At 67.9% G+C, this 40,437-nt stretch carries 36 protein-coding genes and 2 pseudogenes; 17 read left to right on the top strand and 21 right to left on the bottom strand.

What is annotated here, in order from left to right:
- A pseudogene (locus ACAM49_RS18180) lies at positions 1-636 on the bottom strand (cytochrome P450); the annotation flags it as partial.
- Between the two features lie 131 nt (positions 637-767).
- Between ACAM49_RS18180 and ACAM49_RS18175 the strand changes: the two are divergent.
- Positions 768-1,397: a hypothetical protein gene (locus ACAM49_RS18175; RefSeq protein ID WP_369636710.1), complete on the top strand. Its 630-nt coding sequence runs from the start codon at positions 768-770 to the stop codon at positions 1,395-1,397.
- A 90-nt stretch (positions 1,398-1,487) separates the two neighbouring features.
- Here ACAM49_RS18175 and ACAM49_RS18170 read toward each other — a convergent pair whose 3' ends face one another.
- Positions 1,488-2,153 carry a serine protease gene (locus tag ACAM49_RS18170; RefSeq protein ID WP_369636709.1) on the bottom strand — a complete coding sequence of 222 codons (666 nt, stop codon included), beginning with the start codon at positions 2,151-2,153 and terminating at the stop codon, positions 1,488-1,490.
- A gap of 500 nt (positions 2,154-2,653) precedes the next feature.
- Between ACAM49_RS18170 and ACAM49_RS18165 the strand changes: the two genes are divergently transcribed.
- The 9 genes from ACAM49_RS18165 to ACAM49_RS18125 all read left to right on the top strand — a co-directional run bounded on the left by ACAM49_RS18165 (position 2,654) and on the right by ACAM49_RS18125 (position 12,247).
- Positions 2,654-3,472 (top strand): MlaE family ABC transporter permease, encoded by an 819-nt coding sequence (locus tag ACAM49_RS18165; RefSeq protein WP_369636708.1) that lies wholly within the window; start codon positions 2,654-2,656, stop codon positions 3,470-3,472.
- A gap of 2 nt (positions 3,473-3,474) precedes the next feature.
- Positions 3,475-4,338: an ABC transporter permease gene (locus ACAM49_RS18160; protein ID WP_369636707.1), complete on the top strand. Its 864-nt coding sequence runs from the start codon at positions 3,475-3,477 to the stop codon at positions 4,336-4,338.
- 45 nt (positions 4,339-4,383) lie between these two features.
- Positions 4,384-5,826 carry an MlaD family protein gene (locus ACAM49_RS18155; RefSeq protein ID WP_369636706.1) on the top strand — a complete coding sequence of 481 codons (1,443 nt, stop codon included), beginning with the start codon at positions 4,384-4,386 and terminating at the stop codon, positions 5,824-5,826.
- Positions 5,823-6,866 carry an MCE family protein gene (locus tag ACAM49_RS18150; protein ID WP_369636705.1) on the top strand — a complete coding sequence of 348 codons (1,044 nt, stop codon included), beginning with the start codon at positions 5,823-5,825 and terminating at the stop codon, positions 6,864-6,866. The genes ACAM49_RS18155 and ACAM49_RS18150 overlap by 4 nt, the downstream gene beginning before the upstream one ends.
- Positions 6,866-7,861: an MCE family protein gene (locus tag ACAM49_RS18145; protein WP_369636704.1), complete on the top strand. Its 996-nt coding sequence runs from the start codon at positions 6,866-6,868 to the stop codon at positions 7,859-7,861. The genes ACAM49_RS18150 and ACAM49_RS18145 overlap by 1 nt, the downstream gene beginning before the upstream one ends.
- Positions 7,858-8,964: an MCE family protein gene (locus tag ACAM49_RS18140; protein WP_369636703.1), complete on the top strand. Its 1,107-nt coding sequence runs from the start codon at positions 7,858-7,860 to the stop codon at positions 8,962-8,964. Before ACAM49_RS18145 ends, ACAM49_RS18140 begins: the two co-directional genes overlap by 4 nt.
- Complete coding sequence (locus ACAM49_RS18135; protein WP_369636702.1) at positions 8,961-10,076, top strand: MCE family protein; 1,116 nt, start codon at positions 8,961-8,963, stop codon at positions 10,074-10,076. Before ACAM49_RS18140 ends, ACAM49_RS18135 begins: the two co-directional genes overlap by 4 nt.
- Positions 10,073-11,248 carry an MlaD family protein gene (locus ACAM49_RS18130; RefSeq protein WP_369636701.1) on the top strand — a complete coding sequence of 392 codons (1,176 nt, stop codon included), beginning with the start codon at positions 10,073-10,075 and terminating at the stop codon, positions 11,246-11,248. The genes ACAM49_RS18135 and ACAM49_RS18130 overlap by 4 nt, the downstream gene beginning before the upstream one ends.
- A 90-nt stretch (positions 11,249-11,338) precedes the next feature.
- Positions 11,339-12,247 carry a hypothetical protein gene (locus ACAM49_RS18125; RefSeq protein WP_369636700.1) on the top strand — a complete coding sequence of 303 codons (909 nt, stop codon included), beginning with the start codon at positions 11,339-11,341 and terminating at the stop codon, positions 12,245-12,247.
- Between the two features lie 362 nt (positions 12,248-12,609).
- Here ACAM49_RS18125 and ACAM49_RS18120 read toward each other — a convergent pair.
- From ACAM49_RS18120 to ACAM49_RS18095, 6 genes and pseudogenes are all read right to left on the bottom strand, one after another.
- Positions 12,610-13,041 (bottom strand): annotated as a pseudogene (locus tag ACAM49_RS18120) (ribonuclease H); the annotation flags it as partial.
- Between the two features lie 10 nt (positions 13,042-13,051).
- Positions 13,052-13,552, bottom strand: a complete 501-nt coding sequence (locus tag ACAM49_RS18115) for an SRPBCC family protein (protein WP_040814407.1) — start codon at positions 13,550-13,552, stop codon at positions 13,052-13,054.
- A 46-nt stretch (positions 13,553-13,598) separates the two neighbouring features.
- Positions 13,599-14,825 carry an L-2-hydroxyglutarate oxidase gene (gene lhgO / locus ACAM49_RS18110; protein ID WP_369636699.1) on the bottom strand — a complete coding sequence of 409 codons (1,227 nt, stop codon included), beginning with the start codon at positions 14,823-14,825 and terminating at the stop codon, positions 13,599-13,601.
- The gene (locus ACAM49_RS18105) at positions 14,822-15,487 is read right to left on the bottom strand and encodes a hypothetical protein (RefSeq protein WP_369636698.1); all 666 of its coding nucleotides are present in this window, start codon (positions 15,485-15,487) and stop codon (positions 14,822-14,824) included. The genes lhgO and ACAM49_RS18105 overlap by 4 nt, the downstream gene beginning before the upstream one ends.
- A gap of 392 nt (positions 15,488-15,879) precedes the next feature.
- Positions 15,880-16,671, bottom strand: a complete 792-nt coding sequence (locus tag ACAM49_RS18100; protein WP_369636697.1) for a TIGR03084 family metal-binding protein — start codon at positions 16,669-16,671, stop codon at positions 15,880-15,882.
- 65 nt (positions 16,672-16,736) lie between these two features.
- Entirely contained in the window at positions 16,737-18,092 is a 1,356-nt protein-coding gene (locus tag ACAM49_RS18095; protein ID WP_369636696.1) for a hypothetical protein, read from the bottom strand.
- A 204-nt stretch (positions 18,093-18,296) separates the two neighbouring features.
- On the opposite strand from ACAM49_RS18095, the gene ACAM49_RS18090 reads away from it, so the two are divergent.
- Entirely contained in the window at positions 18,297-19,361 is a 1,065-nt protein-coding gene (locus ACAM49_RS18090) for a metallophosphoesterase (RefSeq protein WP_369636695.1), read from the top strand.
- On the opposite strand, the gene ACAM49_RS18085 is transcribed toward ACAM49_RS18090, so the two are convergent.
- From ACAM49_RS18085 to ACAM49_RS18070, 4 genes are read right to left on the bottom strand one after another with little or no spacing between them, the layout of a single operon-like run.
- The gene (locus ACAM49_RS18085; protein WP_369636694.1) at positions 19,362-20,393 is read right to left on the bottom strand and encodes a zinc-binding dehydrogenase; all 1,032 of its coding nucleotides are present in this window, start codon (positions 20,391-20,393) and stop codon (positions 19,362-19,364) included.
- 27 nt (positions 20,394-20,420) lie between these two features.
- Entirely contained in the window at positions 20,421-21,263 is an 843-nt protein-coding gene (locus ACAM49_RS18080; protein WP_369636693.1) for an alpha/beta fold hydrolase, read from the bottom strand.
- Between the two features lie 53 nt (positions 21,264-21,316).
- The gene (locus ACAM49_RS18075) at positions 21,317-21,889 is read right to left on the bottom strand and encodes a TetR/AcrR family transcriptional regulator (RefSeq protein WP_369636692.1); all 573 of its coding nucleotides are present in this window, start codon (positions 21,887-21,889) and stop codon (positions 21,317-21,319) included.
- Positions 21,882-22,733 carry an alpha/beta fold hydrolase gene (locus tag ACAM49_RS18070; RefSeq protein ID WP_369636691.1) on the bottom strand — a complete coding sequence of 284 codons (852 nt, stop codon included), beginning with the start codon at positions 22,731-22,733 and terminating at the stop codon, positions 21,882-21,884. The genes ACAM49_RS18075 and ACAM49_RS18070 overlap by 8 nt, the downstream gene beginning before the upstream one ends.
- A 219-nt stretch (positions 22,734-22,952) precedes the next feature.
- On the opposite strand from ACAM49_RS18070, the gene lon reads away from it, so the two are divergent.
- The 4 genes from lon to ACAM49_RS18050 all read left to right on the top strand — a co-directional run bounded on the left by lon (position 22,953) and on the right by ACAM49_RS18050 (position 27,487).
- Positions 22,953-25,409 carry an endopeptidase La gene (gene lon, locus ACAM49_RS18065; protein WP_369636690.1) on the top strand — a complete coding sequence of 819 codons (2,457 nt, stop codon included), beginning with the start codon at positions 22,953-22,955 and terminating at the stop codon, positions 25,407-25,409.
- Positions 25,410-25,509: 100 nt separating this feature from the next.
- On the top strand, positions 25,510-26,316 hold the full coding sequence (locus ACAM49_RS18060) for a heavy metal-binding domain-containing protein (protein WP_369636689.1): 807 nt from the start codon (positions 25,510-25,512) through the stop codon (positions 26,314-26,316).
- A complete protein-coding gene (locus tag ACAM49_RS18055; protein ID WP_369636688.1) occupies positions 26,313-26,684 on the top strand; it encodes a DUF5073 family protein in 372 nt (123 codons plus the stop codon). The genes ACAM49_RS18060 and ACAM49_RS18055 overlap by 4 nt, the downstream gene beginning before the upstream one ends.
- 101 nt (positions 26,685-26,785) lie before the next feature.
- Positions 26,786-27,487, top strand: a complete 702-nt coding sequence (locus ACAM49_RS18050) for an endonuclease/exonuclease/phosphatase family protein (protein WP_369636687.1) — start codon at positions 26,786-26,788, stop codon at positions 27,485-27,487.
- Here ACAM49_RS18050 and ACAM49_RS18045 read toward each other — a convergent pair.
- The 6 genes from ACAM49_RS18045 to ACAM49_RS18020 form a co-directional block, all read right to left on the bottom strand.
- Positions 27,484-28,476, bottom strand: a complete 993-nt coding sequence (locus ACAM49_RS18045) for an oxidoreductase (RefSeq protein ID WP_369636686.1) — start codon at positions 28,474-28,476, stop codon at positions 27,484-27,486. The two genes, ACAM49_RS18050 and ACAM49_RS18045, sit on opposite strands and share 4 nt — an antisense overlap.
- A gap of 52 nt (positions 28,477-28,528) precedes the next feature.
- Complete coding sequence (locus tag ACAM49_RS18040) at positions 28,529-29,311, bottom strand: enoyl-CoA hydratase/isomerase family protein (RefSeq protein WP_369636685.1); 783 nt, start codon at positions 29,309-29,311, stop codon at positions 28,529-28,531.
- 31 nt (positions 29,312-29,342) lie between these two features.
- On the bottom strand, positions 29,343-30,407 hold the full coding sequence (locus ACAM49_RS18035; protein ID WP_369636712.1) for a DNA polymerase IV: 1,065 nt from the start codon (positions 30,405-30,407) through the stop codon (positions 29,343-29,345).
- 70 nt (positions 30,408-30,477) lie between these two features.
- A complete protein-coding gene (locus ACAM49_RS18030; RefSeq protein WP_369636684.1) occupies positions 30,478-30,948 on the bottom strand; it encodes a hypothetical protein in 471 nt (156 codons plus the stop codon).
- Positions 30,949-31,116: 168 nt separating this feature from the next.
- Positions 31,117-32,058, bottom strand: coding sequence for a class I SAM-dependent methyltransferase (locus ACAM49_RS18025; RefSeq protein ID WP_369636683.1), 942 nt, complete (start codon positions 32,056-32,058; stop codon positions 31,117-31,119).
- 71 nt (positions 32,059-32,129) lie between these two features.
- Positions 32,130-34,010, bottom strand: a complete 1,881-nt coding sequence (locus ACAM49_RS18020; protein WP_369636682.1) for an ABC transporter ATP-binding protein — start codon at positions 34,008-34,010, stop codon at positions 32,130-32,132.
- A 150-nt stretch (positions 34,011-34,160) separates the two neighbouring features.
- Between ACAM49_RS18020 and ACAM49_RS18015 the strand changes: the two genes are divergently transcribed.
- A complete protein-coding gene (locus tag ACAM49_RS18015; protein ID WP_369636681.1) occupies positions 34,161-36,941 on the top strand; it encodes an FAD-binding and (Fe-S)-binding domain-containing protein in 2,781 nt (926 codons plus the stop codon).
- Positions 36,938-37,888 carry a DNA-3-methyladenine glycosylase gene (locus ACAM49_RS18010; RefSeq protein ID WP_369636680.1) on the top strand — a complete coding sequence of 317 codons (951 nt, stop codon included), beginning with the start codon at positions 36,938-36,940 and terminating at the stop codon, positions 37,886-37,888. Before ACAM49_RS18015 ends, ACAM49_RS18010 begins: the two co-directional genes overlap by 4 nt.
- 7 nt (positions 37,889-37,895) lie before the next feature.
- Here ACAM49_RS18010 and ACAM49_RS18005 read toward each other — a convergent pair whose 3' ends face one another.
- From ACAM49_RS18005 to ACAM49_RS17995, 3 genes are read right to left on the bottom strand one after another with little or no spacing between them, the layout of a single operon-like run.
- Positions 37,896-39,170 carry an extracellular solute-binding protein gene (locus ACAM49_RS18005; RefSeq protein WP_369636711.1) on the bottom strand — a complete coding sequence of 425 codons (1,275 nt, stop codon included), beginning with the start codon at positions 39,168-39,170 and terminating at the stop codon, positions 37,896-37,898.
- Between the two features lie 11 nt (positions 39,171-39,181).
- Positions 39,182-40,006 (bottom strand): carbohydrate ABC transporter permease, encoded by an 825-nt coding sequence (locus tag ACAM49_RS18000; RefSeq protein ID WP_369636679.1) that lies wholly within the window; start codon positions 40,004-40,006, stop codon positions 39,182-39,184.
- Entirely contained in the window at positions 39,996-40,361 is a 366-nt protein-coding gene (locus ACAM49_RS17995) for a carbohydrate ABC transporter permease (protein WP_369636678.1), read from the bottom strand. The genes ACAM49_RS18000 and ACAM49_RS17995 overlap by 11 nt, the downstream gene beginning before the upstream one ends.
- Between the last annotated feature and the right edge of the window lie 76 nt (positions 40,362-40,437).

Genomic DNA, 40,437 nt, shown 5'->3' with positions numbered 1-40,437 from the left:
CCCCCCGCCGCCCCCGTCCGCCCGCCGCCGCGTCACCTCGTCGTCGATGAGCTCGTCGAGCCGGTCCCGGGCCGCGCCGAACCGTTCCCAGCCGGAGAGTCCGTGGAGATCGCGCCGCAGGGCCGGGAAGAGAAACAGCGTGGTACCGAACGATTCCAGGAATTCCGTTGTGACGGCGGTGTATTCGGCCCGCCGCACCGGTTCGTCGATGCCGAACACCGCCGCCAGGATCACCCGCAGCGTGAGTGCCCGCGCCGCCGCCCGGGCATCGATCCGCAGTCCGGGCCGCCACGGGTTCCCGGTCCGCTCCCCGTCCAGCTCCGCCCGCGCCGCGGCGCGAATGGTATTGCCGTAGGCGCTGATTCGGCCGCGATGGAGGGCCGGGGCGAGCAGCGCGCGTTCCTGCCGGTGCCGTCCGTCCCTGGCCAGGATCAGCGAGGCCGCCCCCACCATCGGCTCGATGGGATTGGGCAGCGGCGGCTCCAGCAGATCGACGGGGGCGCGGAAGAGCTCGCGCGCTCCATCGGGAGTGCCGGTGAACACGACCGATCCCAGGCCGGGGATGCGCACCCGGAACGGGTCGCCGTCCCGCCTGCGCCGCCACGAGGCGTACAGCTCCAGGATGTCGGTGCTCATGAATCCGTACACGAAATGGTTCGCCACCTCGGTTCGATCTCGCCCGTCCGTGCCATGCGATCTTCGGCGTGCAGTCATGCAATCATGGGCACGAAGTCAAAGCTGTTTGTTTCGAAATATAGGACTCGCCCGTGTTGCGTCAGCAGCCTTTCGCCCGGATCGCCCTCCCCGCGATCTCCGCCGCCACCCTGCTGCTCGCGGGCTGCGGTAGCACCGTCTCCGGCCATCCGCAGGCCGCTCCCGGCGACAATCTTCTCCCCTCCAAGGCGCCCGTCACCACCCCGGCCAAACCGTCGGGCAAGCCGGGCTCGGGCGCGCCCACCACCACGCCCCGCGCGGATCGCGGCGGCCACACCGATTTCCACGCGAGCATCGGCGAGTGCGTGAAGCTCGGCGGCACCACCACCGACGCCACCATCGAGAAGGCGGCCTGCGGCAGCCAGGACGCCAATTACAAGGTGACCGGCAAGGCGCCGCAGAATGCCCAGTGCGGCAAGGGCGCCGATCAGGTCTACTACGAAACCCTCAACGGCGTGGAGACCGGAGCCTTGTGCCTGACCGTCGACTGGGTGGTCGGCGACTGCCTCGAGGTCGGCACCGATGTCGCGCACCGCATTCCCTGCACCACCCGCAACGCCACCGACGGGGTGAAGGTGGTGTCGATCCTGCAGAACGCCACCAGCGTGGACGCCTGCCCCGGCGACGCCCTGGGCTATGTCTATGACGACCGCAAGGTCGTCGTCTGCGTCGAGACTCTCTGAACCCGCACCCGAAGGCTCCGTATTGAAAGGGGCGGTGATCCTCGGATCACCGCCCCTTTCAATACTGTTCGTGTCAGTACTGTTCGTGGATCAGATCGGGTAATAACCCGAGCCGATGCCGCCGCGGCCATTCAGGTCACCCATGATCGAGCTCATGTTGGTGCCGACCTCGGGTCCGAAACAGGCCACCGCCAGATAGGCGTTCACCATGCCGACCAGCGTGGTGTTGACCACGACCGGCGCGCCGGAATCGCCCTCCACCACACACATCTGGCTCCAGGTCTCGACGCTGGTGTCGAAGACGTCACCCCAGGAGATGCCGCAGGTATTGCCGGTGGTCCGGCCCTCCTTGCAGACGATCATCGGGAATCCCGGCGGGCCGCCGAGTCCGGTGATGGTGACGTTGCCGATCCGGTTGACCGGGATGACGCGGGCCGGGTCGAACTGGATGACCGCGTAGTCCAGGTCGTGGTTCGAGTAGACGAACTGCCCGATCTGCCCTGCGGCGCGGTCCTTTTCGGCCCAGACCTTGGCCCCGGCGTCGCCGCAGTGCCCGGCGGTGAGCCCGACCAGGCGACCGGCCCCGTCGTGGCCGATGGTGGTCACCGTGCACTCGAACTGATCGTCGATGATGATGCCCGAACCACCGCCGATCACGGCGGGTGCGGGATCGGCGTGCGCGGCTCCGACTCCGAAGAACGTGGTGCCCAGGGCGATGGCGAGCGCGCCGGCCGCCCCGGCGAGTTTGTTGATCATGTCCCTCCAGATGTCGGAAGCCGCACGAATCTCAACCTGCGGTTACTCATCCTGTCAGTATTCGAGCCCGGTTGCCTCTTGTACTGCCACATGTTGCCGAGCCGTGTCCTGCCGAGGTTCGTGGCGGAAACCTAGTTGGATGGGGTTATCGGAACAATGCGCAAGCGCTATGGAATTCCGATAAATTTGATCCTACAAATTGTTACCCGGTCGGTGTTCACATCTCTGGGTGGATTGTCAAAAACTAGAACAAGTTCTAGATCTCTGCCAGGTTCTTTAGGCTTAAAACCAACTCTGATGTGGCTGTTCACAGCCGTACGGCGAAAGTGATCCGGCTCTATGACCGGAACCACACATGTGTGGTGTGTTTTTCCTAACTCCGTAGTAAGGTGCGTCAAGCAAACAGTCGCCGGAGGCGGGTATCCCGGCGTCGAGAGGGGTAGTCAGTGCAGTTGACCAAAAGCCCGGGGGACCAGGGGAGTCCACCGTCGGCATCACGGATGAATGCGGCCGTGGATTGGGCCAAGGGCTACTGGCAGGATCATCCGAAACGGTCGCTGGAAACCGGCGGCCGGATGATGACCATGGGCGTGTCGGCGGTCGCCGAGCTTTTCATCGCGATCTTTCGCCGCCGCTTCCCTTACGCCGAGTTCATCCGGCAGTGCGCCTTCATGGCGAATGTCGCGGCCGCGCCCACGGTGCTGGTCGCCATCCCGATCGGCGTGATCGTCTCGATCCAGGTCGGCTCGGTCGCCGGGCAGGTCGGCGCCACCTCGTTCATCGGCGCGGCCAACGGCCTGGGCATCATTCAGCAGGGCGCACCCCTCGTCACCGCGCTCATGATCTCCGGCGCGGTCGGCTCGGCCATCTGCGCCGACCTCGGCTCCCGCACCATCCGCGAGGAGATCGACGCCATGAAGGTGATGGGCGTCGACCCGCTGCGCCGCCTGGTGGCCCCCCGCCTGGGCGCGGCCATGCTGGTGTCCGTACTGCTGTGCGGCTTCGTGGTTTTCGTCGGCTTCCTGACCGGCTACATCTTCAATATCTTCGCCCAGAACGGCACCCCCGGCTCCTACATCGGAACCTTCTCCTCCTTCGCCGTTACCACCGACCTCATTGTGGCGCTGCTGAAGTCGCTGATCTACGGACTGCTCGCCGCGATCATCGCCTGCGACTCCGGGCTCAATGCCAAGGGCGGCCCGGGCGGTGTCGCCAACGCGGTGAACACCGCGGTGGTCATGTCGGCGGTCATGCTCTTCGGCGTCAACCTGATCATCACGCAGCTCTACAACTCCTTCTTCCCGCCGCAGGTGGTCTGAGCGTGTCAGCTACTTATGTACCGCCGCTGCTGCGGCCGCTCCGCCGGATCAAGGGTGCGGCCGGTGCGCCGCGCGACTGGCTGGCCCGCATCGGCCACCAGGTGTTCTTCTTCCTGCGCTCGATCGGCTCCATGCCGATGGCGTTCAAGCACTACCCCAAGGAAGTCTGGCGCCTGCTGTCCGACGTCACCTGGGGCAACGGCAATCTCGTGGTCGGCGGCGGCACCATCGGCGTGGTGCTGATCCTGTCGGCGTTCGGCGGCATGACCGTCGCCGTCCAGGGCTACACCTCGCTGAACCTGCTCGGCCTGAGCCCGCTCACCGGTGCGATCTCCGCGTTCGCCACCACCCGTGAGCTCGGCCCGATGCTGGCCACGGTCGCCTTCGCCTCGCAGGCGGGCTGCCGGTTCACCGCGCAGCTGGGCGCCATGCGCATCTCCGAGGAGATCGACGCGCTGGAATCGGTTGCCATCCGGCCGCTTCCGTATCTGGTCAGCACCCGCATGATCGCGGCCATGATCGCCATCGTGCCGCTGTACTGCCTGGCGCTGCCGCTGGCCTACATCTCCTGCTCGCTGACCGTGACCCTGATCGGCGGTACCGCGTCGGGAACCTTCCAGCACTACTTCTATCAGTTCCTGATTCCGCACGATGTGCTGTACTCACTGCTGAAGGCGATCCTGTTCGTCGCGGTCACCACGTTCATCCAGTGCTACTACGGGTTTTTCGCCTCCGGCGGCCCGGAGGGCGTGGGTGTGGCGGCCGGCCGCGCGATCAAGCTCTGCATCATCGCGGTCGTCTTCGTCGACCTGTTCATGACCTTGGCGATCTGGGGCGTCAACCCCGGCATCCGGATCTCGGGATAGGGGGCGACACCGATGCTCATCGATCCGAGTGGACGCGGACCGACGATGCGGCAACTGCTCATCGCCGGCGTCTGCGGCCTCACCGTGCTGGCCATCGTGCTGGGCTTCCTCTTCGCGCGCTACCGCGGCTATTTCGTCGAAAAGGTCAATGTCACCGCGAATCTCACCACCACCGGTGACGGTCTACCCGCCCAGGCGGACGTGAAGTACCGCGGCGTGCTGGTCGGCGCGGTCAAGGATGTGTCCGTGGCGGCCAAGGGCGAGAAGCAGGAGGTGCACATCGAGATGAAACCCGAGTACACCGACGGCATCCCGGCCAATGTCACCGCGCGCGTGGTGCCCTCCAACCTGTTCGCCGTCACCGCCGTCGAACTGGTCTACAACGGGCCCGATTCCACGCATCTGAAGGAGGGCTCGCAGATCGCCGAGGACACCTCCACCGGCACCATCGCCCTGCAGGACACCCTCACCAAGGTCCGCGAGGTCTTCACCAAGATCGACCCGGTGCAGTTCGGCCGGGTGCTCGGCACGCTGTCCTACGCCCTCGACGGCAGCGGGCGCATGCCCGGCTCCAGCGTCGAGCGCATCGACCGCTGGCTCGACGGGGTGCGCGGTTCGGTACCGAATGTCGGCGGCTTCCTCGACGACCTCACCGCCTCCATGCACGCGCTCAACCAGTCCGCGCCCGAACTCATGGGCGTGCTGCGGGATTCGGTCGAGACGGCCAAGACCATCTCCGACCGCCGGGCCGAGCTGACCGCGCTGCTGGCGGGCACCTCGACCACCATCGACAAGGTGAACGGGCTCTTCGCCCGCAACCCCAATGTCGGCAAGGACGTCACCAACGGCACCAGCTCGCTCTTCGGCGCGCTGTCGGACAACCCGGACGCCATCCCGCTGGCCATCGCCAACCTGAACGACTCGGTGCGCAAGCTCAGCGGTTCGTTCGGCTGGGGTCCGCAGCAGCAGATGAAGTGGAACGTCGGCATCACCTTCACGCCGTACAAGCCCTACACCCGCGACGATTGCCCGCGCTACGGCGACCTCGCCGCGCCCAGCTGCGGCACCGCGCCGCTCACCTCGGATCCGGGCACGCTGCCGGATTCGCTGCGGCCCAGGGCCATCGACGCCGCCAAGGACCTGCCGCTGATGTCGTCTCCGCCGCCGGGCTTCCCGCTCATTCCCGGCGTGACCGTCATCGGCACGCCCGAGGCGCCGAAGGCCGACGCCCCGAAGCCGGGCACCGACCCGCTGGCGGGCACGCCGCTGCAGGGCATGTTCCCGAATCTGGCCCCGGCGGTTCCGGCCGCTCCGGCGAGCCAGCCGGGCACGCCGGGCACGCCCACGGGCAAGGACATCGCCTTCACCGGTGACGACGCCATCACCGCCCTGCTGGGCCGGCGTCCGACCGCGGCCGAATACCTGCTGCTGAGCCCGATTCTGAAGGGTGCGACCGTGCAATTGAGTCAGAGCGGGGGCGGCCGATGAGTGTCCGCAAACCGCTGATCGGCTTCACCCTCTTCGCGATCGTGTCGGTCCTGGTGACCGCGGTCATCTGGAATACGCTCGCGCGCACCGTGAAAGGCGATACCAACACCTACTCCGCGACTTTCAGCGATGTGCTCGGCCTGCGCGAGGGCGACGACGTCCGGATGGCCGGCGTGCGCGTCGGCAAGGTCGAGAAGATCGAGCTGGACAAGAAGAACCAGGCCAAGGTCACCTTCATCGTGCAGCGCGATCAGACGCTGTTCGGCGACACCAAGGCGCTGGTGCGCTACCAGAACCTGATCGGCCAGCGTTATGTCGCGCTGGCCCCGCCGGATCCCAAGAAGCCGCACACCGGCGATCATGTGGCGCTGAAGAACAAGGCCTCGATCCCGCTCGAGCGCACCGAGCCGTCGTTCGACATCTCGGGTCTGCTCAACGGATTCCAGCCGCTGTTCCAGGTGTTGCAGCCCGAGCAGGTCAACAACCTGTCCAACACCTTCATCCAGGCGCTGCAGGGTGACGGAGTCTCGTTGAGCGCGTTCATCACCCAGGCCGCCTCGGTGGCCTCGGACTTCGAACGCCGCGACGGCATCCTCTCCGATGTCATCACCAACCTGTCCGGCGTGATGCAGGGTCTGGCCAAGCGCGGCGACGAGCTGGAGACGCTGGTCACCCAGACCCGCTCCCTGATCGGCGGCCTGTACGCCCAAGGCCAGTCGCTGCAGTCCTCGACGGTTCAGATCGCCGACGCGACAACGGCTCTGGTGGGCATGTTCGGCAATATCCAGCCCAAGCTGATCACCGCGCAGGACTCCACCCATGCCGCGCTGGCGCTGCTGCTGGCCAATGGCTCCAAGCTGGACCAGGCCGCGGTCGATCTGCCCGCCATCCTGGCCAACGTCGGCAAGTTCACCCAGAACGGCGCCTACGCCAACGCTTACATGTGCAGCCTGGACGTCTCGCTGTACGGTGTCCTCTTCCCGCGCGGTCTGTTCTCGCAGATCGGCGGCAACTCCCACTCGGCGGTGTGCCGGCCATGATGACGAAACTCAAGTCCCGCTTCAACGCCAACCGCAACTTCTGGCTCGGCGCGTTCGGCGTGGCGCTGATCGCCGCGCTGCTGCTCGGCTCGACCGCCTACAAACAGGTGGGCCTCGGAAAGAACAGCGTCAAGGCCGAATTCGTGCAGACCGCCGGCATCAAGGTCGGCGACAAGGTGGACGTCTCCGGCGTTCCGGTCGGCACGGTCTCGGGCGCGGAGCTCGAGGGCGACCATGTGCTGATCACCCTGAAGATCGACTCCGACGTGAAGCTCGGCCCGGACGCCAAGGCGGCCATCAAGATGGCCACGCTGCTCGGCGCGCGCTACGTCGACCTCACCCCCGGTGACGGCTCCGGGCTCAAGGGGAACCGAATCCCCAAGAACAACACCGTGGTTCCCTACAACCTGGCCGATGTGGTGCAGGAGGGCACGCCCAAGTTCGAGGAGCTCGACACCAAGAAGCTGGCGGATTCGCTGAACGTGATCAACCAGCAGATGGGCGACACCCCGCAAATGACGGTGCAGGCGCTCGACTCGATCGGCGCGCTGGCCAAGACCATGAACAACCGCAAGGAGCAGGTCGACCAGCTGCTCAAGGACCTGGACCGGGTCACCAAGATCCTCGGTGACAACCGGAACAGCCTGCTGCTGGTGATCACCCAGGGCGAGGCCATCGCCAACCGGGTGATGGAGCGCCAGGGCCTGCTCAAGAGCCTGCTGGACAATATCGCCACGCTCAGCGGACAGCTGCAGGCGATCGGCGCGGCCAACGACAACAAGTTCGGGCCGACGCTGCAGCAGCTCAACACCATGGCCGAGGGTCTGCAGAAGAACAAGGACAATCTGGATCGGCTGCTGTCGATCATGCCGCCGTCGATCCGGCAGTTCAACAACGCCTTCGGCAACGGCAACTACGGTGAGGTCGCGCTGCCCTGGCTGTTCCCGGACAACTGGTTGTGCTTCGCGCAGGTGAACGAGGGGTGCCACCAATGACAGAGAAGAAGCAGCTGCTCGGTCGAATCACCAAGGCGGCCATGATCGGTGCGGCCGCCTTCGCGGTGGGCTCCTGCTCGATCATCCCGCTCGGAGTCAAGGACGCGGCCGGGCAGACCAAGCACATCACCGCGGACTTCCTGAATATCGCGGGCATGTTCGAGGGCAACCCGATCACCGTGCTCGGGCTCGAGGTGGGCAAGGTCGACAAGATCATTCCGAAGGGGCAGTACGTCGAGGTCCACATGACCGTGGACAAGGGCGTCGACATCCCGAAGAACGTTCAGGCCGCGCTGGTTTCGCCGTCCATCGTGACCGACCGGCACATCGAGCTCACCCCGCGCTACACCGGCGGTGACAAGCTGCCCGACGGCGCGCACCTGACCACCCAGCAGACCAAGACCCCGGTCGAGCTGGACACCATGATCAAGACCATCGACAGCTTCGCCGCCGCCCTGAAACCCCAACCCGGACAGGAGGGCATCGGCCCGCTGTCGGGCCGGGTGCTGTACCCGATGATGAACGGCAACGGCGAGAAGATGCGCGATGTGCTCAACGCGCTCTCGGGCGCCTTGAAGACCGGCGTCGACAACAAGGACGCCATCTCCACCATCATCATCAAGCTCAACGAGCTGACCACCATGCTCGCCGAGAACGACGATTCGGTGCGCGGATTCAGCAACAAGATCACCCAGATGACCGGGCTGCTCTCCGACCAGGCCCCGGGCCTGCAGGCCACCCTGGATCAGCTGAATGCCTTCCTGGCCAACACCAGTGGCGCGTTCTCGCAGTACTCCGATCAGCTCAACGGCACCCTGACCGGGCTGACCGCGGTGACCAAGCAGCTGCGCGACAACGCGGCCGGCGTCACCGAGATCGTCGATGTGGCGCCGCTGCTGCTGCAGAACCTCGACAAGTCGGTGAACCGGGACAAGAACTTCATCCGCCTGCACGGCCTGCTCGGCACCACGCTCTCCGGTGAGATCGTCAGCCTGTTCTGCGAGCGCGTTCAGATGAAGTCCGACGGCTGCCGGACCGGGAAGATGGAAGATTTCGGACCCGATTTCGGGCTCATGGCGGCGGTGCTGGGGATGACCAAATGAGTAATCGTCTTCTGCGAGATCTGCGCTCCGGCAAGCGAGCCCGGCGGGCCCTCATCATGCTCGCGGTGTCCGCGACGGCGCTGGTCGGCTCCGGCTGCGGTGTGACGGTGGAGAGCCTGCCGCTGCCCAAGCCGGGTGCGGGCGGCGAAACCTATACCGTGCACGCGGTTTTCGACAATGCCCTGAACCTGCCCGATCAGGCCAAGGTCAAGATCGGCGGCTCCGACGTCGGCGTGGTCACCAAGATCACCACCAAGGACTTCAAGGCCAATGTCGACCTCGCCATCCGCAAGGACATCGAGCTGCCCGAGGGCAGCAGCGCCGAACTGCGCCAGGCCACCCCGCTCGGCGACGTCTTCGTGGCGGTGTCCAAGCCCAGGACCGCGCCCGGCGCGACCATGATCAAGGACGGCGGCAAGCTCACCGACACCTCGGCGGGCGCGACCGTCGAGGAACTGCTCATGTCGATCTCGTTGCTGTTCAACGGCGGCGGCATCGCCAACCTGTCCAAGCTGACCTCCGAACTGGACTCCATCGTGGGCGGCCGCGGTGACCAGCTGGCGCATGTGCTCACCCAGATGACCAGCGTCATGACCAGTCTCAACAACAACAGCACCCGGATCGACGGCACGCTGGCCGGTTTCAGCGCGCTGGCGGACACCATCGAGGCCAACCATCAGCACCTCGGCCAGGTGGCCGACAACCTGCCCGGCATGATCGGCGCCGTCGCCGAGAACAACCAGGCGCTGGGCGATCTGCTCACCAAGGTCTCGACAACCAGTGCGGCCCTCGGCGATTACGCCAATACCACCTCCGACGCGCTGGCCAGCCTGCTCGACAATGTGGCGCAGCTGATGAACGCGCTGGCGCGCACCGACCAGAGTCTTGGACCCGCGCTCGACGCGCTGCACGAGATCCGGCCCAAGGTCGACGCCTCGTTCAAGGGCGACACGCTGGCCGTCGCGGGCACCCTCACGCTGCTCGACGTCGGCCTGCTCACCGACCCGGCCAACAGCAAGTTCTTCGATCTCAAGGACCTCAACGACTTCGGGGGCAGCCTGATCCAGGTCCTGCAGATCATCTACGGCCGGATCAACGGGGGACACCGATGAACTGGGTGAAGAGCCACAAGAACCTGGTCTCCAACACCGCGCTGGTGATCATCCTGCTGCTCGGCGCGTCCTACCTGGCGATCAGCGTGATGCGGGTGAACCCGCTGCGCGAAACCTACAAGGTGACGGTCAATCTCGACCGTTCCGGCGGTCTGCAGGCGGGCAATGACGTGACCCTGCGCGGCTACCGCGTCGGCAAGGTCACCGAGATCAAGCTGGTCGACAATGGCGCGGCCATCGCGGCCACCGCCGAGATCGACAAGAAGTACTCCATTCCTTCTGACACCCTGGTGGCGGTGGGCGCGCTGTCCGGCGCGGGCGAGCAGTACATCGACTTCCGTCCCAATGTCGATCAGGCTCCGTACCTGCACAACGGTTCCGTGGTGCAGTTCGACGCGAACAAGGTGAAGACGCCGACCCCGGTGTGGTCGGTGCTCGACAACTCCAGCGCGTTGATCGCCCAGGTCGATCCGGACAAGTTCAGTGTCATCCTCTCCGAGCTCGACACCGCGCTCTCGGGCGGTCCGGATCAGCTGCGGTCCATGATCAACGCGATCAGCCTGGCCACCACGGGCCTGGACAATCTGCTGCCGCAGACCACCAATCTGCTCAGGAATCTGCAGACCATCTCCGGCACCACCTCGCTCGCCCAGCCGGATCTGGGTACGCTGACCCGTAATTCGGGTGTGTTGTTCGCTCAGTTCAACGACGCGAATGCCGAACTCCAGAAGATCCTGGAGCAGGCGCCCGGTCAGATGCAGGAACTCGGTGCGGTGCTCGACAAGACCGCCGACCCGATGACTAGCCTGGCCAGCAACTTCGCGGCCATCACCAGGGCCGCGCAGCTGCGCACCCCCGCGCTGCGCGCACTGTTCCCGTCGCTGGTGGTCGGCAGCTCCGCCATCGGCGTCCCGGCGCACGACGGCGAGTTCTACACCGTCGTCGACGCTCTCGCGATGCGGCCCTTCTGTGACTACGTCACCAAGAAGGTGCGACCCGATGTGGCCACCGAGAGCACCTTCCCGAGGTGGGCGGGCTACTGCCAGAATCCGCCTGCGGATCAGCAGATCCGCGGCTCGGGCAATGCCCCGCGACCGGACGTGCCGAACAATGGCGCGCTCCCGCCCGCGGGGTCGGATCCGAACGAACGGACCCTGCCCCCGATCAAGTGAGTGGCCGTCGCGGCGCTTATGTGCGACAGGCATACTCGCTGACGAAACCTAGACGGTGCGTCCGCAGCGCACCGGGAAAGTGATCGATACATGACGGACGACGCTGCCCAGGACAAGAAAACCGAAGACGATTCCATCGCCGAGGCCGATGCCCAGGGCAGCGCCGAGACGGTCGCTGAGCCGAAGGTGACCGTATCCAAGGACGAGCCGAAGCCCGCCGAATCCAAGGACGAGCCGAAGGCCGCCGAGCCGGAGGCGACTCCCGAGCCCGCCAAGGCCGAGAGCGCCGAGCCCGCCGCGGATTCGGCGAAGGAATCCGAGAAGAAGGAATCCGAGAAGCCGGAACCGGCGGCGGAATCGGCGCCGGCCGAAAAGTCGGCCCTGCTGTCCGCCGTGGGAGTGCCGCTGATCGCACTGGTCGCCCTCGGCGTGCTGCTGGTCGCCGCCATCGCGGCGGCGGCCGGATTCGCGTGGCAGTCCCACACCCGCGCGAACCAGCTCGATGAGCGCGAGGCCCCCACCCAGGCGGCCTGCGACTTCATGCGCACCTTCACCGCGTACGACGACAAGTCCATGCCCAACTTCGCCGAGCAGGTGAAGGCGCGGATCACCGACGGCCAGTTCAAGAAGAGCTTCGAGCCCGCGGCCACCGAACTGCAGGAACTGCTGATCAAGCAGCACGCGAAGGCGACGCTGAACTTCCTGCACTGCGGTTACGAGACCGGCGACGCCGAGAAGGCGACCGTTCTGGTGAACGCCCTCCAGACCGCCAGCAACGATCTCCACACGCAGCCCATGGTGCTGCCGATCCCGGCCTTCGTCGACCTCGAGAAGAAGGACGGCAAGTGGCTGGTGTCCGACTTCCGCGCGATCTACAGCAACGATGCCGGCGGCGCCATCCCGGGCGCGACCCCGGGCGGCGACAACCAGCAGGGTGTCCAGCCCTCGGGCCAGGCCACACCCGCCCCGACCAGCGCGGCGCCCAAGCCGGGTAGCTGAGCAGGCGAGAACGACAGGAAGGCCCGCATCCGGATTCGGATGCGGGCCTTCCCCGTTCGAACGGTGTCGCGGCCGGGCGGTGTCGCGGTGACTCAGAAGAGGGTGAGTGCCTCGGGCGCAACGGCCTTGGCGGGCGCCGCGGTCTTCGCGGGTGTCGCGGTCTTGGCGGCCGCGGCGGTCTTGGTGGTCGTCGCGGCCCGGTGCCGCGGGGTCGGCGCCGCGGAATGTGCGGTGGCCGTGACCATTTCACCGTGTTCGGCGGGCCTGGTGACGGGGAGCGGCTCGGTCTTGGGCTCGGTGACCGGTAACGGCTCGGTGATCGGATCGGCGGGCGCCGGATCCTCCGGCTCGATGGCGACGCCGCTGGCGGCCACCTGGCGGGCGGCCTGACCGGCCAGGGTGTCGGCCTGCTCGTTGAAGTAGTTGCCGACGTGGCCGCGCACCCAGCGGAACCGGACCGGGCCGGGGCGGGTGGCGATGGCGCGGTCGATCTGCTGGATCAGCTCGACGTTCTTGACCGCACCGCCGGTGGAGGTCTTCCAGCCGTTGTTGCGCCAGCCGTTGATCCATTCCGAGGCGCACTTGATCGCGTAGAGCGAATCACTCTCGATGAGCAGCGGTTCGGCGCTGGGATGCGCGCGCACCGCCTCCAGCAGCGCGCGCAATTCGGCGATCTGGTTGGTACCCGAAGGCGCACCGCCGCTCGCCGAGCCGCCCGCGTGATTGACCCAGGCCCAGCCGATCGCGCCGCCCGGATTGCGCAGGCATGATCCGTCGGTGCTCACGATGATCATGCGGCCTACCCTACGCGATCCGGCCGACAAGATCGGTGCCGTGGAATTCCTCTATCTCCCTACGCAATTGCGACTCGGTCCGCCGGACCGTGGCCTGCACCAATGCGGCGGCCAGCTTGGAGAGCAACTTGCCGGTGAGTCCGCGCGGCACCCAGTACTCGGTTTCCGAGGTCAGCACCGCGCGGCCGTAGCCCAGCGGGTCGAAGCGCAGGGTGATGACGCAGAAGTTGGCGCACGCCGACGTCGGCTTCCCCGTCCGGCGTCGGCGCAGTGTGTACTCGATGACCGCGTTGCGGCGGTAGTCGGAGATCTCACACTCGATGGTGGGATGCCACAGGCCGACGCGCAGGGTCGCGGCGAAGACGGCTCCGGCACCGTGGTCGGAATCGCCGACCGGTTCGAAGGCGGCCACGCCGAAGGCCCAGTCGGGCACGAACTGGTGGTTGTCCGTGTATGTGAACGCGACTTCCACCGGTGCGCCGACATCGCTGGCGTACTTGAAATGGCCCATAGGCTGCTCCCTGTCCCACGGCTGCCTTAAAAGTACTACAGCAATCCTATTTATTGAACGGTTCCGTATCGAACGCGGCGTCCAGGCGGTCCGCGATGTACTCGGCGATGGGCAGGGCGGAGGTGGCCGCCGGGGACGGGGCATTGAGCACGTGCACCGAGCGTGGCGTGCGCTCGAGCAGGAAGTCGTGGGCCAGGGTGCCGTCGCGCAGCACCGCCTGGGCGCGGATGCCGGCCTCGCGGGGCAGCAGATCCGATCGGGTCAGTTCGGGGCAATAGCGGCGGCACTCGGCCAGATAGCCGCCCTTGAACAGCGAGTTGCGCATTTCCCGCAAACCGGTGCGGACATTGGCGGCGGCGACCTTGTGAAAACCGCGGTAGCCCAGGATCTCCCGGGCATCGCGCAGGTTCACGCTGCCCTTGCGGTAGCCCTCGCGCGCCAGCCCCAGCACCGCGTTCGGCCCGACGGTCAGCTCGCCGTCGATGGTGGGGCTCAAATGCACGCCCAGGAACGGCAATTCGGGATCCGGGATCGGATAGATGAGGGTGCGCACCAGATCCGCGCGCTCCGGCGGCAGCCGGTAGTACTCGCCGCGAAACGGCACGATGCGCAGATCGATGGCCAGGCCCGCCAGCCGGGCCATGCGGTCGGCCTGCAAGCCCGCGCACACGACCAGGTTCCGGGCCTGCCAGCTGCCGGTCGGACCCGAAATCGTTACCGCTGAGTCTGTTTCGTCGATGGCCGCGATCTCCGCGCCGAGCACGATCTCGCCCCCGGCGGCCCGGACATCGTCGGCCAGCGCCCGGGTTACACGGCCGTAGTCGATGATGCCGGTGCTCGCCACGAACAGCGCCCCGACGCCGGTGATCCGCGGCTCCCGCCGCACCAGCTCGGCGGCGTCGAGCAGTTCCACCTCGACGCCATTGGCGACCGACCGCTCGTAGAGCGCCAGCATCCGCGCGTGCTCGGCGGCATCGGTGGCCACCAGCAGTTTTCCGCACACCCGGAACGGAATGTCGTGCGCCGCCGCGAATTCCTTGGTGAGTTCCGCGCCGCGCACGCACAGCCGGGCCTTCAGGCTGCCGGGCTCGTAGTAGATGCCCGAATGGATGACCCCGCTGTTGTGCCCCGTCTGATGCAGGCCCAACTGCCCGGCCTTCTCCACCAGCAGCAGGCTCGCCCCCGGATGGCGTTCGAGAATGCGGTGCGCGGTGGCCACCCCGACGATGCCGCCGCCGATCACGCAGTAGTCGTACACACCGGGAAGTCTCACACAGCGCTGCCGGCCGCGTCCTCCCCATGGGTCTCGGCGGGGCTCGCGGCGGCCGGGACCGGATGGCGCACGATCTGCACGCCGTAGCGGCCCAGGCCGGGATCCGACAGCGTCAGCGTCACGTCGCCGTGGACGTCCACATCGGTACGCAGCTGTGTGTTCGCCGTCGGATCGGCATTGATGCCGAGCTGCTCCCCCAGCGGGGTGTGCAGCAGCACATCGGCGATCGCGGCGAAGACATTGGTGTCGACGGTGAGCGTCACCGAATCATGTTGCGCCGCCGCCACTTGCGCACCGAGATAGGTGGTGCCGAGCTTCAGCTGCGCCCCGACCGGATGCGGCGCCTCGGCCGCCGTGGCGGCGCCGGTGCCCGGCACCCGGGCCGGAATGGTCAGCACCGCGCCCGATTCGGCCGGGCGGTTGGCGAAAAACGAAGTCAGGCCGATCTTCTCGGCGATGGGCGCGGCGCTCTGGACCTCCGGCTGACCCGCGCCGCCGCGGAGTTCGATCAGGGCCGGATGTTCGGCCGGCGGCGTGATGGCGAGTTTGCCGGGCTCGTGCGCGATCTGATTGGCGATATACGAACCGGCCGCGACGGTCAGCCCGATGCTGGCCATGCTCGCGGTGACGATGGCGCTGAAGCGGAACGCTTGACGCGACATGACTGGTGCGTCCTTTCCCTCTCCCCTGGTCCCCCTGCGTCTGAACGACGCAGCGACCCGCACCATTGAAAGTCGTACGCGCGTCCAGGTTACGGCGGCGAAGGTAACCCGAGGTAAACCGACCCTCCATTGAGAGCAGGATCACAGAACGGAAAGGTTGGACATCAACATGTTTTCCCCGGCCTAAGCCTGGGTAAAAAGTTCATTAGCGGCGAGCGCCAACTCGACTGCCATCGAAGAGACCTCCGGCCAACGGCGTCCGGTCGGCACCAGGCACGGCGCACCCAGGCTGGCGCTCGTTCGCTCCCTTTCAGGGAATTTGGTTCCGCTGAGAGACACATGCCCCTGTGGGAATTGGGGATTTCTGGTCGGAGGCCGGGATAGGCGGCGGGTCAGTTGAACTGACCCGCCGCTCTGCCGCTTCCGGGGGGACCGGCGAAAGCTTGTGCCAGGCCGAGCCATTCGCGGGCGTCATCGCCGCTGACCTGCAGCGCGAGATCGTCGAAGTGTCGCCGCTGCGTCACCAGCAGGCAGAAATCCAAGGCGGGGCCGGTGATTCGCTGCGCGGCGTCCTCGGGTCCCCAGCTCCACTCGCTGCCATCGGGCGCGGTCAACTCGACCCGGAACTCCTCGGCGGGCACGTCCTTGCCGTGCGTCAGGTACGCGAAATTGCGGGTCCGCACGCCGATGTGCGCGATATGCCGCAGTCGGGCGGTGGGTTCGCGCTTGATGCCCAGCGTGTCGGCCACATCCTGGCCGTGCGCCCACGTCTCCATGAGCCGCGCGGTGACCATCGAGGCCGGGCTCATGGGCGGCCCGAACCACGGCAGCTTGGTGCCCGCTGGAACCGTGCGCAGCGCCTCGACCAGGGCCGCGCGATCGCGCCGCCACTCGGCGAGCAGTTGCGGCGCAGGGGTTTTCGCACCCTCCGCGGCGGCCTCGTCCACGAAGGTGAGCATCTTGGGCAGGGCCGCCTGCACTTGCCGGTCGAACTCGGCGGGATCGGTGGCCGCCACCGCGGCGACCTTGTCGGTCCAGTTCAGGTGGGCGATCTGATGGGCGATGGTCCAGCCCGCGGCGGGCGTATCGCGCTGCCATTCGGCCGGATCGAGATCCGCGATCAGCGCGTCCAGCGCGGCGCATTCGGCGGTGAAGTCGGCGAGCAATGCCTCGAGATCGGCCACCGCACGAGCATCGCAGCCCGGTCAGAAAAATGCAAGCACGCGTGCTTGATTTCCGAATCGGCCCGCTACCAGCCGAAAAGGATCAAATGCACGGCCCCCACCACCAGGCCGAGCGCGGCGCCGTGCAGATACAGCAGCCACGCGTCCTGCTCCACCGAGGCGTAGAACATCTCCATGAACTCGCCCGGCGTCAGGTGCTGCAGCTTGCGCGCGGCGAACTCGTCGATCTTCTTGGCCTGGGTGGCCGCGAATTCCGGATCGTCGGCCAGGCTCGGGGCCAGGGCGACCGCGGCGGTGGTGGCGCCGATCTTCAGATTGTCGAACTGCCGCTTGCCGAATACGGTCCGCACCACCGAATGGGTGGGCCCGAGCTGGCGGTGGATCTCCTGCGAGATGAGCCGTTCCAGCAGCTGCCGGGTCTTGTCGCCATTGGGCCCGTCCAGCAGTTCGCGGGCCAGGTTCGGCAGCGTGAGCACCTGGTAGGCCAGGATATTGGCGAGATCGGCCGCCGCCTCGGGCTGCCGCTTGGCCAGCAGCGCCTGCTTCCACAGGTACTTGTAGCGCGGCTGCGGATCACCCGGCTCGAACACCATCTTGATGGCGATGACATTGACGATGACGCCGATGGCCGCGGCCGCCGACAGGATCACGAACCAGCCCGGCAGCCACCCCAGCACCGGAATCCGGTGGTGCACCTGCATATACAGCGCCAGCAGCAGACCGAACGGCGCGCCCAGCAGACCGACGCGCACCATGAACTTCAGTTCCGGCGCGGCGATGGTGGTGGTCAGGTCCTTGAGGATGGTCGGGTTCTCCCGCAGATACCTGATGACGAAGTCCTTGATGTCGATCAGCTGGTCGACATTGTCGCCGAGCCGCTCGAACGCGGTGCGCGCCAAGGTCGGCAGCTCCCGCTCGATTCGCTGGTAGAGCACATTGCGCACGGCCTTGGGCACCGCGCCCCACAGATCCGGGTTCTCCTGCATCATGATCTCGTCGACCATGGCCGGCACCTGCTTGCGCCCCACCTCGGCGATGTAGTCGGCGATCCCCTCCAGATCGAGCTCATGGATGAAATCGCGCGGACTACCGATCCGCATGAGCGCCTTGTCCACGCAGATGCTGGCCATCTTCTCGGCCCGCGCCGGAATGAACCCCTGAAACCCGAGCCGCCGCCCGTCCCCCGAAAACGTCGGCAGCACCTGCACCCGCCGCGGCAGATACGGATACAGGATCTCCAGCCCCGGCACCCGGAAACCCCTGAAGTAGACCGGCCAGAACAACATCAGCACACCGGTCCAGTTGGTCAACCACCCGGCGATGGCACTGAATATCGGAAAGCTGATCAAATCAACGACGAGCTTCGACTGCCCGGTCAGCTCCTCCCAGTCGAGGAACACTCCCGAAGCCACTGTCGCCATACCAGCGTCCCCCTACTGCCGAGCTGATGGTGAGAAAACGGACTCCCAACACTCTCACCGGCATGAGTCGCTGTCAAAAGGTTCTGGCCTGGACGAACATGTCGTGTCGCGGCTCGGGCGGGCCGGTCATCGAGACGTACTCTGCGGCGGGTTCCGGAGTTCGGAATACTGGTCAACCGACCAGAGTGGAAGGTGGAGATCAGCGTGACCGTTGACCGTCGAGGATTCCTGACCGGCACCGCCGCCGGTGTCGCCGCGCTCGCGGGTGCGGGCGCCACCGCCCACGCCGAAAACGGCCCGGCCACCGGTAAATTTCCGCTGCCCGACACCGATCGGCTGCGGGTTCTGGTCACCGGGGATGCGGGCACCGGCGCGCGGCCGCAGTGGCAGGTCGCCGACGCCATGCGGGAACAGCATGCGCGCGAGCCGTTCTCCCTCGCGCTCGGGCTCGGCGACAATGTGTACGAGCAGGGCCCCTGGGCCGATGACGACGCCCAGTTCGCCGCCAAGTTCGAGGACCCCAACCACGACCTCGACTTCCCGTGGCTCATGGTGCAGGGCAATCACGACAACTCCTCGATCCTGCCCGGCGACGGCGGTTGGCTGCTGCGCGGTGATCACGAGGTGGCCTATCACGGGCGCTCGGCTCGCTGGTTCATGCCGTCCCGCTATTACTCGGTGCGGATTCCGCAGGAGCGGCCCGTGGTCGAATTCTTCGTGCTCGACCTGAATCCCATTGCCGCTTACCTGCCGCCGCTGTTCCAGCCCTACTGGGCGGCCGACGGGCAGTTCATGACCGAGCAGGCGGCCTGGCTGGACCGGGCCATCGCCGAATCGCCGGCCAAGTGGAAGATCGCCTGCACCCATCACCCGTATATCAACAACGGTCCACACGGGAATGCCGGGGAATACGAGGGATTGAGCGTCGAGCCGATCAATGGGCGCTTCGTGAAGGACTTCTTCGAGGCGCATGTCGTGGGGCGGTGTCAGTTCCTGCTGTCGGGGCACGACCATTCGTTGCAGGTGCTGGAACCCAATCTCGCGTCGAAAGGGACCCGGCAGATCATTTCCGGGGCGGCGGCGAAGTCGGTGCACGGGGAGCCGTCTCCTGGTGGGAAGCACACGGTGAATGGCGCGCTGTATGAGAATTACACCGATCTGGGGTTCATGGTGTTGGAGCTGGCCCCCACGTCCGCGGACCTGGGGGTCTACACCGTCGATCTCTCGAATGGTCAGTCCGCCAACGCCTTTCAGCGTCGGATGGGCTGATCAGGGCTTCAGGACGATTCGGATCGGGTTTCCTTCCTTCGCCTCCAGGGCGTGGACGGCCTTGGGGGCGTCGGCGAGGGGGACCACCGCGCTGACCGAGCGGGAGAAGTCGACTCGTTGCAGGCCTTGGAGTTTCACCAGTTTGCTGACGTCTTCGGAGGCGGAGCCGTAGTGACCGCGGACCTGCTGCTGGAAGAAGCTGAAGGCGGTGCCGCCGGTGATGGTGATCGGCTTGTCGGTGAGGCCGACCAGGACCAGGCGACCCTGGGGCGCCAGGCAGACCACCGCCTGCTCGCGCACGGGGGCCACGCCCGCGAAGTCGAAGGCGGCATTGAGCCCGGTCCCGGTGGCCTGGAAGACCTTGGCGCGCAGGTCCGGATCGGCCGGGTCGAGGGCCAGGTCCGCACCGAACTCGAGCGCCCGTTCCCGGGCGGCGGGCAGCGGATCCACCGCGATGATCGGCGCGGCCCCGACCAGGCGCAGCAACTGCACCCCGTGCGCGCCCAGCCCGCCGACACCCCAGACGCCCACGGCCTCACCGGCTTTCACCTCGGCGGTGGCGGTGATGGCGGCCCAGGGCGTGGACACCGCGTCGGGAATGAAACACGCCTGCTCGAACGGCAGTTCATCGGGGAGCGGCACCAGCGTGTCGATTCGCGCCAGCGTGTACTCGGCCCAGCCGCCGTCGTAGTCCACACCCCGGGTGAAGGTTGCTCCGCCGCGAAGCTCGCCCGCCTGCAAGACGACTCGATCCCCCACCTTCGCACCGGTCACCCCGGGTCCCAGCGCGTGCACCGTGCCCGCGACCTCGTGTCCGAGCGTCACCACGTCGTCCTTCAGGAACAGCGGCGTCAGCGTCCCGTCGATCAGGTGCACATCCGACAGGCACACGCCCGCGGCCTCCACCTTGACCAGCACATGATCCGGTCCCGGCTGCGGGATCGGCACCTCGTTCAATTCCAGTCGCCGCGAGCGCGGGGACTCCGAGCGCGGTCCCAGGTGTAGTCGGGCTGCCAGCATGGTGTCGGTCATGGGCCTCATGCTAGGCCGGGCGGGCGCTCAGCGGACGCGGTCCGCCGGGAGGTGTGCGGCGAGGAAGTCGGTGACGATCTCGGTCACCGCCGCCGATCGCTCGAGCATCGGCACATGCCCGCAGCCGTCGAGATATTCGACGCGATCGGGACGCAGCTTCTCGTTCACGATGCGCCCGGCCGCCGCCGACAGCACCCGATTCTGATTGCCCCAGATAACGCAGAGCGGCGGCATTTCGTCCCGATCGGGCCAATCGTCCAGGGCCGCAAAGGCGGACAGGTCGCGCACCAGCTGGACGAGCGCCCGCGCCGGGAATCCGGTCGCCGCCAGCGGCGCGACATAAGGGCTTTCCCGATAGGCGCGCCGCGTGGTGAACCAGGACCGCGCGGTCCCCCGGGCGAACCAGCGCGGCGTGTGCCACCCGCTCAGCGCCCGCACCGTGCCGTCGGGTGCGGCGCGGACCACGCGGGCGGCTCGCCGCCAATCACCCTGCATGGCAGTCGATTCGGTCAGCGGATTGATCGCGACCACCGCCCGGAACAACTCCGGATACCGCCGCGCGAGCGTGAGGCTGATCGCCGACCCGACACAATTGCCGACCAGCCCCGCATCCGTGAGCCCGTGCTGCATGAGGAACGCGCAGATCAACTCGGTGTAGCGCTCGAGCGTGTACCCCTCCGCGGGCCGATCCGACTCCCCGTATCCCGGCAGATCGACTGCGTAACAGCGGTAATCGCGCGACAGCGCCGCCATGAGCGGCGTCCAGATGAGGTGCGAGGACCCCGCGCTGTGCAGCATGACCACGGGCGGTCCGGTCTCACCCTGCCGTACGAAGGCGAGGCGGGTCCCGTCGAATGTGAACTGCTCCATGACACTCCAACAGCTTCGTTGCCAGTGTTGGATTCATGGTCCCGCGATCCGATTCAGCGTGAGCCGATTTCGCTGAGCCCGCGGTCGAGGAAGCGGATCATCCAGTCGAAGCTGTCCTCGGAGTCGCCGCTCCACTGGAAGCCGTCGGAGGACTGCAGGGTGGCGAAGCCGTGGAAGGTGCACCGCAGTGTCCGGAGGGCGTGCACCATGTCGTCCTCGGCGACGCCGTAGCCGCGCAACACCACCTGCATGGAATCGAGCAGGCGCGAACTGGATTGCAGCAGTGGATCATCCGGTCCGTCGAGCGGTTCGCCCACCGTGGCGGCATAGCGGCCGGGATGCTCGACGACATACTCGCGGAAGGTGTTGGCGAAGGCCGCCAGCGCTGCGCTGCCCGTCTTGCCGTGCATGGCGTCGCGCACCCGGGCGTCGAGTTCGGTCATGGCCAGCGCCGCGATGCCGTGCCGCAGATCGGCCAGGCTCTCGATGTGCTTGTACAGCGACGGCGTTCGCACGCCCACCCGCTGCGCGAGCGCGCCCAGCGACAGATTCGCGAAACCGACGTCGTCGGCGAGGGCGGCCCCCGCGGCGACGACGTCGGTCTTGCTCAGCCCGACCCTAGGCATGGTGTTCCTTCAGGAACGGCAGCACCAGTTCGGCCACCTGCTCGGGCTTTTCGAACTGCGGGTAGTGGCCGGTGCCCTCGACCAGTCCCAGGCTGCCCAGTCCGGCGGGCAGCGCGTCGACGATGCGCTTGCCCTCGGCCTCGGGGCTCGGGAAGTCGGGATCGGCGGTGCCCATGACGATGAGCGCCGGCTGGGTCACGTTGGGCACCTGGGCTTCCGCGTCGGCGGGAGTCGACTTGCCGGTCTTCATGAATTCCGCGAACCGGCCCGGCTCACTCAGCTTGGCGGACACCTCGGCCAGGTAGGCGTCGAGGTCGGCGGGCTGGCTCGGCATGGCCACGCGCAGGTACTTCAGCCACTGGCCCAGGCTCTTGAACATCATGGCGCTCATCAGCGGGATCATCCCGCCGCGGTGGCGCGCATTGGTGAACAGCGCGCCGATATCGACCTTCTGGGTCAGGGTGAAGGGATTGATCTCCACGATGGCCCGCACCAGATCCGGCCGCTGCGCCGCCGCGATAGTCGCCGACCCGCCGGAGAGCGAGTGCCCCACCACGACCGCGGGCCCGCCGCCCAGCTTCTCGATGACCGCCAGCAGATCGTTGGCCACATCGGTCCGGCTGATCGCTTCCTTACCGGTCTCCGACGCCCACCCCATGCTCGACTCGCCATGCCCGCGCATATCGGTGTTGACCACCCGGTACCCGGCGGCCGCGAGCAGCGGCACCAGGTGCTTGTTCACGTTCCGCTCGATGCCCATGCCGTGCGACAGCACGACCAGCGGGCCCTCACCCGTCTCGTCGTAGGCGATCCGTCCACCGTCGATGTCCACGTACTGCGTCATGGTCTTTCACTCTCTGGGAGTAGCTAACTGCGATAGCCATAAAGCTAATCACTTTAGCCATGATGGTCAAGCGGTGTGTGGAAATTGCACCTCGGGAATCTTTGGAATGCCACTGACCTGCGCATATATATGTTCGCCCCCGGCGAACAAGGTCGCGGAACAATCGGTATACCACTGAGGTTGAGTAGGTAACGCTCAACCTTGGAAGGGGTCGAAGACGTGACTACACCAACGAACCTGCCGGTCCTGTTCCTGACCGATCCGATCGTGCTCCCCGGCATGGTCGTCCCGATCGAGCTGGACGAGTCGTCGCAGGCCGCCATCGATGCCGCCCGCGCGGGCAAGGTCAACCAGGTGCTGGTCGCGCCGCGCCTCGATGAGGGCTACGCCACCTACGGCGTCGTGGCCACCATCGAACAGGTCGGCCGGATGCGTGGCGGCGCGCCGGCGGCGGTGCTGAAGGCCGAGAGCCGGGCCAAGATCGGCCACGGCGTGACCGGACCCGGCGCGGCGCTGTGGGTCGAGGCCGAACCGGTCGAGATCCCGGCCGCCGACGGACGCACCAAAGAGCTTGCGGCCGAATACAAGAAGCTGGTCGTGTCGGTCCTGCAGCGCCGTGAGGCCTGGCAGGTCATCGACGCGGTCAATCAGATGAACGATCCGTCCACGCTGGCCGACGCGGCCGGCTGGGCGTCCTACCTGAGCAATGACCAGAAGCGCGAAATCCTGGACACCCCGGATACCCAGGCGCGCCTGCACAAGCTGATCGAGTGGACCAAGCAGCACATCGCCGAGTCCGAGATCAGCGAGAAGATCAGCGAAGACGTCCGCGAGGGCATGGAGAAGCAGCAGCGTGAATTCCTGCTGCGCCAGCAGCTCAACGCGATTCGCAAGGAGCTGGGCGAGGACGAGCCGGACGGCGCGGAGGACTACCGCACCCGCGTCGAGAACGCCGACCTGCCCGCGGATGTGCAGGAGGCCGCCCTCCGCGAGGTCGGTCGCCTGGAGCGCTCCAGCGATCAGAGCCCGGAGACCGGCTGGATCCGGACCTGGCTCGACACCGTCCTGGAACTGCCGTGGAACGTGAAAACCACCGACTCCACCGATGTTTCGGCCGCCCGCGCGGTGCTGGACGCCGACCACCACGGCCTGGACGAGGTCAAGGACCGCATGGTCGAGTACCTGGCCGTGCGCTCCCGCCGGGCCGCCCGCGGCCTGGAGGTCGTCGGCGGACGCGGCTCCGGCGCGGTGCTGGTGCTGGTCGGCCCGCCCGGTGTCGGCAAGACCTCGCTGGGTGAATCGGTCGCACGGGCGTTGGGCCGCAAGTTCGTTCGCGTCGCCCTGGGCGGCGTGCGCGACGAGGCCGAGATCCGCGGTCACCGGCGCACCTACGTGGGCGCGCTGCCCGGCCGCATCGTGCGCGCGATGAAGGAGGCGGGATCGATGAATCCCGTTGTCCTGCTGGACGAGATCGACAAGGTCGGCAGCGACTTCCGCGGCGATCCCGCGGCGGCCCTGCTGGAGGTGCTGGACCCGGCGCAGAACCACACGTTCCGCGACCACTACCTGGACCTGGATCTGGACCTGTCCGACGTGCTGTTCATCGCGACCGCGAACGTCCTGGAGACGATTCCCGGCCCGCTGCTGGACCGCATGGAACTGATCAGCGTGGACGGCTACACCGAGGCCGACAAGGTCGCCATCGCCCGCGACTTCCTGATCCCGCGGCAGCTGGAGCGCAATGCGCTGACCGCCGAGGAGGTCTCGATCACGGACGAGGCGCTGCGTGAGGTCGCGGCGAACTACACCCGGGAAGCCGGTGTGCGGCAGATGGAGCGGCTGATCGCCAAGGCGCTGCGCAAGGCCGCGACCAAGCTGTCCGAATCGGCCGACATCTCCGACTCCGAAAGCGTCATCGTCAAGGGCGAATTCGTGCCGGAGGGCAGCACCGAGAGCCTCGGCTACGACAAGGAACTGGGCTACGACACCGAATCCGCCTCGGCCACCGGGAAACTGGTGATCGGACTGGACGACCTGAAGGAGTACCTGGGCCGCCCGCGCTTCACCCCCGACGGTGTGGAACGCACCGCGGTCCCCGGTGTCGCGACAGGTCTGGCCGTGACCGGCGCGGGCGGCGATGTCCTCTACATCGAGGCCAATGCCGCCGAGGGCGACCGCTCGCTGACCTTGACCGGCCAGCTGGGCGACGTCATGAAGGAGTCCGCACAGATCGCCCTGACCTACGTCCGCTCCCACCTGGAGGAGATCGGCATCGAGCCGAAGGTGCTGGATCGCAATATCCACATCCACTTCCCGGCGGGCGCGGTCCCGAAGGACGGACCGTCCGCGGGCGTCACCATGGTCACCGCCCTGGTGTCGCTGGCCCTGGGCCGCCAGGTCCGCGCGGATGTCGGCATGACCGGCGAGGTCACGCTGAACGGACGGGTGCTGCCGATCGGCGGCGTGAAGCAGAAGCTGCTCGCCGCCCAGCGCGCCGGCCTGAAGACCGTGTTCATCCCGGCCCGCAACGAGCCGGATCTGGACGAGGTCCCGGCCGAGGTGCTGGCCGCCCTGGATGTCCGTCCCGTCGCCGACGTGGCGGAGATCCTGGCCTACGCCATCGAGCCGGTCACCGAACCGGCCTACGACGGTCGGCAGCTGAGCGCTACCGCCTGACGGCCGAATGATCGAGAGCCGTGCGTCTTCCGTGAAGACGCACGGCTCTCGGCATATTCAGGTCGTACAGTCGGAGTGACTTCCGATGGAGGGCGGACATATGCAGCCGAACGATCCGGCACAGCCCGGCCAACTCGATCAGGTCGCGGGCGAGCGCCTCTCGCACGCGAATCGCATCTTCACTTCCGACCTTTCGGTCAATGAATTCGCCCTGCTACACGGCGCGGGCTTCGACCCGATCGATCTGGTGATGGGCGTGTCCGTCTATCACGTCGGCTTCCAGTTCACCGGTATGCGCCAGCAGCAAGAACTTCCGGTGCTGACCGAGGCCACCTATCGGGCGCGCTGGAATGCCATGTCCCGCATGCAGGCCGAGGCCGACGCGCTCAAGGCCGACGGGGTGGTGGGCGTCCGCCTGGAATGGCGGCAGCACGGCGAATCCATGGAGCATCTGGAGTTCATCGCGGTCGGCACCGCGGTCCGGTACGCGAAATCGCCTGGTAGCTACCGGCGTCCGAACGGTCAGGCCTTCACCAGTCACCTCTCCGGTCAGGACCTGGTGACGCTCATGCGCACCGGTTACGCGCCCGTCGCGTTCGTCATGGGCAATTGCGTCTTCCACGTGGCCGTCCAGGGCTTCCGCCAGATGCTCAGCCAGATGGGCCGCAATATGGAGATGCCGCAGTGGACGCAGGGCAACTACCAGGCCCGCGAGCTGGCCATGTCCCGCATGCAGGCGGAGGCGGAACGCGATGGTGCGACCGGTGTCACCGGCGTGAGCGTCGATATCTCCAACTACGCCTGGGGATATCACACGGTCGAGTTCTACGCCTCCGGCACCGCCATCCGCCGCATCGGCGAGGGCGACCCGATCACGCCGACGTTCACCCTCGGGATGGATTCGTGAGCGACTTCGATATCGACACCGCCACCCGCGCCATCAACGCGGCCCTCGGCGGCCCGGGCGGCCCGGGTCTGGTCTTCAATGTCTTCGCCGGCGTCCCCGGAGTTACCCGGACCCCGCCGCGGAAATCGCTGTTCCGCTCCGAGCCGGAGCGGGTCCAGATCGGTTCCTGGCGTTACGAGCTCACCCGGGACGACCGCATCAAGGCCGACCACATCGTCGGCGGAATAGTGCTGGCCGAGGAGGTACTCCCGGCCGCCGGGATCGCTCCGCACCTGGCCCGGGCGCTGGCCGAGGTCGCCACTTCGTACGGTGCGCCCGCGCTGCCGCACCTGTCGGCCGCGTTGGAGGTGCTGGCCGAGGCGGGCTGAAGCGGCAATCAGCCAGTAACCGTTGATGTTTCACATGAAACCCCGCGTTGAATCGGCAAGCGAAAGCCACACGGTCCGTTCGGATCTCATAGGGTGCTGTGGTGATCACCGTCGCCAGCTGGAATGTCCTGCACCGTGTGCACGCCGATAACTGGGTCAGCGATATCGCGGCCCGCTGGCCGGAGGAAGCCGCGCGCATCGCGGCCGTGACCGCGACGGTCGTGGCCCGCACCGAGCAGGTCATCGCGCTCATGGAGGTCAGTGGCGACCAGCTGGCAAGCCTTCGGAAGGCACTGCCCGGCAGGGAATTCCACGTCCTCGACTATCCGCGGGTGCCGCGTCCCCGCCGCCTGCCCAACGTCCTGGACGACCGGGGTGAGCACCTCGTGCTCATCGTCGACGGCACCGCACGGGAGGTCGCCGCCGAATCGTTCCTCTTCGACCCCGGCAAGGGCGCGCTGGCCATCGAGCTCGACGGCCTGCTGATCGTCGCCACCCATGTGACCGGTGACGAGCGCCGTGCCGAACAGCTCGAACGGCTGCGCCTGCTCACCGCCTCCGGTCCGGCAATCCTGCTGGGCGACTTCAATATCGACCGCGACACCCTGGCCGCGGCCCTGGGGCCGGAATACGCGGTAGCCGAATTCCCGCCGGACTCGATTCCGACCCGGCCCCGGGACTCCGGCTCGAAATCCCAGTTCATCGACCATGTGGTCGGGCGTGGAATCCCGGTGCGCGACCTGGTCGTCGAGGATGTGGCCGGGGCCTCCGACCACAATCTCGTCCGCGCCGTCGTCGGCTAGAATTCCCCCGCCACGCCGAGCACCGTTCGGCCGGAATGGGTTCCGTCCAGGATGGAGTGCAGCACGGCCTCGGCCTCGGTGACCGGTGCGTAGTTCTCCAGCAGCGAGAGATGCTGGGGCTTCAGGTCCTTGGCCAGCCGGGCCCACAGGTCGCGCCGCTGCGCGATCGGGAAGTGGGCGGAGTCGATGCCGAGCAGCGACACGCCGCGCAGGATGAACGGCATGACCGTGGTGGGCACATCGGAGCCGCCGGTCAGGCCCGAAACCGCCACCGCGCCACCGTATTTGATGGAGCTCAGCACGTGGGCCAGGGAGGTGCCGCCGACGCTGTCCACCGCGGCGGCCCACTGCGCCTTGCCGAGCGCGCGCAGCTTCTCGCCCTCGCCGGGCAACCGGCCGATCACCGAACTCGCGCCGAGCGTCGAAAGCAGTTCGTTCGCACCGAGTTTGCCGGTGGACGCGATCACCTCGAAACCGAGCCCGGCCAGAATATCGATGGCCACGCTGCCGACACCGCCGGTCGCGCCGGTGACCAGGACCGGACCGGAATCGGGGGTGAGCCCACGGTCCAGCAGCGCCTGCACGCTCATGGCGGCGGTGTAGCCCGCGGTGCCGATGGCCGCGGCCTCGCGCGTGGTCAGCCCGTCCAGCTTCACCACCCAGCCGGCGGGGACGCGCGCGTATTCGGCGAACCCGCCGTGGTGCGCCACGCCGATGTCGTATCCGTGCGCGACGACCAGGTCGCCGGGCGCGAATTCCGGATCGGTGGAGGCGAATACCTCGCCGGTGAGGTCGATGCCGGGGATGAGGGGGTACTGGCGCACCACGCCGCCGCGCGGGGTGATGGCCAGTCCGTCCTTGTAGTTGGCGCTCGAGTACTGCACCTTGATCGTCACTTCACCCGGCATGAGGAAGTCGTCGCCGACCTCCTCGCGGATGAGGGAGATCCCGTCCGTCGTTTCGTGTGCCACCATCGCCTGGAACTCCATGCCCTGAGCATAGGTCTCCCGGCGCTGGTCAACTCGGTGAAAGCGGCCGAGCTCAGGCGAATTTCGGGGCGCGCTTCCCGGTGAAGGCGGCAATGCCCTCCTGGCCGTCGGCGGATTCGGCGCAGCGGGTGATGAACGCGGCCTCGGTATTGAGCTGCTCCTCGAGGGTGTGCTGGGACGAGACCAGCAGCAGCTTCTTCACATTCGCGTTGGAGCCCTTGGGCCCGGTGGCGAACTCCTGCGCGAGCGCCTCGACGGCGTCGGCCAGTTCCACATCCCGCACCACCCGGTGCAGCAGTCCCCACTCCAGGGCCTCGGCCGCGGACAGGGTGCGGTTGGTGAGCATGAGCTCCTGCGTCTTGCGCAGGCCGATCAGGCGCGGCAGGTAGTAGGACGCGCCGCCGTCGGGGCTCAGGCCGACCTTGGTGTAGGCCATGGTGAAGGAGGCGGATTCGGCGGCGACCACCAGGTCACCGGCCACCGCGAGGCTCATGCCCGCGCCCGCCGCGGTGCCGTTCACACCCACGATGAGCAGCGCGTCCATCCGGGCCAGCGCCGAGACCGCGCGGTGCAGGGTGGCCGCCAGCTGCTCGATGAACTCGCCGGTGTCGGGGCTGGCCGCCATGGCCCGCACATCGCCGCCCGCGGAGAAGAACCGTCCGGCGCCGGTCAGCACCACGACCTTGATGGCCGGATCCTCCGAGCAGTAGGAGGCGGCGCGCTCGAGCTCGTCCGCGAGGGCCTGATCGATGCCATTGGCGGCGTTCGGCCGGTTCAGCGTGATGCGGGCGATCGGGCCGTCGTGCTCGAACAGAATGTTCTCGTAGTCGCTCATCGAGAGGATGCCTTCCGTCGGTGAAACCTCATCACAGCATGGCGTACTCGACCCGTACCCCGAGCAACCGGATGGGCCGATCCAGCTCGAAGGAATGCAGAACCTCGAGTGCCGTCTGCACGATCTCATCCACATCGGTCGTGGGCGCGGGCAGTTTCCGCTGTTTGCTCCGGGTGAAGAAGGTCTTGGTCCGCACCGTGACACTGACCCGCCCGATGCCCCGGCCCTCGGCCACGGTCTCCTCGGCGACCTGGGTGGCCAGCCGAATCACCGCGGCATCGAACTCCGCGCGCTCGGTGAGGTCCTGTGGGAAAGTCTCGGATCGGCTGTGTCCCACCGGTTCTCGCGGCTCCGAAATATCCGTGTCGCCCGCGCCGTGCCCGAGCACCCACAGATACGGCCCGGTATTCGGCCCGAACTCCTCCGCCAGCGCCTTCCGATCGGCCGCGGCCAGATCCGCGACGGTTTCGATTCCCAAGCCGCTCAAGCGCTTCGCGATCCGCGCGCCGATGCCCCACAGCGCGCTGGTCGGCCGATGCGCCATCAGCTCGACCCAGTTCTCGGCGGTGAGCCGGAAGATTCCGGTCCCGGCGTCCTGCTCGGGCGGCGCCTCCGCGGATTTGCCCACCGCCTTGGCGAACCCGGTGGCCAGCTTGGCCCGGGTCTTGTTGTCCCCGATGCCGACCGCGCAGGTCAGGTCCAATTCCTCGATGGCCGTGCGGATCTCGCGCGCCAACTCCTCGGGATCGTCGGTATCGACCGCCAGGAACGCTTCGTCGAAACCGAGCACCTCTGCCCGCCCGGAAAAGGTGCGCAGCAGCGCCATGATCTCCTCGGACGCCTCGGCATAGAACGCCAGATCCTGCGGCAGGAACACGCCCTCCGGGCAGATTCGCGCGGCCGTGCGCAGCGGCATGCCCGCCCGCACGCCGAAGCCCCGCGCCGGATACGACGCGCAGGACACCACCTTGCGGGGTTCGGCCGGATCGCCGTTGCCGCCGACGATGACCGGCTGTCCGCGCAGCTCAGGATGCCGCCGGAATTCGACCGCGGCCTGGAATTGGTCGAGGTCGACGTGCAGCAGCCAGCGCGTCACCCCTCCGTCATACCGCATGGTCTCCGGAAATGCCCGGATCTGGGGAACGGTCGGGGGGAATAGCCCTCGGCTATCGGGAGAGCCGCAGCCAGCGCAGCGGCGAGCGATAGGCGTAGCGCGCCTTCACCACACCGGTGTCCACCGTGCCGGTGACCCGGATGAGCGGAGCGCCCGGAAACCGCGGCAGCTTCACCCGGTTCGCGACCGTGCCCTCACCGGGCGTCACCCCGTCCATATCGACCCGCCAGCCGCGCGGCACGATCAGCACGATCGCCCCCGCGCCCGCGGTGACCTGAATGTCGATCTCACGCCGGGAGCACCGGGCGCGGGTGAAGTCGACGACCAGCTTGCCCGAAACACAGTCGGCCACCAGTTTTTTCGGGACCGTCCAGTCCTCGTCGGTGCGCCGGGTCCCACCCGTCACCCGTATCTCCATGGGCGGCGCTTCCGCGGCGGGCTGATATCGCCGCGCGCCGAACATGCGCTCGATATCGTCGACACGGGTCGCGGGCGTCTGCCGCTGCACCTTGGTACGGGTCACCGAAACTCCTCCCCCGGCATGTGAAACGATCATGTGGGTGATGCCATGGGAGCTCGAATTATGCCGTACGGCAGGGCATTTCGGGTGGTCAGGGCGGCCTCGGGGGCCACAACACGGTGTCGGTTCGGGCACGGTCGGATCACGGCCGTGCCGAACCATGCGAAGTCGCTATCGGCGGCCCAGGAAAACCGTGGTCGCGCCCAGAATGTAAATGTCGTCGCGCGCACCGACATACGTCTCGGAATCGGCGTCGAGCAGTGCCGCCAGGGTGGCCCGATCCTCCTCCCCGAGGCCGTCGCCGACCCGCTCGTTCAATCCGGTCAGCCACGCGACCACGCTGGCCCGCACGGCCGGCGCCGGGGGCGCGGGGTGATCGGTGAGCACGCTGAAGGAGGTCACCGCCTCCAGCCCCGCGCGGCTGAGCGCGACATTCCAGCCGTAGGGCATCGGCGTGGAACCGGTGATCTCGGCGCGCATCCGGGCGAAGCCCGCGTCGCGCAGGCCCAGCAGCCGATCCTGCAGGCCGGGCGCGCCGACGCCGAGATCCCAAGGCAGACAACGCACCGGCAGGCCGCCCTCGGCCAGGGCCAGCCAGCCGCCCGGGCGCAGCAGCCCGGCCAGGCGGGTACTACCCGCCTGCTGATCGGGCAGGTGATGCACCGAGCGCGAGGCCCACACCAGATCCGCGGCGGGGAGGTCGGCTCCGAAGTCCGGCGCGGCGGCATCGGCCAGCACGGTCTCCACCCGGACCCGGTCGTCGCCCGCCGTCGCGACCTTCACGGCCTGCTGGGCCACCTCGAGCAATTCCGGCACGGCATCCACGATGACCAGGCGGCCGCCGCCGCGCGCCAGCAGTTCGTGTGCGAAGGCCACACTCTGGCCGCCCGCCCCGGCTCCGATATCGAGCACGGTCGGCTCGGTCCGGGCGGGAATCAGCCCGATCAATCGGCGCGCGATCTCGGCGCTGGCCTCGGCCGACATGGCGTCGTCCCGCTGCAGATCCGGGATCATGGTCGCCCAGTCGATCTTGTCGTGCGTGTGCCCGTGTCCGTGACCGTGGGAATGCTGATGCCCGTGCGTGTCTGCCTGTCCGTGTGAATGAGAGCCCATGCTCCCGACGCTAACCGCCCACCCGTCGGGAGCCCCACTCCTTTTGCCGATCCGGCAAGCCGCCGGTCCGTTCAGGCGGCGGCCGGTGCGCTCGCGTCGGCGAACTGGGTGCGGTACAGCTCGGTGTAGCGGCCCTCGGCGGCGAGCAACTCGGTGTGCGTGCCGCGCTCCACGATCCGGCCGTGCTCGAGCACCAGGATCTGATCGGCATTGCGAATGGTGGACAGCCGGTGCGCGATGACCAGCGCGGTGCGACCCTCGAGCGCCTCGGACAGAGCCTCCTGCACCGCCGCCTCCGAGGTGGAGTCCAGCGAGGCGGTGGCCTCGTCCAGAATCACCACGCGCGGCTGCTTGAGCAGCAGGCGGGCGATGGTGAGCCGCTGGCGTTCGCCGCCGGAGAGCCGGTAGCCGCGCTCGCCGACCACGGTGTCCAGTCCGTCGGGCAGGGATTCGATGAGATCGCGCAACCGGGCGCGCCCCAGCGCATCCCAGAGCTCCGCCTCGGTGGCCTCGGGCCGGGCCAGCAGCAGATTGGCGCGAATGCTGTCGTGGAACAGGTGCCCGTCCTGGGTGACCAGGCCGACGGTGTCCTGAATCGACTGGCCCCGCAGTTCGCGCACATCCCGGCCGCCCAGCAGCACCGCGCCGGAGTCCACATCGTAGAGCCGCGAAACCAGTTGCGCGATGGTGGATTTGCCGGCGCCGGAGGACCCGACCAGCGCCACCATCTGCCCCGGCTCGGCGCGGAAGGAGATGCCGTGCAGCACTTCCTCACCGCCGCGGGTGTCCAGCGTGGCGACATCCTCGAGCGAGGCCAGCGACACCTTGTCCGCGGACGGGTAGCCGAAACTCACATCGTCGAACTCCACCGCGACCGGTCCCTCGGGCACCGGCACGGCCAGCGGCGAATCCTGGATGAGCGGCTTCAGATCCAGGATCTCGAAGACCCGCTCGAAGCTCACCAGCGCCGACATCACGTCGACCCGGGCGCTGGCCAGCGCGGTGAGCGGCGTGTACAGCCGGGTCAGCAGCAGCGAAAGCGCCACCACCGCACCGGGTTCCAGCGAGCCCTTCAGGGCGAGGTAGCCGCCGAGCCCGTAGACCAGGGCCAGCGCCAGCGCCGACACCAGGGTGAGCGCGGTGACGAACACCGTCTGCAGCATGGCGGAGCGGACACCGATGTCGCGCACCCGCCCGGCGCGCAGCCCGAACTCCGCGGACTCCTGCCGCGGCCGCCCGAACAGCTTGACCAGCGTCGCGCCCGGCGCGGAGAACCGCTCGGTCATCTGGGTGCTCATGGCCGCGTTGAGCCCGGCCGCCTCGCGGGAGATCCCGGCCAGCCGCTCACCCATGCGCCGCGCGGGCAGCACGAACACCGGGAGCAGGACCAGCGCGAGCAGGGTGATCTGCCAGGACAGGCTGAGCATCACCGCGAGGGTGAGCGCCAGCGTCACCACATTGGTGACCACGCCGGACAGGGTGGTGCTGAACGCCCGCTGCGCCCCGATGACGTCATTGTTCAACCGGCTCACCAGTGCGCCGGTCCGGGTGCGCGTGAAGAAGGCGATGGGCATCTTCTGGACGTGGTCGAACACCGCGGTGCGCAGATCGAAGATGAGCCCCTCCCCGATGCGCGCCGACAGCAGGCGGATGACCAGCCCGAGCCCGGCGTCCAGCACCGCCACCGCCGCGATGATGACCGCCAGCGTGATCACCGTGCGCGGTGCGCCGTGCCCGACGATGGCGTCCACCACCCGCCCGGCCAGCACCGGCGTGGCCACCGCCAGCAGCGCCGAGACGATGGAGAACACCAGGAACGCCACCAGCCGCCGATGGTGCGGGCGCGCGAAGGCCAGAATCCGGCGCGCCGTCGCCAACCGCAGCGGCCGCTGCTCGGTGGGCGCGTTCATCTGCCGGTACAGCTGGCTCCACGCCACGGATTCGATACTCATCCCCGCTCCTCACGTCCGGGTTCCATCGAACCCCACGGCACCGACACTAAGACCTCAACAATGGTTGAGATCAAGGGCTTCCGCGCAGGTCGCCCGTTCGCGCTGGGCGAAATACCGGGACCCGGCGGGGCCGCGCATAGGGTTGGATGCGTGAGCCAGGCGTGGGAGCGAGCGTTGCGCGGTGCGATCACCGGTGAGGTCGACACCGATCCCCGGCGGCGCGCCGAGTACTCCTCGGATGCCTCGAACTATCGGGTGCTACCGCGCGGCGTGGTCTTCCCGCGGGACGCCATGGACGTACAGGCCACCCTGGATGTGGCTCGCGCAGAGGGATTGTCGGTGACTGCGCGTGGGGCCGGAACCTCGGTGGCGGGCAATGCCATCGGACCGGGCCTGGTGCTGGATTTCAGCCGCCACATGAACACCGTCCTCGAACTCGATCCCGAGCGTCGGATCGCCCGGGTGCAGCCCGGCGTCGTGCTGGCCGCGCTGCAGCGGCAGGTGGGCGCGCACGGATTGCGCTTCGGCCCCGATCCGTCCACGCAGAACCGCTGCACGCTCGGCGGGATGATCGGCAACAATGCCTGCGGCCCGCGCGCGGTGGCCTGGGGTCGCACCTCGGATACCGTGCGGGAGTTGCGGATTCTCGACGGACTGAGCCTCGAACGGACCCTGCGCGACGACCTGTCCGTCATCGCGGGCCTGACCGAGTTCACCCGGTCGAACCTGGCGCTCATCCGCACCGAACTGGGCCGCTTCGAACGGCAGGCGTCCGGATACGCCCTGGAACATCTACTGCCGGAACGCGGTTCGTCGATCGCCAAGGCGTTCGTCGGCACCGAGGGCACCTGCGGGCTGCTGCTGGAGGCCACCGTCGATCTGGTTCCGATACCCGCCGCGACGGTGCTCGTGGTGCTCGGCTATCCGGACATGCCCACGGCCGCCGACGATATCGCCGCCATCATGGCCGTGCGGCCGATCGCGGTGGAGGGCATGGACGCCCGGCTGGTCGATGTGGTGCGCACGCATCGCGGCGGTGCGGTCCCCGAACTGCCGCGCGGCGGTGGCTGGCTCCTGATCGAAATCGAGGGCGACACCATCGAACACGCCCGCGACAGGGCGGAGCTGCTCCGTACGAGCGCGCACGCCCTGGACTCCCGGGTGGTCACCGACAGGGCGGAAGCCCAGGCGCTGTGGGCCATTCGCGCCGACGGTGCGGGCCTGGCGGGCCGCACGCCCGACGGCAACCCCGCCTGGCCCGGCTGGGAGGACGCCGCGGTGCCGCCCGAACGGCTCGGCGACTATCTGCGCGAATTCGACACGCTCAGGCGCGAGCACGGCCTCGACGGCCTGCTCTACGGCCACTTCGGCGACGGCTGTATCCACGTCCGCCTGGATCTGCCGATAGCCGATGCGCCGCAACGCTTCCGGAGTTTCCTGGAGGACGCGGCCCGCCAGGTGGTGAAGTTCGGCGGCTCACTCTCGGGTGAGCACGGCGACGGCCGGGCGCGCTCGGATCTGCTGCGGTTCATGTACTCCGGCGAGGCCCTCGACGCCTTCGCTGGATTCAAGGCCCTGTTCGATCCCGATGCCGTGTTGAATCCCGGTGTGCTGGTGGCACCGCGCCCGATCGACGCCGACCTGCGGCTGGCCGGTCTGCGCCCGCTGCCGACCATCGGCGGCTTCGCCTTCCCGGATGACGGCGACCTGGCCACGGCCGTGCACCGCTGTGTCGGGGTCGGTAAGTGCCGGGCCGATACCCACGCCTCCGGCGGCTTCATGTGCCCGTCCTATCTGGCCACCGCCGACGAGAAGGACAGCACCCGCGGCCGCACCCGGGTGTTGCAGGAAGTCGTTCGGGGAGCACTGGATTGGCGCTCCGATGCCGTCGCCGAATCTCTGGATCTCTGCCTGTCCTGCAAGGCTTGTCATTCCGACTGCCCGGCGGGCGTCGATATGGCGACCTACAAGTCCGAGACGCTGTACCGCCGCTACCGGCGCAGGCCGCGCCCCGTCGACCACTACTCGCTGGGTGGGCTGCCGCGCTGGCTGGGCGCGGCGACGCGGTCCCCGCGATTGGTGAACGCGCTCAGCGCCGTCCGGCCGCTGCGCCGCGTCGGCCTGCGCCTGGCCGGTATGGACGCGCGGCGCGCGGTTCCCGTCTTGGCGGACAAGAGCTTTCGACGTACCTGGACCGGATCGACGACGAGTCGGGACGCCGAATCGACCGTGCTGCTGTGGATCGACACCTTCACCGATGCCTTCGATCCCGAGATCGCCGGTGCCGCCGTCGAATTGATCGAATCCCTCGGCCATCGCGTACGCATTCCCGACACCCGCGTCTGCTGCGGCCTCACCTGGATCAGCACCGGCCAACTGGACGCCGCGCGAAAGCGCCTGCGCGCCACCGTCGACGCCCTCGCCGACCATGCGGTATCCGGTGGTCTGGTCGTCGGCCTGGAACCGTCCTGCACCGCCGCGCTGCGCGACGACCTCCCCCGATTGCTGCCCGACGATCCCCGCGCCGTGGCCGTCGCGGGCGCGGTCCGCACCCTCTCCGAATTCCTGGAGTCCCAGCCCGGCTGGCGGCCCCCCGATCGCACCGGCCACACCGTCCTGGTTCAGCCGCATTGCCATCAGCACGCCGTGCTCGGTTTCGCCGCCGACCGTCGAATTCTGCGCGGCACCGGCGCGGAGGTGATCGAGATCACCGGCTGCTGCGGACTCGCCGGCAATTTCGGCATGCAGCGCGGCCACTACGACGTCTCGGTCGCGGTCGCCGAGAACGGCCTGCTCCCTGCCCTGCGCGCGGCCTCGGACGATTCGATCCTGATCGCCGACGGCTTCTCCTGCCGGACCCAGGCCGCGCAGCTGGCCGGTCGCTCATCCCTGCATCTGGCCCAGTTCCTGACCAATAGAATGGCGCGGTGACTGCAGCGCCGCCCGCCCGGACCGCCCCGGTCGTGAGCGAGCGCACCCGCACCATCAGGTCCGATCGCCCGATCGATCTGGCCGCCACCATCTCTCCCCTGCGCCACGGCTTCGGCGATCCCTGCCACCGCGAGACGCCCGACGGCGCACACTGGCACGCCTCGCGCCTGCCGTCCGGCGAGGTCACCTACCGGCTCCGGCAGGCCGACCGGCACACGGTCGACGCGCGTGCCTGGGGTCCGGGCGCGGAGGAGTTCCTCGAGTGGCTCCCCGCCATGCTGTGCCTGGACGAGGACGTCAGCGATTTCGCGCCCGAGCACCCCAAGGTCGCCGAGGCGCACCGGCGCAATCCCGGCCTGCGCATGCTGCGCACCGGCCTGGTGTGGGAGGCACTGGTCCCTGCCGTGCTGGAGCAGAAGGTGCACACCAAGACCGCCCACGACTCATGGCGGAAGCTGGTGTGGCGCTATGGAACTCCCGCGCCCGGCCCGGCTCCGCAGGGGCTGCGGGTGATGCCGGACGCCGAGACCTGGCGGCACATTCCCTCGTGGGTCTACCACCGCGCCAATGTCGGGCCGCAGCGATCGAAAACCATTGTGCTGGCCTCCCGTATCGCACCGAAGCTGGAGCAGGCGGCGACCCTGAGCCACGCCGACGCCGCGAAACGGCTGCGCACCGTGCCCGGAATCGGCATCTGGACCGCCGCGGAGATCGCCCAGCGCGCCTTCGGCGATTCGGATGCGCTGTCGGTGGGCGACTTTCACCTGGCGTCCATCGTCGGCTGGACCCTGCTGGGCAAGCCGATCGACGACGACGCCATGGTCGAATACCTGGAACCCCTGCGCCCGCACCGCTATCGCGCCGTGCGTCTGCTCGGCCTGGCGGGCTTCGCGCACAAGCCCAAGTTCGGACCCCGCACGCCCTACACCGATCACAGCCGCATCTGAACCTCGATCACCGTTGCGCCACAGCCACGTTCGCCTCTCGCTGCGCGCGGGCCAGTGCGTCGGGCACCGGAATCCGGCCCAGGTACATCTCGTCGAGAATCGGTGTGATGGCCCGCAGCGCCGCCGGGAATCCGGCACCGCCGCCCGCCGCGATCGTCTTGCCCCGCAACACATCGAAGAAGGGCGAAACGTCGACTCCCTGCCGCGCCCAAAAATCGCGGTAGACCTGTTGATCGGCCACCACGGCGGGAATGGTGGCCCCTTCCACGCCGAGATACCGGTTCCCGGCCGCGCTGCCCAGCCAGGCCAGCACCCGCCGCACCGCCTCCGGATGCGCGGATGCCGCATTGCCCGCGACACCGATCGCGTTGTCGGCGCTGACTCGCCCGTCCCGGCCTGCGGGAATCATGGCCAGCCCCCAGCCGAATCCGGCATTCTTCGCGATGGTGGCCAGATTGAAGGTGCCGGACTGGAAGAGCGCCATGCGGCCCTGGAGGAAGGCGTTCTTGGCGAAGTCGCCGCTGGTATTGGTGTCCGCGGCAGAGGGGGACAATCCGTCCGCCACGAGTCCGGCGGTGTAGCCGAAGGCGGCGTGCCCTTGCGGCGAGTCGAAAGCGAACCGCCCGTCCCGCTGCAACTGTCCGCCCGCCGAGCCGAGATAGGGCAGCGAGATGGATTGAAGGTCGTTGGCGGCGTTGTACGGCCAGGCCGAGACCGCAGCCAGCCGCCGCAGCAGCGGCCGGAACGTATCCTGCCCGGCGTCGGGGCTCCACCTGGCCGTGGCGAGCTCGGCGGCATCGACCCCGGCCTTGGTGAGCAGCTCCCGGTTGTAGAAGATCGCGGTGCCCGCATCGACGAATTGCGGTACCGCCCAGAGTGTTCCATTGCGCGTGTACTGCGTGACGGCCCGCTGATCCCAGATCCGCGCTGCTTCCGGCCCCAGGGCCTGCCCGATATCCACGAGGTGCCCGCTGTCGGCGTAATCCTCGTAGAGATTCGTCCAGAACAGGTCGTCGGCGATCCCGCCTGCGACATCGAGGCGCAGCTTCTGCGCGTAGGAAGCCCACGGCACCAGCGTGATTCGCACCTCCACATCGGGATTGGCGCGCTGGAATTCATCCAGCGAGGCCCGGTACGCCGATACGAAGCTCTGATCCCAGATCCGCAGCCGCACCACCGTGCGCCCGCCGCCCTCGGTATCGCGTCCGAGCCACGCCGCGGCGGCCACCAGCAGTACGGCGACCGCGAGAATTCCGAGCACCGCCCGGGTCGAATCCTTCAGCCGCGGCCAGTTCATTTGAGCCCCGTCACCGCGATGGACCGCAGCACTTGCCGCTGGAACACCACGAACAGCACCACCAGCGGCGCGATGGCCAGTGTCGTGGCCGCCATGATCAGCGTCCACTGCGCGTCGTACCGCGTCTGCATATTCGCCGTCGCCACGGTCAGCACCTGCCACTTGGGCCCCGACGCCGCCACCAGCGGCCACATGAAGTTGTTCCACTGTGCGACAACGGTGATGATCGTGAGCGTGGCCAGGATCGGCCGGCTCATCGGCACCACGATGCTCACCAGAATGTCCAGCGTCGTGGCCCCGTCCACCCGCGCCGCATCGATGATCTCTCCCGGAATCGCCCGAAAGTACTGGCGCAGCAGGAAGATCGCGTACGGCGACCCGAACAGGAACGGCAGCACCAGCGCCCAGAAGGTATTGAGCCACCCCAGCTTCGCGAACATCAGATACAGCGGCACCAGCGTGACCGCGGTCGGCACCATCATGGTCCCGAGATAGACCCAGAACAGCACATCCCGACCCGGAAACTCCAGGCGCGCGAACGCGTAGGCGGCCATGATCGACACGATCAGCTGCCCGCAGGTGATGCACACCGTCATCAGCGCCGTCACCGCCACCGCCCGCCCGAGTCCCTGGTCGAGGACGGTTCGGAAGTTGTCCAGTGTCGCGGGATGCGGTGCGGTCAAGGCTGATTCGTTCGCGAGCTGGCGCGGCGTCTCGACCGCGGTCATGGCGCTCAACACCAGCGGCGCGACCGTCACCAGCGCCCCGAGAATCAACAGCGCGTAGGCCGCCCCCGCCCGCACCGCCCGCTCAGTACTCATAACTCGTCCGATCCCGGAAGTACCGGTGCTGCCCCACCGTGATCACGAACATGACCGCGAACACCACCACCGCCATGACCGCCGCCCGCCCCGGATGCGCCGCCTCGAACGCCTCCGAATACAGCCGCATGGCAACCACATCCGTGTGATGGTCCGGTCCGCCCTTGGTCAGCGCGTACACCGCGTCGAAGGTCTGGAACACCGTCAGCACCCCGGTGACCAGCACGAAGAACATGGTCGGCCGCAACAGCGGCAGGATCAGCCACCGCGTCCGCCGCCATCCGGTCGCCCCGTCGAGAGCCCCCGCGTCCAGAATCTCGCCCGGTATGGCCCGTATCCCCGCGACGAAGAACAAAGCTATTTACCCGACGTCCATCCCGATGATCTACACCTCCGGCGCGGCCGGCGCGCCAATCGGCGTGATGCGCAGC

It is taken from the genome of Nocardia sp. JMUB6875, from assembly GCF_041154655.1.
Lineage (GTDB): Bacteria > Actinomycetota > Actinomycetes > Mycobacteriales > Mycobacteriaceae > Nocardia.
This window is presented reverse-complemented; position numbering and strand designations above follow the sequence as displayed.

What these genes read in the sequence shown, in the direction of transcription:
- ACAM49_RS18000 (WP_369636679.1), bottom strand. Translation starts at nt 40,006, where the DNA reads ATGAGTACTGAGCGGGCGGTGCGGGCGGGGGCGGCCTACGCGCTGTTG.
- ACAM49_RS18165 (WP_369636708.1), top strand. Translation starts at nt 2,654, where the DNA reads ATGAATGCGGCCGTGGATTGGGCCAAGGGCTACTGGCAGGATCATCCG.
- ACAM49_RS18045 (WP_369636686.1), bottom strand. Translation starts at nt 28,476, where the DNA reads ATGGAGTTCCAGGCGATGGTGGCACACGAAACGACGGACGGGATCTCC.
- ACAM49_RS18170 (WP_369636709.1), bottom strand. Translation starts at nt 2,153, where the DNA reads ATGATCAACAAACTCGCCGGGGCGGCCGGCGCGCTCGCCATCGCCCTG.
- ACAM49_RS18095 (WP_369636696.1), bottom strand. Translation starts at nt 18,092, where the DNA reads ATGGCGACAGTGGCTTCGGGAGTGTTCCTCGACTGGGAGGAGCTGACC.
- ACAM49_RS18075 (WP_369636692.1), bottom strand. Translation starts at nt 21,889, where the DNA reads ATGCCTAGGGTCGGGCTGAGCAAGACCGACGTCGTCGCCGCGGGGGCC.
- ACAM49_RS18115 (WP_040814407.1), bottom strand. Translation starts at nt 13,552, where the DNA reads ATGGGCCATTTCAAGTACGCCAGCGATGTCGGCGCACCGGTGGAAGTC.
- ACAM49_RS18140 (WP_369636703.1), top strand. Translation starts at nt 7,858, where the DNA reads ATGACAGAGAAGAAGCAGCTGCTCGGTCGAATCACCAAGGCGGCCATG.
- ACAM49_RS18150 (WP_369636705.1), top strand. Translation starts at nt 5,823, where the DNA reads ATGAGTGTCCGCAAACCGCTGATCGGCTTCACCCTCTTCGCGATCGTG.
- ACAM49_RS18135 (WP_369636702.1), top strand. Translation starts at nt 8,961, where the DNA reads ATGAGTAATCGTCTTCTGCGAGATCTGCGCTCCGGCAAGCGAGCCCGG.
- ACAM49_RS18125 (WP_369636700.1), top strand. Translation starts at nt 11,339, where the DNA reads ATGACGGACGACGCTGCCCAGGACAAGAAAACCGAAGACGATTCCATC.
- ACAM49_RS18130 (WP_369636701.1), top strand. Translation starts at nt 10,073, where the DNA reads ATGAACTGGGTGAAGAGCCACAAGAACCTGGTCTCCAACACCGCGCTG.
- ACAM49_RS18155 (WP_369636706.1), top strand. Translation starts at nt 4,384, where the DNA reads ATGCGGCAACTGCTCATCGCCGGCGTCTGCGGCCTCACCGTGCTGGCC.
- ACAM49_RS18040 (WP_369636685.1), bottom strand. Translation starts at nt 29,311, where the DNA reads ATGAGCGACTACGAGAACATTCTGTTCGAGCACGACGGCCCGATCGCC.
- ACAM49_RS18085 (WP_369636694.1), bottom strand. Translation starts at nt 20,393, where the DNA reads ATGACCGACACCATGCTGGCAGCCCGACTACACCTGGGACCGCGCTCG.
- ACAM49_RS18070 (WP_369636691.1), bottom strand. Translation starts at nt 22,733, where the DNA reads ATGACGCAGTACGTGGACATCGACGGTGGACGGATCGCCTACGACGAG.
- ACAM49_RS18025 (WP_369636683.1), bottom strand. Translation starts at nt 32,058, where the DNA reads ATGGGCTCTCATTCACACGGACAGGCAGACACGCACGGGCATCAGCAT.
- ACAM49_RS18080 (WP_369636693.1), bottom strand. Translation starts at nt 21,263, where the DNA reads ATGGAGCAGTTCACATTCGACGGGACCCGCCTCGCCTTCGTACGGCAG.
- ACAM49_RS18060 (WP_369636689.1), top strand. Translation starts at nt 25,510, where the DNA reads ATGCAGCCGAACGATCCGGCACAGCCCGGCCAACTCGATCAGGTCGCG.
- ACAM49_RS18145 (WP_369636704.1), top strand. Translation starts at nt 6,866, where the DNA reads ATGACGAAACTCAAGTCCCGCTTCAACGCCAACCGCAACTTCTGGCTC.
- ACAM49_RS18105 (WP_369636698.1), bottom strand. Translation starts at nt 15,487, where the DNA reads ATGTCGCGTCAAGCGTTCCGCTTCAGCGCCATCGTCACCGCGAGCATG.
- ACAM49_RS18020 (WP_369636682.1), bottom strand. Translation starts at nt 34,010, where the DNA reads ATGAGTATCGAATCCGTGGCGTGGAGCCAGCTGTACCGGCAGATGAAC.